This is a genomic window from Verrucomicrobiota bacterium (assembly GCA_016200005.1).
In the GTDB taxonomy this organism is placed as follows: domain Bacteria; phylum Verrucomicrobiota; class Verrucomicrobiia; order Limisphaerales; family PALSA-1396; genus PALSA-1396.
In genome coordinates this window covers 1-57,671 of record JACQFP010000026.1, presented here as the reverse complement: position 1 = coordinate 57,671, position 57,671 = coordinate 1, and the positions used below count along the sequence as shown (strand labels likewise).

Sequence of the window (57,671 nt, the reverse complement as noted above, 5' to 3'; positions counted from 1 at the left end):
AGCGGCACGTGATAGACAGCGAAACGGTAGGGAATGTCCCTGTCCGCTTCCAGTTGCGCGTCGAGCCAGGCCGCTTGCGCGCCACCCTGCGGTGTGATGTGTCCCGAATCCAGCAGGTAGATGACAAAATTCTTACCAAACTTGCGCGAGTAATAACTGCGGTCGTGAACCTGGGCGAAGTAACGAAAATAAAAAACTGCATTGGTGGGTGAATGCCCGTATCCGCCGCGCACCTCGTGATTCCCGATCGCGAGAACCATCGGGATGGTGAAACCTTTTGGGGTCACCATGCATTGTTCCCAGCCGTCCAGCCAGCGGTCCCACAGACCAAAACTGGCCAGCAAATCTCCGGCGTAGGCGATGTCGCCGCCGACCACCGCAAAGTTCGGCTCCTGAAGCGCCGCCTGGCGCAGCAGCGGTTGCAGTGCCGGCCCGGTGCCCATGTCGCCGCCATCCACGAACCGGAGTTTCTGAGTGCCATCGGGAATGGTTTGAAACTTGCGCTCGGCGGTGAAGCCGTTTTTGGCATCGCCCGCGACGAAATAATAGGTCGTGCCGGGTTTGAGCTGGGTGAGTTCGACCCAATGAATCGTGCGGCCATCTTGGAGACCTTCGATCTTGTGGCGCGTACCGGTCGCGTGGAATTTGTAGGCTTCGATTTTCCCGTTCCGCGATCGGGTGTCGCAATGAACCTCACTTACGTCGGCTTCTTCCATCGTCTGGTAGTTGACCGTGATGGTCGTGCTGGTGTCGTTTTGCCAGGTGAGATACACGTGCCGCGGCGCCGCCTGAACGGAGCAAGCCGACCACAACAAGGCCAGACAGATTAAAAAAGGAGCGAGAAGGGGAGCGAAGGTGTGTTTGGTCGTTGTGGCGAGAGAGAAGCGTTTCATATTTCAATCCATTACTCCGGGAAATGGATGCGAAGTCAACAGAGACGTTCGCGCAGGAAGCTTGGGCAACTACCCACAATCCACCGTCACTTCGTCGTGATATAAGGCTCTTCGTCCCAGTTGTAGCTCGGCCATTTGAAGCTATCCACGGCGCCGTCGTACCGCAGGGCAAGGTCTTTGATGTTGGTTGCTTTGGAAAGATTAGGCACGTTGCCAGTCCAGCCGCTGAACAAGTGCCGATGCCACGGACACGCGGCGACGATGAACCGCGACTTCCAGCGCGTGATCTGATCGGAGAGCCATAGCTTCAACTCTGGCTCGGTTTGAAAACGTACTCCCATGTGATACGCGTAACTCGTGGTGAATGCGTTCGTCGCTTTCGGATTGCCGTCTGGCGCACCGAAGTATTCCCAACCTAGATCGATCGGGATGTTACCCTTGGTGCGATCGGACAAACAGACGAAAACATTGGTGTTTCCCAAAGCGCCTTTCTTCTCCAGATACTCGGTGTTGCCGCCCGGTTTGCCATAGGTGTACTGGTGCGGATTGACGAGATAAAGGGGCGGGCGATCCGCATTCTCGTCGCGATACATCTGAATGCCCAAACCGATCTGCCGCATGTTGCTGATGCAATGGGAGCGACGGCCTCCCTCTTTGGCGCGCCCCAGCGTCGGCAAAAGCAGTCCGGCCAAGATCGCGATAATCGCGATGACCACGAGCAGTTCGATCAACGTGAACCCGACACCACCGTTTTCCGGCGGGCGTTTTCGTGGGGGATTCGGGCAGGCTTTCACTTTCATAAATCTATCTCCCGATGGTGCGGCTAAGTCAATGACGAACTGAGGAATAGACCGTCTGGCTTTGCTCGCGCATGAACTGGGTGACATAATACGGGCCGAGCGCACTCTTGCCGCTTGAACCGGAACCTTTCCAGCCGCCGAATGATTGGACGCCGGGCCACGCGCCGGTGGTCGCGCCGCCGCGGCGATTGCAATACGTCACGCCGGCTTCAATTTCATCAAAAAACTTTTTTTGTTCGTTCTCCTCGTTCGTGAATATGCCGGCGGTCAGGCCGTATTCGCTGGCGTTGGCCAGCTTGATGGCTTCGTCCAGCGACTTCACTTCAAAGACAGCGAGCACCGGCGCAAAGAACTCCTCCTGAAACAGGCGCGATTTCTTCGGCAGTTTGTCCACGATGACTGGCTCAACGAAATGTCCGTGCGCAAAACTGTCCTCTCTCAACGTCTGTCCACCGTAAACGATTCGGCCCTCCGCTTTGCCCAGGCGGACGGCGCGTTCGTATTTCCTGACGGCGGCGGGGTTGATCAGCGGGCCGAGAAAAGCGTCTGCTTCCACCGGGTCGCCGACTTTTTGCTTTTTGGTTTTCTCGACCAGCAATTCAAGGAAAGGTTTGTAAACGTCCTTGTGCAAGTAAAGGCGCGAGCAGGCTGAGCATTTTTGGCCGCTCATCCCGAATGCGGAGCCCATGACCCCTTCGGTGGCATCGTCCAGGTTGGCGGATGGCATGATAATGGCGGGATTCTTGCCGCCCATTTCGGTGATGCAGGGCTTGGGAATTTTTTGCGCGAACCGGCGAGCGATGTTCAACCCAACCGCCTGCGAGCCGGTGAAGATAAAACCGTCAACATGCGAATTGGCAACAAGTTCCTCGCCAACAGTATTGCCAGCGCCGGTGATGAAGTTGAAAGCGCCGTCCGGCAGACCCGCGTCGCACAGCACTTCATAAAGGCAAATGCCCGACCACGGCGTGTCGCTGGCTGGTTTGAAGACCACGGTGTTGCCGGCGATGAGCGCGCCTGCCGCCATGCCGGTTGCCAGGGCCAGCGGAAAGTTGAATGGCGACACGACGGCCCAGGCGCCGTAAGGCCGCAACACGCTCTTGGTTTGTTCCGCGCCGCCGCCGCCCATCGGCATTTCGTAGCCGTGGTGTTCCTCCATTTGCCGGCAATAGTAGAGAATCAAATCAATCGCTTCAGAAACTTCAGCAATGGCTTCAAAACGGTTCTTGCCGACTTCCAGCGTGAGCACAGCGGCGAACTCGAACTGGCGCTGCGTCATCAACTCAGCGGCTTTGCGCAACACCGCGATTCGCCCCTGCCAGCCAAGATCGCGCCACGTGGGAAACGCGGTCTTGGCCGCAGCGATGGCCTGTTGCGTGTCAGCGCGATCGCCGGATTGAAACTGGCCGAGGACGATTCGCGTGTCAGCGGGAGACGTATCCGGAAACGTTCCCCCCTTCGCCTTTCTGGGTTTGCCGTCGATGAACAGCGGATAAGGCAGGCCCAATTTAAGCCGGACCTGGGCCAATGCGGAGTCAAACGCCTGGTGAAATTCTTCTCCCAACGAACCGAGCGATGCGTAAGTTATTTTTTTCATGCAACACCTTTTGCTTCCAATGACCCTGGCCCTAACTTACGCATGGAACGTTGCTCCGCAAGCGGTCGGCTGCTTCACAAAAAAGCCGGCGGAGATTCCGCCGGCTTTGGAAACGAAATTGGGCGACCAGACTATTTCCTGGCGAGCTTGGCGATGGCTTCCTTCATCTCGCTGAGGTGCACGTCGGCGGAGGGATTATCCGTGACGTGGGCGATCTTGCCGTCCAAGCCGATGAGGAAACTCACGCGGCGGGAGAGTTTGCGGTTGACCATCTGCGCGCCGAACGTTTCGGTGATCTTTCCATCCGCGTCGGCCAGCAACGGGAAGTTGAGATTGTGTTTGGCGATGAATTTCTTGTGGCTCTCCTCGTCGTCCATGCTGACGCCGATGACTTCGACGTTGTCCTTCTTCAAATCGCTCATGCGGTCGCGCAAGCCGCACGCTTCCTTGGTGCAGCCCGGCGTGTCGTCTTTCGGATAAAAATAGAGCAACACGATCTTCTTGCCGACGACGTCAGCCAGCCTGAACGTTTTGCCGTCCTGATCTTTGCCGTCAATCAGCGGCGCCTTGTCGCCGACCTTGGGTGTGGTTGCGGCAACGCCGGTTGCCAGGGCGAATGAAAACGCCAATGCCATCAGTGGTAATGGCCGCATCGAATTTATTTTCATATTTTCCTTATCTGTTTGGTTTAATGGACGCAACGGGAGTCCCTGGAATTCACATTGATTGGTAACGATGCAGCGCGGCACCAGTTACGAAAAGACTGTGAAATCACCGAAGCGCAGTGGATCGCTCGTTTATCCAGGCCCTATCTCTGACCGCCACGCCAAAGCCATTACGCGATATTTTTTTGACTGGCTCGATGGTACCCGGATCCTGCCAGTGTTTAATTTCAGCATGTGCGTCGGCGAAACTGAAGCCCCCGGCCCGGCTGTGGAAACTGGCGGCCAGATCCGTCCAACCGGAGTTGGGGCTGCTCGGATCATTGATCATCCAGCCGTCATTGATGCTGTCCGGATGTTCATCGGCAAAAACCCAGAGTTGAGCTGGCGGCGGTTTGATGATGTCGGTCATCTTGTCGTACTTGAAGTAGGACGGGAACCAGACGGCCCCGATGTTGGCGTTGTAGCCGCTATAGGCGCCGCCCTCGATGAACGCATTCATCGAAACGCTGCGCACCCGCGCGTAGCGCACCCGGCGTATCGAGCAGTCATATTTGTCCGCCGGGCATTTATAGATGCCGATGTTGCGGGTGTAGGGACCAATCTTGGCGTTGAGCAAGTAGTTGATGTTTGTGTTGTCCGTATGATCCGGGTCGAAGTTCATGGTGCCATCGACCCAACCGCCGGTGCCGCCCTGGTTGTTGGGTGGAAAGCGGTTTTGAAAATCGTCCGCGTACATGATCAAGGCAAGGTCCAGTTGCTTGAGGTTGTTCATGCAAAGGATGCCCTGGCCTTTCTGCTTCGCTTTGGCCAAAGTGGGCAACAACAGGCCCGCCAGAATCGCGATGATGGCGATCACCACCAGCAGTTCGATCAAGGTGAAAGCACACTTGCCCCGCACGCGGCGAGTTGAAGAGTAGTTAGAACCAGTATCTGTAACATTCATAAAAAATGAAGCTGTTTTCTATCAGTGTCATTCTGACGTTTTGCCGCGACTGTCATCCTATTCAGGCGCAGACTGCAACCAACCGAATCCGGTCCACTCAATAACGACATTGCCGCCTGACAGCCTGCTAGTCATCACCGGCTGCGTCGTTGTCTTGTGATAGGATAGGAGGCGCGCCAGGTCATTGAGCAGCGACCGCGTGATAGCCGGGTAATTGGGTTGACTGACAAATTTCATGATCGGGCTAATTTCGGTTTATGACTAATGCTCGTTGGTTTCTGGCTATAGGCTCGTTCGCTACGCTAATCTCTCCCGCGCCTCGACCGTGAGGCTTGTTCCTTCAGTTCCCCAAGGGACTCATTCACTGAACGGGCGCGGTGGATCGTTCCATAAACCAGAGGGTGTCGTTCGGGGCACTCCCGCCTTGACGTGGCCTTGTTTGTTTGGTCACAGGTTCCAATGTGGCCTTGTCCCTCCACTTATGGACCTCACCGTGGCCGTCGGCAAAACCGATGCCACAAGCGCCGGCGTGATAACTCGCCGCCAAATCTCCCCAGCCACCCCCGCCTGGCCAGCTGTCGGTCAGCCAGCCGTCATTGATGCTGTCGGGATGTTCATCCACAAACACCCACAAACTGCTCGGGGGAGGCCGCTTGATATCGGAAAGCTTGTGGTATTCGTAACAGGGGGGAGTCTGCCTCGCACCATAGCCCTCACCGGGGGCAACCCCAATAAAAGAGTTCATCGAAACGCTGCGGACGCGCGGCATTCTGACCCCACGTATTTTGACATCATAAACGTCAGCAGGGCATTTATAAATGCCGATGTTGCGAGTGTAAGGCCCGATCTTGGCGTTCACGAGGAAGACAGTGTTTGTGTTGTCGGTGCTGCCGGAGAAATCCAGCCACCCATCCACCCAGCCACCCCGGCTGCCGCTGCCGCTGGTGTTGGGTGGGACCCGATCCTGGTTGTCGTCGGCGTACATCATCCAAGCCAAGGTCAGTTGCTTCTGGTTGGACATGCACTGGATCGCCTGGGCTTTCACCTTGGCTTTGCTCAAGACCGGCAACAACAGACCCGCCAGAATCGCGATGATGGCAATGACCACGAGTAGCTCAATCAGCGTGAAACCACACTTGCCCCGCACACGGCGAGTTGAAGAATAGTTAGAACCAGTATCTGTAACATCCATAAAAATGAAGCTGTTTTCTATCAGTGTCATTCTGACGTTTTGCGGCGACTGTCAAGGCTATGGATTGATAGTGTGACGCCTTAGTTTTATGCGCAATGATTGATCCGCATCGTTACGTTGCACAAGAAGACTTCGCGAGGCTGCGAGTAACAGATTGATTCCCGGTTGTCTGCTTTCGCAGCAGTTTACCGCGCCAAGCGGAAGAACAAGTTTCCACTTCCAATCGCGACGGTCATGGTGTTCAGGTTGCCAGCCGCAGGTACAATGGCTGGCTGCGGACTTACGTCAGACCAAGCGGCGGGAGACAACGTAGATGTCTTTTGCAACGTGAACAGGCCATCGTCAGCGTTCCAAGAGATGGTTGCGTTGCCGCCGGAATCCGTGATTGTGATATTTGGCCTTGGGGTCGACACCGGCGCCGGATGGCTGATGACCGTGTAGAGGTCCGTTTGCGGCCATGTGTCCGCCCCACCGGTTGGATTGTTTGTGCTGTTAATCGTCCCCTTGGCGGAGATGCAGATTTCCCGTGTCGTCATCGCCACGCTCGGCTCGACGGTCTCAAAACCGTTTATGCCGACCTCGTCGTGGTTGATGAACGGAAAAAAGGAGGCAGTGAGATAAGTGACGTTTGTGCCATCAAACTTCAGGACCCGAGCCGCTACCTGAAAAAACGGGAAGTCAGCCGCAACCGGCTTGAGCTTGTAAACCACGCATATCCGGTCTAAGGCATCCACAGCAATATCAACCCGATCCAAGGCGTGGACGCTGGGGTCTGTCTCGCTCACGACCGCGTTGGTGATCCACGCCCCCGTTTGCGCTTTCCAGACAGACAACATCACGTTAGTCCCGCCCGCGACACCGGCCAGGTAAACGTACTGGCTGCGGATGTCCGAGGCAGTCCGGGTGCCGTCGCCACGGCCTGTATCATACACCAGCCCACTGCTGGCGTTCTGAATGTTGGTAGCGATTAAATTGCCCGCGTTGTCATAGAAGTAGAAAACACCGCCAGAAGGTCGGACAGAGAAACCTCCTTTAAAAGCAGCCACGTTGGCCCACTGGTCCGCATCGGCCACCTTGAAGGACTCTTTCACAACAGAGCCGTCGGGACGGAAAATCGTCGCCAAGGAAGCGTTGCCGCTTGGGTTAAACAAAAGCGAGTGATCTTCCACCACGGACACAAAGTTTCCGTCGGACAATCCTTGCAGGTGTCCACCATAACGAGTGAGCCATTTTTCAGTTGTTGCAGGATAACTCGCGTTGGTACAGCAACGGCCAAAGGCGGAGTCGAAGGCTTTGGACAGCGGGGTCTGCGCGAGAGTGCTCGGGTTTAGCGAATGGATCTGAACGCAAGCCTCACGCCCACCGCCACTTGAAGCAGCCAGCGTGCTGTAAAACGGACTATTGACATCAAAGCGCCCATCCGAGTTAAAGAACGTCGGGTAGTTGTAAAGCGCAACCGAACCGCCGCCTATGAAGTTCTTGGCGCCGTAACGTTTATCGCCTGCCACGCGACTAAGGGCGCCACTTTGCGGCGGCGGGAATTCGTGATGCTTGTTAGTGTATGGGAAACCGCTATCGTCATAGAACATAGTACTCAGTTTCGGGGGGCCGCCGGCCGCCGGTTGGAACGCCAACGCCGTCCGCATATTCGATGCAGTACCATCGTCCACGAAAGTGTTGGCTGAAATCAGGAAAGTGCTGTCACTCAACAAACCGAGGTAAGGTTCCCAAGTGCCAAGGCTTGCAACCTGAGCCGCCAGATTAACCGGGCCATTCGTAAAATAGTTGGCCGAATTGTACCAAAGGGCGACATCCGGCACGATGTTCGTCAGCCCGACCGAAGCCACATCCCCTGGAATGAATTTGGCGTGGGCGCTGGAACAGATGGCCAAGAGGCCGACCATGACTGGGAAACCGATGTAATGTTTCATAGCGGGTAGTTTTTGTTTGAGGGTTAATGGTGCTTGCCATCTGCATAGACCGTCAATCCACCACAGTGCAAGTACATTTTTTGCCCAAATTATCCCCAGTTTTCCTACAGGGCAACGATCTGCCCCGTTTTGATGGAACGCTCCTCCGCCTCGCAAATCTCCACCGCGCTCAAGCCGTCCTGCGCCGTCACCACCGTTGGCGGTTGGCCGGATCGGATGGCGGCGATGAGATGGCGGAGTTCTTCCACGTAACCATCCACGCCTTCCGGTTTGATCGTGCGCACCGGCTTGCCTTCTTCCATCAATTGCAACGCCTCGGCGCCGCGCGCGCTGTCGAAGTCCATCGTCGCGCGCTCGAACATGACCGTGTAGGCCATGTTGAAGCCGCTCGTCATCAGCCAGCTTCCCTCCGCGTAAATCGTCGCGCCACCGGCCACCTTGTATTGCGTGACGACGTGATCAATCGCGCCGCTGAACCGACTCTGGCCCGTGGAGAACACGCTGCTCGGCCGGCCAAAAAGGAATTGCACAAAGTCCGTGTCGTGAATGTGGAGGTCGAGCAATGCCCCGCCCGAATCGCCGCCCTTGAAATAACTGTCGCGACTCCAACCCGGCGGCGCTGAGACGCGACGGAAGCGGGCGGTCAGAATTTTTCCGTAAGTGTTCTGCGCGGCCAGCTCCTTGAGCCAAGACCAACCCGGCCAGAATCTCATGCACATGGCCGGCATGAAAAATCCCTTGGCTGATTTTGCCGCCTTCACGATTTTCCGAGCGAGGGCCGAGGTGCGCGCGAGCGGCTTCTCACACAGGACATGCTTGCCCGCCTGCAAAGCGGCAATGGCTTGTGCCCCGTGCAACGGCGTGGGCACGCACAAATCCACCAACTCGAAGTGTCCGTCCGCGAGCAAATCTTCGATGGCCTTGTAGGTCTTGATATCCTTGCCGAGGTTGACGGCGTCTGCGCCGTGGATGTTTCCGCTGACGCCGGTCAGCACGCCGTCCACCGGCAAACGCACCGCGTCGCACACGGCGACGATCCGCGCGCCGGGAATCTGCTGATACGATTTGATATGCGTGACGCCCATGAAGCCAAGGCCCACGACGGCAACGTTCACCTGCCGGCCCGCGTTTTGAGAATTGGGGTTGTTCATAAAATTGAGTTGGCCCTGCGAATATGCGTCCGGTTCAGTTCAAAACTTTTTCCGCCAGTTCCCGGGCCGCATGAATGTCCGCCACCCGTTGAACGCCCGCCTCGCGTTCGATGCACAGATCGCCTTCAAAGCCTACTTCCTGAAGCGTGGCAAAGAACGAGGGCCAATCCACTTCACCGGTACCGACGACCACTTCCGCGCCCCACGTTCCGGGCACCTTGGTTCTAGTGGCGTCCTTGATGTGACATTGCCTGATCCACGGGCCGAGCACCCGCAACGCCTCGATGGGATCACCCTTGTCGTAAAGAATCATGTTGGCCGGATCGAAGTTTACGCCGACGTTTGGGCGATTGAGTTTCTGGAGAAAAATCTTCAGCGTCTCGGCCGTTTCCTGTCCGGTCTCGAACCCCAGCGTCAATCCTTTGCCGGCGAACAGATCGGCGATGCGCGCAATGCGGTCGAGCAATTTTGGAAGGGCAGGGTCGCGTTCATCATGCGGCAGAAAACCGGCGTGAAAGGTGACGAGTTTGATGCCCAGTGCCGCGGCGAGAACCGCATCAGCTTGAATATGCTCCCAGTTCTGATCCCAGTGCTGGTCGGGGACGACGCCGCCCGTGAGGCGGATGGTTTCTGGGGTCGAATAATCTTCCCCCACGGTAGCGATCATGCCGGAGACGATGGTGATTCCGTTTCTGGCAAAAAGTTCTGCAGCGTTGCTCCAGACCTGCGGCTGCTCGCGAAGCGGGTCGAGCGCTAGCTGCACGCGCGCAAGGCCGATGGCGCTGAGCTGATCGATGAGTTGTTGTGGCGTGGCGGGCTTCAACGACCAACTGCACACTGCCAGGCGGCTAATTAAGTCTCTGCGCTTCATCTTGGCTTACTTTGTTCCCCTCAATTTCTTGTGTCGCAGGCATTCTACGAACTCGATGAATCCCTCGGCTTGCGCCTTCAGTCGCTCCAGGATTTCCTGGCTCTTCAATCGCCCACCGTCGTCCAGCAGATCGTTGATCTGTGGCAGAAAAACGCGTCCCGGGTAAACATGGGCATTGCGGTAACCGAAGATGGCCTGCAACTGTTCGACCGGCCGCAGCGCGCCCCACATCCCCGCCGCGAGGCCGACGAAGCACACGGGACGTTTCTCGAAACTTTCCGGGAACTTCAACATGTCGATGAAGTATTTCAGAATGCCCGGGACGCTCCCGTTGTATTCCGGCGTGACGACGTGGAGACCGTCGGCGTCCAAAATGGCATCGGCGAACGGTTGAAACGCCTTGGGCTTTTTGGCGTAGGAAGATGGCGCGAAGATTTCCGGCGGCAATCTGGCTAGGTCGATGACAGCCAAAGGTGTTTGCAAGGCGGTGTAGATTTCCTCGATGAGGTTGGCCACGCGCCGGGTGTTGCTGCCCGGTCGATTCGTTCCGACGATCATGGTAATCATGTTGCAAACAATGACGGGCGGAAACGCGGCTGGCAAGTTGAACCGATTGGCTTCCAGTCAGCCCCAATCACGCGATGCTTTGTCTTCAGGCAATTGACCGGATCACTTTCGCGCCTTGGGCTGACGCCGCAGCCCGTTCTGAAACCAGAGTCGCCAGACCATGAACAGCGCTTCGCGGACAATGTGCCCCGACATTTTGGAACTGCCTTGAAACCGTTCTGTGAAGATGATGGGCACCTCGACAATCTTCATGCCGTGTCGCCAGATTTTGTGCGTCATCTCGATCTGGAAACTGTAACCGTTGGATCGCACGGCGTTCAGGTCGATGGTTTGCAGGGAGTGACGGCGAAAACATTTGAAGCCGCTGGTGGGATCGGTGAACGGCATGCCGGTGATGATCTTCACATATTTGGCGGCGCTCTTGCTCAACATCAGCCGGCTCAACGGCCAGTTGATGACGCGGATGCCGTTGCAATAGCGAGAGCCGAGCACGAGGTCCGCATCTTTGGCGGCTTCAAGTAACATCGGGATGTCATCCGGGTTGTGGGAAAAATCACCGTCCATCTCCAGGATGAAGTCGTAACCGTGTTCCAGCGCCCAGGCGAAGCCGGCGCAATACGCCCGGCCCAGTCCGTTCTTCTCGGCGCGATGCAAGACGTGAATGGACGGATGCTTCGTCGCCAGTTCATCGGCGACCTTGCCGGTGCCGTCCGGCGAATTGTCATCGACCACGAGCAGGTCAACGGAAACGGGCAGGGCAAGCACGCGCGCTGCGAGGGCGGGAAGATTTTCCCGCTCATTATAGGTCGGCACGATGACGAGGGTCTTGTTCATATCGGCAATGCCCGCAGACAGATAGGCCAGTTGCGAGGCGAAAACAAGCTGAAGATTTTGATCGAGTCCTGCTTTGACTTCCCGGGCAACACCGTCATTCGTCGGGAAAGTTTGGTTGCAACCCGGCGCTACCCACCCTAGCCTTTGAACAATGGTTGCCTCGCTCCTCCAAGACGTGACCAACTGGGATTACTTGAAAGGCAATCCCTGGCTCGTGCCGGTTTTTGCCTTTCAACTCTGGATGTTCATTGATGCGATCCGACGTGAGGAATGGCTTTGGGCCTTGTTCATTTTCATCGGATTCGGATTGGCGGCCGTGCTGTATTATTTCTGGGTCTATCGCGCTGCGCCGTCGGCCACGCGCGGATTTGAACTGCCCGGCGCTCACGAGCGCAAACGAATCAAGCAACTCCAGGCGCAGATTCATCATCTCGACAAGGCGCATCATCATTCGCAGCTCGGCGACATTTATTTTCAACAGGGCAAGCTGGGCCAGGCCGAAACCTGTTACCGCGCCGCGCTGGAACGCGACCCGCAGGACATCGACACGCGCTCCCACCTGGGCCAATGTCTGCTCCGGCTGAAACGTCCAACGGAGGCGCGTCCGTTGCTCGAACGCGTTTGCGCCGAGAATCCCAAACACGAATACGGATACTCGATGATGGCGTTGGCGGAGACGTTGATGGCGTTGAACGAAACCGAGGCGGCGCTTTCCATCTGGCAGCAGGTTACCGAGAACCATTCGTATCCGCGCGCCCAGGTGCAATTGGCCGAACTTTATGCCTCCAAAGATCAACCGGATCTGGCGCGCGCCCAGTTGAAGGACGTTTTGGAGGACGACGTGCACGCGCCGGCGTTTCAGCGCAAGCGCGACCGCTACTGGGTGCGACGGGCGCGGCGGCTGTCGCGCAAGTTAATTGTGACAGACGCGCTAAAGAAGCAGATTGACCAGAGCAAAAACCGATGAAAGATTCCCAGTCCGCCTCCTTACCTCGGCGGCTACGAGTGGAAATTCTTGTCGCCGCAGGCTAAAATTATTCTTACTCTCCGGCCGTGATGAAAGCCATTCTTGCCGAAGCCAGCCGCGTCCCGTTCGCCAAACAGATTGAAGACCTGGTGATGTCCACGCCGGTGTCGGACATTCACACTCACCTTTACGATCCGGCTTTCGGCGACCTGCTGCTCTGGGGCATCGACGATTTGCTGGTTTACCATTATCTCGTGGCAGAGGCGTTTCGTAACTTCGATCTCCCGTACGAAAAATTCTGGGCGCTGTCCAAGACTGAACAGGCGCAGTTGATCTGGGACGCGCTGTTTATCCAACACTCACCCGTCTCGGAGGCGTGTCGCGGCGTGTTGACCACGTTGAATGCGCTGGGCTTGGACGTGAAGAAGCGCGACCTGCCAGCGCTGCGGCAGTGGTTTGCCGGCCAGAACGTGGAGAACCACATCACGCGCTGCATGGAATTGGGCGGCGTGAAGTCCATCTGCATGAGCAACTCGCCATTCGATGATCTTGAACGGCCGGTGTGGGAAAAGGGATTTCGCCGAGATGAACGCTTCACCGCCGCGCTGCGAATCGACCCGTTGCTGTTGTGGTGGCCGGAGACTGCGCCCAAACTCGCGCGCTGGGGTTACAAGGTGACGGCGAGCCAGCCGGTCAAAACCTTCTTCAGCGAAGTGCGCCGTTTTCTGGAGGATTGGACGAAGCGGATGAACGCGCGTTACCTGATGGTTTCCATTCCGCCGGATTTTGAATTTCCTTCCCGCAACATCAGTTCCAAGCTGATTGAAGAAGCCGTCCTCCCGCATTGCCGCGAGTTTGGATTGCCTCTGGCGCTGATGCCGGGAGTGAAACGCGCTGTGAATCCACAATTGAAGTTGGCGGGTGACGGAGTGGGCCTCAGCAATCTGACCACAGTGCAAAATCTCTGCGCGCAATACCCGGAGAACAAATTCCTGGTCACGGCGCTGGCGCGGGAAAGTCAACATGAGCTTTGCGTGCTGGCGCGCAAGTTTCGCAACCTGCACATTTTCGGCTGCTGGTGGTTCACCAACGTGCCGAGCATCATCGAGGAGATGACGCGGATGCGACTGGAGTTGATCGGCTTGAGTTTCACACCGCAACATTCCGATGCGCGAGTGCTCGACCAGATCGTTTACAAATGGCAACACAGCCGGCGGATCATCGCGCAAGTGTTGGTCGAGAAATACTCCGACCTCGCGAAAACCGGCTGGCAACCGGCGCGGACAGAAATCGAACGGGATGTGAAGGACCTGTTCGGCGGCGCGTTCGAGCGGTTTTGTGGGCGATAATTCTTTCGTTGCGCGCGTTGAGGTCTTCGCGCCTTGAGGGACTTCAGCATTTTGTTTCGAAATCATGTCAGCTCTAATTGCCATTGTGGGTCGCCCGAACGTCGGCAAGTCGGCGTTGTTTAATCGCATCGCCGGCAAGCGCATTGCCATCGTCCACGACGAACCGGGGGTGACCCGCGACCGCGTGAGCGCCGAAGCGGAATGGGGCGGGCGGCCCTTCACGTTGGTGGACACCGGCGGCATCGGTCTGCTGCGTCGCGAAAAAGCCGGCGATGTCATCCTCAAGGCCGCGCTCGAACAGGTTGGTCTGGCCATCGATGCCGCCAACGTCATCATTCTGGTCGTCAATGTGCAGGAGGGCGTTGTGCCGTTGGACCGGGAAGTAGCTGGACGATTGCGGGAAAGCGGAAAACCGGTCCTCGTGGCAGTGAACAAAGTGGACACCTTCCGCGCGGAAACAAACGCCCTGGAGTTCGCAGAACTCGGTTTCGAAAAGGTTTTTCCCGTCAGCGCGATTCATGGCGAAGGGATTGAGGCATTGATGAGTGCAGCCGTCGCTTTGCTTCCACTCGACGCGCATTCCGAAGCCGCACCGCCGCCGGACTCTCAACTCTCAACTCTCAACTCTCGACCCGCTTTGAAGCTTGCGATCGTCGGCCGTCCCAACGTCGGCAAATCGTCCATCATCAATGCGCTGATTAAATCCGAGCGGGTCATCGTCAGTCCAATCCCCGGCACCACGCGGGATGCGGTCGATGTGCCGTTTGAAGTGGAGACGGAAGGCATCCGGCAGTCGTACGTGTTGATCGATACTGCCGGCATGAGAAAAACCCGGAGCATCGGCGATTCGATTGAATTCTTCAGCGTCAAGCGCGCGGAGGAATCCATCGCCCGCTGCGACATGGCGATTTTGGTGCTGGACGCGGAGGCCGGCATTCTGGAGCAGGACAAGAAAGTGGCCGCCAAGATAACTGAAGAGCACAAGGCCTGCATCGTGGTGATCAACAAATGGGACCTGGTGGACACCCAGGTGCGCGAGGCGCGCGAAGCGGAGATTGCCCGACGCAACGCCAAGGTTCGCAATCGTGATGGTGGCCCCAAGCAACTCACAACGTTGGGAGAATTCGGGCAATGGGTTCAGGAGCGACTTTTTTTTCTGGATTATGCCCCGGTCATTTTTACTTCCGCGAAGACCGGTTTTCATCTCGACCGTTTTTTGGAAGCGGTGCGTTATGTGGCGGCGCAGTTGCAGCAGAAAATTCCGACGGCGTTGTTGAACCGGATGTTGCAAGACGCGGTTGAGCGACGACAACCGGTCAGCGCCGCGGGACACCGGCTGAAATTTTATTACGCCACGCAAGTCCAGCAGTCGCCGCCCACGTTTCTGTTGTTCGTCAACCGCGATGAATTATTTTCCGACTCCTACCAAAAACATCTCGCCGGCGAATTACGACGGGCCTTCGGTTTTGAAGGCTGCCCGATCAGGTTGATTCCGAAAGCCCGACCAAAAACCGTCGAACCGGTCCGCAAGTTTAAAAAAACTCACGCCCGAATTTCGCGGTGATGGTCGGTTTGGTTTCGTCCACAATGTTATTCACCGTTGGGAACAAGTGGTCAAAAGCCTTTTCCGCAAGCTGTTTGTGTCGCTCAAGCGCGGGGAATAACGTTGGAGTAAAATATTTTAAAATTTTTCTTGTGCCCCCAATAGGTAGTGGATACCCTGTCGCAGTTCCCCTAGTAATGGGGTATCTGGCGAACCGGGAAGATTCGCTGATATTCCGACAATGGGGAGTATTTTCTAAAAATCCGGCTGATTGTCCGAGCGAGATGGTCGGAAGACGAGTGTCAGCAGCAAAATTTAACCCAGTCCAAAAGGAACAAGCCATGATCGACGCACCTGAACAGTTAGTGTCGCCTGCAGTTCAAACCCGCCGTCGCATCTCGCGGGTTACCACGCCCCGCTCCACTCCGCAGCGGGCGCCTTCATCAAAAGAATACGTGCGCGTCCAGCGCATCTTCAGCGACCCGGAAATCAAGCCGTTCGACCAGCTCGAGTGGGATCGGCGCACGGCCGAGATCACCGATGACGCCGGCAAGGTGATTTTCAAGCAGGAGAATGTGGAGGTACCAAAGTCATGGTCGATGCTCGCCACGAAAGTCGTCGTGTCAAAATATTTTTACGGCGAGCAAAACACGCCCGAGCGCGAAACCTCCGTGCGCCAGTTGGTGCATCGCATCTGCCGGACCATTGCCGACTGGGGCGTGAAGGACGGGTATTTCAGCAAGGCGGACGGGGAGGTATTTTTTGATGAACTGACCTGGCTCTGTGTCAATCAATACGGCGCCTTCAACTCCCCGGTCTGGTTCAACGTCGGCCTTTACCATCAGTACGGCATTGGCAAACACTCCTCCCGCGGCAACTGGTTTTACAACCGGCAGAGCAATGAGGCGGAGCGGGCCAACACCCAGTATGAATACCCGCAAGGCAGCGCCTGTTTCATCCAGTCCGTCCAGGACAACATGGAGGACATCATGCGCCTGGCGTACAGCGAGGCCATGCTCTTCAAATACGGCTCCGGCACCGGCACCGACCTTACGCCATTGCGTTCCAGCAAGGAGAAGTTGAGCGGTGGCGGGCGGCCCAGCGGCCCGCTGTCCTTTCTCAAGGTTTACGATCAAGTCGCCAACGTCGTGAAATCCGGCGGCAAGACCCGTCGCGCCGCCAAAATGAACACCCTCCGCGACTGGCACGGCGACATCGAGGAATTCATCGACGCCAAGCAGAAGGAGGAAAAGAAAGCGTGGGCCCTGATCGAGCAAGGTTACGACGGTTCTTACAACGGCGACGCCTACGGCAGCGTCATGTATCAAAACGAAAACCTCTCCGTGCGCGCCAGCGACGAATTTATGCAGGCGGCAATCGATGGCAAGGAATGGTGGACGCGGGCCATCACGACCGGCAAACCGCTGGCGAAAAAGGATGCGCGCACCTTGCTCAACAAAATTGCCGAGGGCACCTGGATTTGCGGCGACCCCGGCATGCAATACGACGGCTCGATTCAAAAATGGCACACCTGCAAAGGCACCGAACCGATTCACTCCACGAATCCCTGCTCGGAATATGTTTTCCTGAACAACACCGCCTGCAATCTGGCGTCGCTCAACCTGATGAAGTTCAAACGCGAGGACGGCGTGTTCGACATCGAACGATTCAAGGCCGCCGTGCGCATCTTCATCACGGCGCAGGAAATCATCGTCGATAATGCCAGCTATCCGACCAAGGAGATTGCGGAGAATTCCCACATCTTCCGCACCTTGGGCCTCGGCTACGCCAACCTGGGCTCGCTCATCATGAGCTACGGCTTCGCTTACGACTCGGACGAGGCTCGCGCACTGGCCGGCGCCATCACCGCCGTGATGACCGGTCACGCCTACGAACAGTCCGCCGAAATCGCCAGCGCCATGGGAGCCTTTAAGGGCTACGACGACGCCCGTTGCGCGCATGTCCCGAAGCCGCTGGCCAAGGACAATGTCGAATCCACGCTGGGTGTCATTCAACTGCACCGCGATGCCGTGGAGGACATTCAACCGAGCCAGGAATTCAATTATCTCAAGGACGAAGCGCGCGCTTGCTGGAATCGCGCCCTCGAACGCGGCCGGCAGGTTGGCTATCGCAACGCGCAGGTCACCGTGCTGGCGCCCACGGGCACCATCGCGTTCTTGATGGACTGCGACACGACCGGCGTCGAACCCGACATCGCGCTCGTGAAATACAAATTGCTCGCCGGCGGCGGCATGTTGAAGATCGTCAACCGCACCGTGCCCGAGGCGCTGCACCGCCTTGGTTACAGCGAGGACGAAATCAAAAACATCATCGCGCACATCGAGGCGTTTGACACCATTGAGGATGTCGAGGACAACGGCCAGATGGTTCGGAGCGGACTCAAGCCCGAACATCTCGAAGTGTTCGATTGCGCCTTCAAGGCCTATCGGGGCAAACGCAGCATTCCCTACATGGCCCATTTGGAAATGATGGCGGCCACCCAGCCGTTCATCAGCGGCGCGATTTCAAAAACCGTGAACCTGCCGAACGAATGCACCGTGGCCGACATCGCCGATGCCTACCTTCAGGCTTGGAAAATGGGCCTCAAATGTGTCGCCATTTATCGCGATGGCTCGAAACGTTCGCAACCGCTCAATACAAAAAGAACCAACGAAGGCGGCGGCAAGATCGAAGCCGCGAACCTCACGGCCCCGCTGGAAAAGCGAATCGCCGAACTTGAAGCCGAAGTTTCCAAGTTGCGGGCGCTGGCTGGACAACCCCTGCGGCGTCGTCTGACGGATACCCGCACCGCCCTGACCCACAAGTTCGACATCGCCGGGCACGAAGGCTATCTCACCGTCGGGTTGTTTGGCGACGGCCAGCCGGGAGAACTGTTCATCACCATGGCCAAGGAAGGTTCCACCATCGGCGGGTTGATGGACAGCATTGGCACGTTGACGAGTCTCGCGTTGCAATACGGGGTGCCGTTGGAGGCGTTGGTCAGGAAATTCGCGCATCAACGTTTCGAGCCTTCCGGCTTCACCAAGAACCCGGATATCCGCAATGCCTCGTCGATCATTGATTACGTTTTCCGCTGGATGGCGGTGCAATTCATTCCCGGCTATCGCGAAGCGAGCAACGCGACGCGCAACCAGCCGGAGCTGGCCATCCCCGGCTTGCAGGACGAACTGAAGAAAAAAATCAACCGCCCCGTGCCCGAATTGCCATTGTCGGAAGACACGGACGTCCTGGAGTTGAAATCCGCGTCGGGGGGCAACGGGCACGAGCGGCACGGCACCACCGTGCGGGTCAGGACCATCACCAGTCTGAGCGATACTGTCGCCCATTTCCAACAGGACGCGCCCACGTGTCCGAACTGCGGTCACGTCGCCGTGCGCAACGGCGCTTGTTACAAGTGCCTCAACTGCGGCGAAAGCCTGGGCTGCTCGTAAGCGGACAATGCACAAGACAGGCCGGGGAGTTTTCTCTCCGGCCTGTACTTTTTCCTTCTCGTTTTTCCTTCTCGTCGCGCCCGCTGACAGCTTTCTGATCATTCAGCCCACCCTGCTGCTTGTGTCAACTGGCCGCTCTGTTATCCTCGCGGCATGAACGATCATGACTCTGGCGTTAATGAGACAGATCCCCGGCAACTTCCCTGTCTCATGTTTCCCACGCCCTACGCCTGATTGAACGACCCGCAACTCTCAACTCTCCACTCTCAGCCAATCCGTGTATCACCTCACCCATCTCAAAAACGGACTCACCCTCGCCACGGCGGAAATGCCGCACATGGCCAGCGTGAGTCTGGGACTTTGGGTCGGCGTCGGCGGACGTTACGAGCCGGCGGAGTTGAATGGCGTCTCCCATTTCATCGAGCACATGCTGTTCAAAGGCACCCACAAACGTTCCGCCCGGGAAATTGCGCAGGCGGTTGAAGGCATCGGCGGTTACCTCAATGCCTTCACTGGCGAGGACAGCACCTGTTTTTATTCCAAGGCGCGCCACGATCGTTTCGACGAACTGCTCGACGTGCTCACGGACATGTTCCTCAACTCGAAGTTTGATCCCGCTGAAATCGAGAAGGAACGCGGCGTCATCAAGGAAGAACTGGCGATGTATCTCGACCAACCGCAACATCACGTCCAGGAACTGTTGAATGAAACCCTCTGGCCGGATCAACCGTTGGGCCGCCCGCTCACCGGCACGGAAAAAACGCTCGATGCGATGCAGCGCGGCCATTTCCTTGACTACCTGCGACGCAACTATGTCACCGGAAGCACGCTGGTGATCGCCGCCGGAAACTTGCAGCACCGACAAGTCGCTAATGCGATCACACGTCTTGCCGCGCGCTTCACTCCCGGCAAACGCCCGCATTTCCCACCCGCCGAAAGTACTCAGGTGAAGCCGCGCCTCCGGTTGTTCACCAAAAAGACGGAACAAACCCAGCTTGCGCTCGGCATCCGAACTTGTTCGCGCCACGACGAACGCCGCTTTGCCCTCCGCCTGCTCAACACGATCCTTGGCGAGAACACGAGTTCGCGGCTCTTCCAGGAAATCCGCGAAGAACGCGGCCTGGCTTACAGCATTTACAGTTCGCTCGCCTTTTTTGATGACACCGGCGACCTCGTCCTTTCCGCCGGCCTTGACACCGACAAACTCCCCCAAACACTGAAACTCATCACGCGCGAACTTCGCCGCCTCGCTAAAGCAATTCCAACCGCCGCTGAACTCCGTCGCGCCCGTGATTACGTGATCGGCCAGCTCGATCTCAGTCTGGAAAGCACCGAGAACCAGATGATGTGGCTGGGCGAACAACTGCTCGGCTACGGCAAAATCATTCAGCCGGCGGAAATCAAACAACGTCTCGGTGAAGTGACCGCGACTCAAATCCGCTCGGTCGCTCGAGACTTCTTCCGGCCAGAACGGTTGAATCTAGCGCTGGTGAGTCCATTGAAAATGGGGAAGAATCTGTCAAAATATCTGAAATTGTGAACCCCGAACAATCCAACGTTCAAAGTCAAGTGCGCCCCCTGATCCAGGAAATTTCAACCGCCCACACGCCGGAGTTGTTGGTCGAACAATTGCAGGGCGAGCCGGGGGTCGTGCTTTTGCGCAGTACGTTGTTCGATTCGCCACAGACGCGGTATTCTTTCGTTGCCGCGCGACCATTTCTGACGTTTCGTTCGCTTGGCTCGCGTTGTGAACTGGTGTCCGGCGAAACTCGCGACATTCAATTCGGCAATCCCTGGTGCATCCTGGACGGTTTGATGGCCCGCTACGAACTGCTCGATGAAGTCGATCTGCCATTTCCTTTGGGCGGCTGCTTCGGCTACTGGGGCTACGACCTGAAGAATTTTGTGGAACCGAAGCTCCCTCGCCACGCCATCAACGATCTTGAGTTGCCCGACTGCCACGTCGGTTTCTACGACAGCCTCGTGGTTTTTGATCATCGACTCGGCAAGACGTGGATCGTTTCCACCGGTCTTGCTGTGGACGGTTCGCGCAGTGAACGACGCGCTCAAGAGCAACTTGCGCAGTGGCAAAGCCGACTGGAATCAAAAGCAAATCTGTCCGCGCATCACGCATCACGCATCACCCATCACCCATCACCCATCACCTCCAATCTCACGCGCGCCGAATTCATCACTGCCGTCGAACGCGCGCAACGGTACATCCGCGCCGGCGACATTTATCAGGTGAACCTTTCTCAACGTCTCGCCGCTGATTGTGATTTATCCGGTTGGGAATTCTTTCTCCGACTTTCCGCCGTCTCACCGGCGCCGTTCGCCGCGTATCTGGATTGCGGCGAATTTCAAATTGCCTCGTCCTCGCCCGAACTTTTTCTGCGATTGAGCGGGCCGCACATTCAAACGCGCCCCATCAAGGGCACGCGCCCGCGTTCCGCCGATCCGACCCGCGATGCACAACTCACCTACGAACTCCAGACCAGCCCCAAGGAAATGGCCGAGCTGGTGATGATCACCGATCTGTTGCGAAATGATCTGGGTAAAGTCTGTGAATTCGGCAGCGTGCAAGTCCCCGAACTCGTCCGATTGGAGCGCTATCCGCAAGTGCAACATCTCGTCTCCACCGTCGAAGGCCGGTTGCGCTCCGACGTGACGCACTTCGCCGCGTTCGCCGCCTGTTTTCCCGGCGGCAGCATCACCGGCGCGCCGAAATTCCGCGCAATGGAGATCATCGACGAACTCGAACCGGTCACGCGTGGTCCGTACACCGGCGCGCTCGGCTATCTCGGATTCAATCGCGAAAGTCAGTTGAGCATCATTATCCGCTCAGCCGTCCGGCGGGAACAACAGATCTTTTTCAACGTCGGCGCCGGCATTGTGGCTGACTCAGACGCAGCCGCCGAGTACGACGAAACCATCGCCAAGGCCAGCGGCTTTCTCGCGGCGCTCAATCTTCAAACACAGCGCGAATATTTTGCGACGGCAACATCACGTGATTAGCATGGTTGCACAAATGGATTTCCACTTGCCGAAACCCACCCCTGACCCCTCCCAGGAGGGGAAATGGTTTCAGACGCGCCACAAAGTTGCTCCCCTCCTGGGAGGGGTTGGGGGTGGGTTGGCAGGCTGAAAACCGAAATCCATTTTGTAGCCACGCCTTCAGCGTAACTTCACATAAAGGCGACTTGCTCCCGTTCGCAGCAGATTTGTCCTTCGGCCAGCGCAATTGCAGATGCACGCGCGCCACGTCGCCCATGTAGTCCCCCGTCTGGAATTCTCCGGCCGCTTTGGCGATGTGTTCGCGGGCCTGCTTGTCGTCGCCAAGTGCTTCAAAATACAAACCGAGATACAAGTGCGCGTAGAATAACTGGTGGTTGAGTCGCAACGTCGGTGGCCCACCCGCTCCGGCGGCTTTCAAAACATCCTCCGGTTTGGTTTTGCCGGCGAAGAGCGCGTGGACTTCCATCATCGGCACGCGCGCATCACCCTTGATCGGAATCAGCGCGGCGCGGGCCTTTTCCACACCGTCCGCGCGCGCCACGCACAGGAAATGCCAGACCGCATTCTCCACGTCGTTGGGATTCACTGTTTGATGCGACTCGAATTGTTTGCGCCCCTCTTCAAATCGTCCCGCGTAGTAGAGCGCTATCCCTCGTTGCCAGTGATACGGCGCCTGCGACGGCACCAGCTCGATGAACTTGTCGAAGTCCGCCAGCGATTCCTTGATGTGCGCCAGCTTGAAATGTTCACCGCCGCGGTGCTGATACGCGTCCGCCAGGCGCGGATCGAGTTTGATCGCCTCATCGTAATCAGCGATAGCCTTGGCCGGCTCATGGCTTTCCTCGTGGAACCGGGCGCGCACAAAGTAACTCCGTGGATTCTTCGGTTCCACTTCGATAGCTTGTGTCGCCAGTGCCATGGCCTCTTGCCGCTTGTTGTTTGTGTAAGCGGTCTTGGCCTTTTCGAGCAATTGGTCGGACGGGGATTTTTCAGCAGCCGGAAGACTGGAAACCGCCAATGAAAGTACTGCCGCAATCACGCCGAAGAGAACTCGTTCAATCATGCGTCTGATTCTACGGCTGCGCGCGGAATTCGCAAGACTGCGCCGGTTTCAAACTTTGCAGTTTTTAGGTTTGCCCGGAAGCCGGGTGGATACTATTTTGACCCTGAATTCATTTCCGAAAAATGGCCGCCAGTCGCTACATTCTGCCCGATGCCTTGCGCGGGGTCACGTTGTTGGTCTGCGTTTGGAGCGGGCTGGCGGGTGGACTCGCGGCGACGCAAACGTCAGACCGCGAGGCAGTGCACAAGAAGGAAATGGACCATTGGTCATTCCGGCCTCCTCAACGGCCCGCGATCCCGCAAGTCAAGAATTCCAAGTGGGTGCGCAACCCCATCGACGCTTTCGTTCTGGCGCGGTTGGAGAAGGAAAGACTGAAACCGTCACCCGAAGCGGATCGTATCACGCTGATTCGCCGGCTCAGTTTCGATCTGCTCGGGCTGCCGCCAACGCCGCAGGAGGTGGCCGCGTTTGTGAACGACAAGCGAACGGATGCTTACGAACGATTGGTGGGTCGGCTGCTCGCCTCGCCGCACTTTGGGGAACGCTGGGGGCGGCACTGGCTTGACCTCGCCCGCTACGCCGACAGCGACGGTTACGAAAAAGATTCACCGCGACCTTACGCCTGGCTCTATCGCAACTGGGTCATCGACGCCGTGAATCGCGACCTGCCGTTCGATCAATTCACACTCGAACAACTCGCGGGCGATTTGTTTCCCGATGCGACCGAGGAACAGAAAAAGGCCACCGGCTTTCATCGCAACACGCTTACGAATAAAGAGGGCGGCGTCGATCAGGAGGAGTTCCGCAACAAGGCCGTGGTGGACCGCGTCAACACGACCGGCTCAACCTGGCTGGGACTGACCGTGGGTTGCGCCGAGTGTCACTCGCACAAATACGATCCGATTTCCCAGCGCGAGTATTATCAGCTCTTCGCCTTCTTCAACAACGCCGACGAAAAGGACCTTCCCGCGCCGCAGCCGGAAGAATTGACGAAATATGGAGCCGACAAAAAAGTCTGGGATGAAGAACACGCCAAGCTGGTGAAGCCGCTCAACACCTACGTCAAAAACGAATTGCCCGCCAAACAAGCGGAGTGGGAAAATGCCGGCAAACTGACCGCGGTGCGCTGGACGAGGCTTGAACCGAAGCTCGCTGTTTCGGCCAACGGCGCGACGTTGAAGACGCAAACCAATAAATCTATTTTGACGGCGTTCAAGAATCCCGCAACCGATACTTACACCGTGGAAGTCAAAACCGACCTGAAGGATATCACCGGCTTCCGACTTGAAACCTTGGATGATAAAGACCCCGCCACAGGTCCGGGCCGGGCGAAGGACGGTAACTTTATTCTTTCGGAGTTTTCCGTCAAAGTCAGTGAGCCGGGCAATGAAAGCGCCGCGCAGCCCATTCCGCTGCAAAACCCTTCCGCCGATTTCTCACAGAAGAACTGGTCGGTGGCCGCGGCGATCGACGGCGACCCGCAAACCGGCTGGGCCATCATTCCGCAAACCAACCAACCGCACGTCGCCGTGTTCGAAACCAAAGAGACGCTCAACTTGACTCCTGGCGCCAAACTCAGCTTCACGCTTGACCAGCAATACGGTTCGGAACACACCATCGGTGACTTTCGTCTCTCCGCTACTTCATCGCCGCGTCCGCTCAAAGCCAGTTTGATATCGGATGAGATCATCGCGATTTGGGAGACGCCCGCCGACCAGCGCACCGAAAAACAGAAGGCGGAATTGACGCGCTATTTTCGCGAGGAAGTTGATCCCGAAGCGAGAGAGCTGAACAAACCGGTTTTGGAGCATACCAGGAAAGAACCAAAGTTTCCGGACACCAAAGCGCAGACACTTGCTGAGAACGACAAACCGCGCAAAACGGCCATCCACCTTCGCGGTGATTTCCTCCGCCCCGGCGATCAAGTCCAGCCCGCCACGCTCGCAATCTTGCCACCGCTCAAACCGCGCGGTGAAAAACCCGACCGCCTCGACCTGGCGCGCTGGATCATGGACCCGGCCAATCCGTTGACCGCGCGCGTGACCGTCAACCGCATCTGGAATCACCTGTTCGGGCGCGGCCTCGTCGCCACGCTGAACGATTTCGGCACGCGCGGCGAGAAACCGTCGCATCCTGAATTGCTCGACTGGTTGGCCGTCACGTTCATGTCCCCTTTGAACTCTCAACCTTCAACTCTCAACCCTCAACCAGGTTGCGGCTGGAGCCAGAAAGAGATGATCAAACTGATCGTAACATCGGCGACATATCGTCAGTCTTCAAACCACCGACCCGACTTGTTGGATCGTGACCCGAACAACATCCTGCTGGCCCGGCAGAGTCGTTTGCGGCTCGAAGCTGAAAACGTCCGGGACGTTTATCTCGCCGCGAGTGGTCTGCTGAATCCCGCCATCGGCGGGCCGAGCATCCGGCCGCCATTGCCGGCAGACATCGCCGCGCTCGGCTACGCCAATTCGATCAGATGGAAGGAAAGCGACGGTGCGGAGAAATATCGTCGCGGCATGTATATTTTTTTCCAACGCACCGTGCCGTACCCGATGCTGATGACCTTCGACGCGCCCGACTCCAACGTGACCTGCACACGCCGCGAACGTTCCAACACTCCCTTGCAAGCGCTCACACTGTTGAACGATCCGGTCTTCTTCGAGTGTGCGCAGGCGCTGGGCAAACGCGTGGCTGAAGGGTCGGTAGGGACGGATGGGCGCATCAAACGCGCCTTCGAACTTTGCTTGTCACGCGCACCGACCAAGGCGGAAATGAATCGCCTGATGAAGCTTTACGATGATCAACTGCGGCTGGTGCAATCACGCCCGGAAAGCGCCGCGAAAATCCTCGGCGCAAACGGAGATGCCTCGCAGGGCGACGCGGAAAAAGCGACACTCGTGGCGTTGGGTCGTGTTATTATGAACCTGGACGAATTCGTTACGAGGAATTGAGCATGAAGAATGACTTTGACCCGCGCGAGATCGTCAAGATGACCCGCCGCGCTTTTCTGGCGACGAGTGCCAGTGGCATTGGCACACTGGCTTTTGCTTCGCTGCTTGCGCGGGAAGGGTTGCTCGCCGCGGAATCGCAGAAGAATGGTGCGCCGACCACACCGCTGTCCGTCAAAGCGCCGCACTTCGCGCCCAAGGCAAAGAATTGCATTTTCTTCTACATGGAAGGCGCGCCGAGCCAGATGGATTTGTTCGATCCCAAACCGAAGCTGAACGAATTGAGCGGACAGAAACTGCCCGATTCAATGCTGGAGAAAGTCCGGTTCGCGTTCATTCAAAAGGAAGGCGCGCGGTTGATGGGCAGCCCGCGCAAGTTTCAGAAATACGGCCAGTGCGGCATGGATATTTCCGATCTGCTGCCGCATCTCGCGACGTGTGTCGATGACGTCGCGTGGATTCGCTCAATGCACACGGATCAGTTCAATCATCATCCCGGGCAGCTCATGATGCAGTGCGGCTCGCCAGTGTTCGGGCGGCCGACGATGGGCGCGTGGATGACTTACGGCCTGGGCAGCGAATCGCAAAATCTGCCGGGCTACGTGGTGCTCACGGCCGGACGCGGCACCAGCGGCGGCGCGTCGTTGTGGTCGAGTGGCTTTCTGCCATCCACGCACGCTGGAGTGCTGTTCCGCAATCAAGGCGATCCCGTGTTGAACCTCAGCAACCCGCCCGGCATCACGCCCGAGATGCAGCATTACGGTTTGGACACGGTGAATGATTTGAACAGGCTGCGCCACAAACAAGTTGGCGACCCGGAAATCGCCAGCCGCATCGCCGCTTACGAACTGGCGTTCCGCATGCAGACGGCCGCGCCAGAATTGATGGACTTAACCGGCGAGTCGGCGGCCACGATCGACGCTTACGGCATCAATCGCGAAGAACCGAAGATCAAGGCGGACCGCGGCGGCGGGCCGGGCCAGTTCAAGGCGTTCGCGACGAACTGCCTGCTCGCGCGGCGATTAGTCGAGCGCGGTGTCCGTTTCGTCAACATCTTCCATGCATCATGGGATCACCACAGCAACTTGAACGCGGAGTTGACGCACAACTGCCAGATGGCTGATCAGCCGATCGCCGCATTGCTCAAAGACCTCAAGCAACGCGGGCTGCTCGATTCCACGTTGGTCGTGTGGGGTTCGGAGTTTGGCCGGACGCCCTTGGGCGAAAACCGCGCCGGACGTGAGGCCAACACCGGCCGCGATCATCATCCCTTCGCGTTCACGATTTGGATGGCGGGCGGCGGTGTCAAAGGCGGGCAGATCATCGGCGAGACGGACGATATCGGCTGGAACGTCGTCAAAGATCCGATTCACATCAACGATCTTCACGCGACCATTCTTCACCTGTTCGGCATCGAGCACACCAAACTGACCTACCGGTTTTCCGGCCGGGATTTCCGGCTGACGGATGTGGCGGGCGAAGTGGTGACGAAACTCCTGGCGTAAGGGGATTCTATCCAACTTGGCCAAAGGAACGCCGAGCTGGAAGGAACCGAAACCTGATTTCGTTTCAATTTTTTCTCCGTGTCTCGACCTGAATACCGTAATAAATCCCGATGCTCGTCTTTCTGAATGGCAATTTCGTTCCCGAAGCACAAGCCGTCGTCTCCGTGTTTGATCGCAGCTTTCTCTACGGCGACGGTTTGTTTGAAACCATCCGTGTTTGCAATGGCAAACCATTTCGTTGGGCGCAACATCTGGAGCGGCTGCAACGCGGCGCGGAGTTTCTGAAACTGCGCCCGCCGCTTTCTCCCGATGCGCTGCGCGATTTTGCCGCGCAACTCATCGAGCGAAACCAAATGCCGGAATCTCTTTTGCGCCTCACACTTTCTCGTGGTGTCGGGCCGCGCGGGTATTCGCCCAAAGGCGCGGATCGTCCCACCGTCGTCATGTCGTTGCATTCTGCGCCTGACATTGATCCGAAGAATCCACCGCAATGGCGCTTGATTACCTCATCAGTTCGACTGCCGGCGAACGAGCCACTCGCGCAATTCAAGACCTGCAACAAGCTGCCACAAATTCTCGCCCGTGCCGAAGCCGATGTCGCCGGTGCCGATGAAGCGTTGCTGCTGAACACGAATGGTGAAGTCATCGAAGCCGCCAGCAGCAATCTTTTTTGGATCGAGAACGATACGGTTTGCACGCCGCCGCTGGTCAGTGGAATTCTGCCCGGCGTAACACGCGCCGTGGTTTTGGAGATTTGCCGGAAGTTGAAGATTGAAACGCAGGAAACCACCATCTTTCCAAAAGGGCTTCAGCAAGTGCAGAGCGTTTTTCTGTCGCTTAGTTCATGGGGCATTGTCCAGGCGACGACGCTCGACAACCACAGGTTGAGCCGGTCGCCGTTGGTGGAAAAGTTTCGCGAGGAGTACCACCGTCTTGTTCGTGCCGAGACGGAATGAACACGCGCCAGCGGAATCAGTTGTTGGAGTTCAGGCTTCAGCCAGTCGAACCTTTCAACCTCGGAACAAGCTGAAGCTTGGACTCCAACTCGGCGCTTCGTCACCCGCAATGCAATCCAAGCCAGTGCCCGCGGTGGCGGGTTTGTCGAATCGCGTCGGTGGTTCGCCGGCGGCCGAGGCGATTCCGCGGAACCTGGCTTTTCACGTCCGCCGTGTGAGTTTCAGTCGCGCCACGCGCATGCCGTCCATTTGCTCGACGCGTAACTCATGCGCGCCCACGGAAAACACATCCCCTGCTTTCGGAAAGCCGCCAAGCCGCTGCGTCACCCAGCCGCTGGTGGTGTTGATGCCTTCCTCGCGCAAGGCTTCGCCCACCAGCTCGCCCAATTCATGCAACGGTAAGGCCCCGTCCACTTCCCACGTCAGGTCGCCTGTCTTGACCAGCAACGGCTTCTCCTGATCGAACTCGTCTTGAATCTGGCCCACCAGTTCCTCCAAAATATTTTCCAAAGTCACCATGCCCACCGTGCCGCCGTATTCATCCACGACGATGGCGAAGTGCAGTTTCCGTTCGAGAAAGAGCTGGAGCAGTTTTTCCAGTCGCGCGGTCTCCGGCACATAGATCAATTTGCGCGCCACGGCGGTCAGCTCCGCCGCCTGCCGGGCCTTCAAACGCATGGCATACAAATCCTTGATATGAATCACGCCGAGGGTTTTGTCGAGGTCCCCGCCTTCGCACAACGGGAAACGCGAGTAGCGGGTTTTCTCCGCCACGTCGAGGCATTCCGCGATGCTGGCGTCCGTGTCCAGACTGACAATTTCATTGCGCGGGCGCATCACTTCGCGGGCGATGCGCCGTCGCAAATCCAGTGCGTTGAGCACAATCTCCCGTCCGAGCGCCGAACCGCCCGCCCGCATCTGGGAGGCGGAGAGCAACAAGCGCAACTCTTCTTCGGAATGCAGCGCTTCGGTCTCGACGCCCGGTTCCAACCCGACCTGCCGCAGCAGCCCTTGCGCTGAGCGGTTGAGCGCCACGACAAAGGGATAGGACGCCTTGTAAAACCAAAGCATCGGATAAGCGATCCAGACGGTGGTCGGCAAAGGTTTCTGGATGGCCAGCCATTTGGGGGCTTGTTCGCCGGCCACGATGTGCAGGAACGTGAGCGTGGAGAATCCAACGACGAAGGAAATCCAATGTTGCCAGTCCGGGGCCACGTTCAGCCAGCCCAACACCGGAGCGAGCAACGCGGTGAACACCGGCTCGCCCACCCAGCCCAGACCCAGGCTCGCCAGCGTGATGCCCAATTGCGCGGCGCTCAAAAACGCGTCCAGTTTTTGGAGAATAAGTCGCGCCACCTTCGCGCGCAGATGGCCGCGGTTGACGAGCGGCGTGAGTTGCGTGTCGCGGATTTTTACCAGCGCAAACTCAGCCGCGACAAAAAAGCCATTGAGCAGGACGAGCACCGCTACGGCCAGGATTTTCAACGCGATCAACAAGAGAGCGTTCGAGTCCATGTCAGAGTGTCACCTCTCCGAAGATGACCTTGAGAATGTCCTGTACGCTCACGATGCCCAGTTCGCGCTTGTTACGACCCAGCACAATGGCGAGCCGCTGTCCGCTGCGTTGCATCCGCCGCAAGGCCACTTCCAGCCGCAAATCCTCGTCCAGGTAGAGCGCAGGCTTCACAAAGTCGGCGACGGGCCGGGTCGTGTTGAAGTCGGACTGGTACAGCAGTTCCTTCAAGCTCACGAGGCCGACCATCCGCCGTTGCCCGTCTTTTTGTTCCCAGACCGGCAACCGCGTGAGCTGGCGTTCCCGGCAGAGCGCGAGCACCTCGCTCATCGGCGTTTGCGGCGTGACGACGGCAGCCTGCGACAGTGGGATCGCAATCTGGCGCACGGACAGGTTCTGCAGGTCGAGCACGCGATTGATCATCGCCCGTTCCTCCGACGTGAGACCCTGTGCGGATTCCTGCATCACCAGCCGCAATTCATCACGGTTGCCGAACAGGTGGCCGGTGAACACTTTCCCGCCGGTCCAGCGCAACAGCCAGCGCGAGCTGCGTTCCAGCAACGCGACCAACGGCGACAAGCCCACATGGATGAATCGAAATGGCCGGGCCAGCAGCAGGCAAAGACGATTCGGGAAAAGCCGGAACAACATCTTGGGCAACAGATCACCAAAGGCGTAGAGGAAAAACACGACCACCAGAAACACGAACACGAACCACGCCGGACGAAGGCTCAATCGCTGGTGCAACTCCGCCACGATCAAGCCCAGTGCGATGAAATTCGCCAGGGTGTTGCCGACCAGAATGGTCCACAGAAAATTCTCCGGGTTCTCCAGACAGCCGTGCAGCAATCGGGCGGATCGTTTGCCCGCCCGCATTTGCTGCCGAATGCGCACCCGGCTTAGCGCAAACACCCCCGCCTCCATCCCGGAAAAGAAGAACGACGAGGCCAGGCACGCGACGATGGTCGATACAATAAGAAACCTGTTTTCCATGGCTATCTTTGCAGAATCCCACATCCGTCCGGCGGAGCAATGAGGACCGTGGCTCTTGAATGGACGACCGGCCTCATTTCACCACCTCCACCAGCAATTCGCGGACACGGCGTTCGTCCACCACCCGCGCCGTCAACCGCAACCCGCGAAACGTGATGGCTTCTCCGGCTGCCGGCACCACGCCCAATTGATCCATCAGCACGCCGCCGAGCGTCTCCACCTCCGACACCTCGCCGAGTTCCGGATATTCGCGGCGGAAATCGTCCAGCCGCATGGTGCCGTTGACCCGCCAGCGGCCCGGCTGGAGTTTTTCCATCACAAACCCTTCGGCCTCGCCTTCACCGCGGATCTGGCCGACCATTTTTTCCAGAATGTCCTCCATCGTCACCAACCCTGCGGTGCCGCCAAATTCGTCCAGCACGATCGCCAGCCCACGCTGCTGCCGTTGCAGACTCTTGAGCAACTGCAACAAGTTCATCGTCTCGGGAACGAAGGACGGGAATTCAATCGCATCCGCCAGATCAATCTGCGGATCGAGCAACAAGGCGCGCGTGTTCAGGACGCCGACGATGGTGTCGGGCGTTTCGTCGTAGAGGGGCAGGCGGCGATGCTTGAAGCGGCGGGCGGCGGTTATCATTTCCTCGATCGACAGTTCATCCGACAGGCAAGCCATCTGCGAGCGCGGCTTCATCACTTCCTTCACCGTGCGTTGGTCCAGACTGATGATCTGCAGAATGATTTCCTTCTCGGACTGGGCCAGCGTGCCTTGTTGATACGCCAGTTCGAGCAACTCCTGATACTCCGCGTCGGACAACGCCCCATGTGGTTTGATGGACTCCGGCACCACGGCCTGGAGCATGGCCATGTTCAAACGCTGCGCGATCTGACGCAACGGCCGGCTCAACACCTGGAGGAACAACAGCGGACGCGCGACCCGCAGCGACCAGTATTCCGCCTGACGCACGGCCAGCGTCTTGGGCAAAACCTCGCAGCCCAACAGAATCAAAAGCAAGACCGCCGCCAACGTGACACTCAAAGGCCAGTGACCGTTCAAGGCCATCCAAAGCGCGATGGCCAGGAGCGCGGCGTTGGCGAACGTGTTGCCCAGCACCATGGTCGCCAGCAAATCCTGCGGCTCGGCCAGCAGACGCAAGACCCGGCCGCCCGCCAGCGATTCGCGCTCGGCCAGTTGGCGCGCCTGCCATTTGCCAAGGGAAAAGAGCGCCGTCTCAGCCAGCGCGAAGAAGAAACTCGCACCGGCAAGCACGACCAGCCCAGCCACGGCCATCCACGGCGTCAACTCCATGCGCCTCAGCATTACGGAAAGAAAGGAAATGAAAAAGTCAAAAGTCTGGGCCCGTGAAAGCAGCCGCCGACAGCAGCGCGTTATATCCATTGCTTGAGAGGGTCGATAAAGCGAGTCACGCACCCCGCCCCGCCGGCTCTCGGCCCATCGAGTGGAGAAAGGGTGGTCGAAGGCGGGGTGGGAATTCCCGAATGAAGAAGCAAGTCAGCTCCGCTTTGCGTCGCCCCGTTGGGGTTGAACGGATCCACTCTCTGCTGTAAGGTCTCGTCGGCGTGCGCGTCTTATATTATGGTGCGCCAGGAATATTCCTGGCGTGCAGATTTTGGAATATGAAAAACATGCATTCAGTCAAAATTACAGGATTTGCTGCCGCCATTCTGTTGGCGGGAGGATTTGTCGCGGTCATCAGCAGCAAGGGCACCGGGCAACAAATTGGCGCATCAACGAACCAGCAAGGCAATATGAAGGATTTCAAGAAACCAGATCCGCAGCAGTTGAAAGCAAAATTGTCCCCCGAACAATTTGCCGTCACGCAACAGTGCGGCACAGAGCCGCCCTTCCGCAATGCGTATTGGAACAATCACAAGCCTGGCCTTTACGTGGATGTGGTGTCGGGCGAGCCGCTTTTCAGTTCACTGGACAAGTTTGATTCCGGCAGCGGCTGGCCGAGCTTCACACGTCCGGTAGCCAAGGCGGAAATCGTCGAGAAGAAGGATGTGTCGCACGGCATGGTGCGGACGGAGGTGCGGTCGAAAGAAGCGGATTCGCATCTGGGCCACTTGTTTGACGACGGACCGAGCGACAAGGGTGGTTTGCGTTACTGCATCAACTCGGCGTCGCTGCGCTTCGTGCCGGTTGAGAAGATGGAAGCGGAAGGCTATGCGGCGTATCTTGAACCGTTCGTGAAAGCGGGTTTGATCAAGGCATCCGCAGGCTCGAATTCTTCGGACAAATCTTCCGCGACCACGAAACAGGAGACGGCGATTCTGGCGGGCGGTTGCTTCTGGGGCATGGAGGAAATCATCCGCAAGCTTCCCGGTGTGATCGAAACGACCGTGGGTTACAGCGGCGGGACAACAAGAAATCCGACCTATCAGCAAGTTTGCACCGGGCGAACCGGTCACGCGGAAGCAATTCAGGTGGTGTTTGATCCGGCCAAACTGAGTTACGAACAATTGCTCGGTTACTTTTTCCGCATGCACGATCCCACGACGCTCAACCAGCAACACAACGACATCGGCACGCAGTATCGGTCAGCCATTTTCTACACGAGCGACGAGCAGAAGCAGACCGCGGAGCGCGTGAAGGCGCAGGTGGACAAATCAGGCAAGTTCAAGCGACCGGTCGTGACGGAAATCACCAAGGCCTCGGAATTCTATCCGGCAGAAGATTACCATCAGAAGTATCTTGTGAAAAACCCTGGTGGTTACACCTGCCACGTCCTGCGAGATTGACAGACCGTTGGAAAAGACCCGCTTCGCTCGTAGCCGCCGAAGTAATGAGGCGGACTTCCCCAAGCAATTGCAACCTTTCGTCCGCCTCGTTACCTCGGCGGCTAGTTCTTGGCAGGGCTGTCATACTGTTTGCCAAAATTGATTTCCGGATGGCCCCTCACCCCGTCCCTCTCCCCATCCGATGGGGAGAGGGTGGCCGAAGGCCGGGTGAGGGCTTTTCATACTTCTATCCGGAAATTTGTTTCGGCAATCAAGTTAAAATTCCGATTGTCCTCCAAGTCACCTTCGTCTAAAGTGTCCGCCATGAAATTCAAATTTTTGACGATATTTACTCTTGCCTGCATCGCCATTGCCCGCCTCAACGCCGCAGAATCCGAGGAGGGCTTCGTGACCATCTGCGACGGTAAAACCTTCAACGGTTGGAAGGCCTCCATCGACAGCCCTGACACCTGGAAGATCGAGGACGGCGCGTTCGTCGCCCACGGCAAGACCGACCATCTGTATTACGTAGGCGATCCCAAGCCGTTCAAAAATTTCATCCTGCGCGTGGACGTGATGACGGAGCCAAATTCCAATGGCGGCATTTATTTTCATACGCGCTATCAGGACCGGAGCTGGCCGAAGTACGGCTTCGAATCGCAAGTGAACGTCAGCCACGGTGATTGGAAAAAGACCGGTAGCCTCTACGATGTTGTGAATGTCGCCTCCACTCCCGCGAAAGACAACAAATGGTGGACGCAGGAGATCACCGTCAAAGGCAACAAAGTGACCGTGAAAGTTGACGGACAAATCGTCCTCGAATACAATGAGCCGCCCGGTGCCCAACCGCGCCCGGATTACACGCGCAAGCTCGACGAAGGCACCTTCGCGCTTCAGGCGCATGATCCGAAGAGTGTCGTCCGCTACAAAAACATCCGCGTGAAGCGGCTGGACTGAAGGTAATCGCCGCCACTGCGCGCTCACACCTTCGGCAACTTTAGTTCAGTGAAAGTCAGCCCTTCGCGCTTTTTCAACGTCGCTTCGCACTTGGGCACATACATCTGCGTTTCTGCCGGAAGGTGACTGGCTATGGCGTCGAAGCTGCGCGTCTTGTATTTCTTCAGCAGCACATCGACGCGACTCTCACCGGCGTTGTAAGCCGCGAGGGCGAGTCGCCAGTCACCATAACGACCGTGCAGGTAGCGCAAGTATTTGGCCGCGGCCCGCGCGCTTTTTTCCGCGTTGAGCCGCTCATCCGGCAACCAGGTCGAAAGACCAAGTCGCTTTGCCGTGGGTCGTGTCAGTTGGAACATCCCCGCGGCGCCCGCTGGACTTTTTGCACCCGGATTGAAAGATGACTCGACCTCCGCCAGCCACACCAGTTGTGACGGCGCGCCTCCAGCGACGAAAATCGGTTTGAGTCGCGGCACATAAGTTTGCGCGTGCGGCGGCAAGGGACGTTTCTCCAACTGCTTGTCCCAGACCGAGCGCTGGAGTTGCAATGATGGGCGCGGCAGTGGTGGCTTGGGCACGCCGGGCTTTGGCGGAGGCGGTTGCATTCTGCGCCGCAGTTCGGCCGAGGTTTCGAGATAGTCGAGCCGGGTTTGCAGCCATTCAGCATAGGGACGTGTCTCGTCGAATTGCAGCAGCAACGGGAGCAGAACCGTCGCGGTTTCTTTCAACGGTCCAAGGTCGTAAATATCCTCGCTCTGCAAATCCCGCAGCAGGTCATCGAACAATTTTCGGGCGCGTTCCTGGTCCGTTTCTGTCAACGCCTGCAGCACGCGGTCATCGAGGTTCTCGCGCAGCCATTGCTGGACGGACGGATCGAGGTCATCGAGTTGAAGCAGCGGCGCCTGCGGCGACGCGGCGCTCACGACCAGCAGCATCAAAACAATGGCCAGGCGGATTCTCACGGCGAGGATATTAAGAGCCCTGCTCAGAATTGCAGCCAAGGAAATTGATGAGCCACGGTGAGATCGTGACCTCCGCCACCGAACCGCGACACCCACGTATCGAACGATGCGGTTGAAACGTGTGGGGAGCGCAGCCGCCCCGGCTGCGGTTCGGCGCGCCATCGCGCCGAACCCTTCTCAGGGCGCACACATCATTTGGTTCACCGGCTAATGCACTCCTGCCGACGACGAGGGCGTCGTCGGCTGCGCCCGTGGCGGGCGCGCTCCCCGACTTCACCTGTTTCGGTTAGGTTAAGGCTCGTGTTTGTGCGGTCGAAGATTGCCGCCGGACTCCAAGTAGGCGAGCAGGTCAAAAATTTCCTCCTTCGAGAGCAGGTTCAGCAATCCGAGCGGCATGGGCGAAGAACCTTGTGGTTGCTGCGATTTCACGTCGGACTTTTTTAGGGTTTGAATCAACGCATCAGATGGCCCTGTCTGTACGGTTAGAGTGTCGGCATCTTCTTTCACAACCATGCCCAGCATCTCGTCACCATTCTTGAGTTCGAACTGGACGTTGCGGTAGCGGTTGCTGATGACGAGCGATGGTTCGAGTATCTGCCGCAACACTTCGGCGCGATTGTTGTTATACCGTTTGAGCACATCGGTCAGATCAGGGCCGAAATTAACTCCGTCCGCGCCGAGTTTGTGGCACGACGCGCAGGCGAGCTTGGTGAAAAGGTCTTTGCCACGCGCAAGGTTTCGATCGGCGCTTGCTTTGGCGAGGTCGGGCGCGAGGTCGTCGAGCTTCCATTCGGTCAACTTCGGTTGGGCAGTTGCGTGGCTGGCCAGATATGCTTCCACATCCTTGACCACGGCGAGCGTGCCAACCATGCGCCGCCAATGGCCGGGGAACGTGCAGACATACTGGTAGTCGCCCGGCTCCGTCGGCGCGGTGAAGCTCAGTTTGGTCTGTTGGCCTGGATCGACGAGTTTCGTGGCGTGAAGAATTTTTGAGGATGGTGGGATGTAGAGGTGACCTTGCGTGTCGGGTTCGGGAGACATTTTTTCCGCGGCGGTGCCAATCTCCTCAACCGCGCCAGGCATTGTGACCACGAGGTTGTGCGGCATGGCGTCATCGTTGATCAAAACAATCGCCACCGGCTTGCCGGCTTCGACGACGATGAGCGATTTGTCGTAAAGCATCTGTTCGGGGATCGTGCGGATGACAAAGACGCTCACGCCCAGCGCGCGAAGTGTCTTGGCGAAGGTTGTCGCTTTTTCCGGCGGCAACATCGATGTCAAATCCGTGGCGAACTGAAACGCGCTGACCATCTCCGGCTCCGTGCGCTTATCAACCGGCACGCTTTGCAAATACGCCACTAGGCTTTCGATCAATGGTTCGGCTTGGTCTGCGCGCCACGACTTGCGCGGCAGTCGCTGAAGGCTCGCGACAACGGTGGCGCGTTCTGTTCCAGACTTCACCAACGCGGCCAGTGTGTTGAAGGTTTCCGCGTCGTGACCGGGCACGGCGGCGACGGCGGTGATCGCCGCACGGCGGACTTCAGCGGGATCGGCTCTGTGAAGGAGCGGCTCGATTTTCGGATAAAGCGCGGCACGAAGGTTCGCGTCGCGAATCAATGGGATGGACAGAAGCAAATCCGACAGTTTCGTTGGGTTCGATTCTACTTGTTGCCACGCTTTGTCAGCGGAGCCGTCCGCAGTGACCAGCGCGGCGTAACCGATCTGGCGGGTCAACGCCAACTGCGCGTCGGTGGCCAGCTTTTCGAGATCAGTTCGCTTGGCGGCGAGATCGGCGGGTTTGTTTTGAAGTAACAACGCGGTGAGGTCGCGCAACACCGGCTCTGATTCCTCACCTTTCTTGTCCAACTCCGCGATTGCGCGGATCAACTCGGTCAACGTGTCCGTGTTGCGGATTTTCGCAAGGCCCTCCAGCGCTTCGACGCGGTACTTGCGCTCAAATCCTTTGCGTTGCAGCAGCGCAACGTAAACAAATTCACTGCGCGGCGCTTCGATGAGTTCCTTGTTCGAAAGGCGACCGAGAACGTAGGCCGCCGCCGCCGGGCTTTTCGGCAAAAAGAATGTTTTCTTGAGCGGCTCCTCGGCTGCGTGGAAGGGCGATGGGGCCAACGTGAGCACCACCAACAGCGTGAGAAATCTAGTCATGTGCCGAAGAAGAGATTTCTAGCAGGTCCGAAGAACACGAGAGTCAGAATAATCCCGTCAAGCAATAGCTCAATTTCGTTGACCATATGGTCCAATCCACTTCTGACGTTCCAGAATGTAGTAGGGAACAGAAAAATCTTACCTGTAATGCTCCCGGCAAAAAGCCAAGGCGCGAACTGCCAGAGAAAAAACATCCCGATGAATCCTACAACTCCACATCCGATGACCAATGTGTTTGCAAGAGTAAACACTGCGAGATAAAACTTGGACTTCCCACGAAGAATATCCATCCGGTTGGGCTTAGCACTTACAACGTGATCGGGCAGTAAAACAAATTTTCCGACAACGAAGCCGAGGGTTACAACAAGAGCATAGACGCATAGAAGCACGTTGAATTGTTGTTGTGTCATGTGCGCAAAATGACCACTAACTGGAGTTTACTGCCGATTTCAGTTCAGCGGACATTCACATACTTGTCCAGGGCCTTCATCGTTTCGTCGAGGCAATACTTGATGTAGTAATCCGGTTTGTTCGGATCAGCTTCCTTGTCGAGCACGGCCAGCGCCACTTCCGCCGCCTTGGCAGTCTTGAAGAAGCTGCAAGCGCGCACGGCTTCGAGGCGGACACGCGGGCTTTCGTCCTTTGCCTGGACTTCGAGCAGCGCCAGCGGGTCTTTGACGCGGTCGCGCCAGTAGCAGAGGACACGCGTGGCGGCGGCGCGGGCGTGATAATCGGGCGAGCGGAGCATCCGTTTGAGCAGGTCTTCATCCATGATGTTCATCCATTGGTGCACCCAGAGCGCTTCGGTCATGTGATGTTCGTACGCCTTGTCGTTCTTATCAAGGTTTGCGGTCCATTTGTTCAGCGCGGCAATGACTTTGGCACTGTCGTGTTTGCCGAGTTCGATCTTCGCCCGCGTGCGCACGTCATTCTCAGGTTCTTTGAGCAGGTCGAGCAATTTCTCGATGGGCTGACCGTCGATCTTCGACGGTTTGAGCAATGGGCGGCCTTCGTAAGTGATGCGATAGATGCGGCCGTGCTGATGGTCGCGGTTCGGGTCGCGGATGTGGTGCTGCATGTGGCCGATGAGTTGTTGCGACCAGTCGAGAACATAGAGCGAGCCGTCCGGGGCGACACTGACGCCGGTCGGCCGGAAGTTGGGATCGTCCGATTTCACGAGATCTTCGATCGTCTCGCCTTTCAGGCCTGAACCTTGCTCGGTGACCTTCGCGCGGAAGATGCCCTGGAAACCAATGACGTTGCAGTTGAGGAAATTTCCCTGGAACTCTTCCGGGAAATGCCGGCTGGAGATGATGCCGGTGCCGGGGCATGGGCGCGACGGTTGTTTCCAGAACGTCTGCATGTGCGGATGCTTCGCCGGGTAATCGAGGTGGCCGCTGAACGCCGGACCGAAATAGTTCTCGTTGCCTGTGGCATCGGTGATGATGTCATTGCCCCAGTAATCGAAAACACGCCCGTGCGCGTTGGCGAAACCGTAGGGAACGTAGCGCTCAAACTTGTAGGTGCGCGGCTCGAAACGGTAGATGCACGCGTCCTCGTTGCGCACCGGCCCGTCGGCGGTCTCGACTTGCGTGCGATGGAAGACGCCGTCGCTGAGATACGTCGCGCCACCCGGATCGAGCACCATGGAGTTGGCGGTGTGATGTGAATCGGCGGAGTCCATGCCCATCAGCACGCGCTCCTTCCAATCGGCCTTGCCGTCGCCGTTGGTGTCGCGGACGAACCACAAGTCCGGCGCTTGCATCACGAGCACGCCGTCCTTGTAAAACTGAAATCCCGTCGGGCAGTTCAGATCATCGAGGAAATGCGTCACCTTGTCGGCCTTGCCATCCCCGTTGGTGTCCTCGAAGACGAGCAATTTGTCGCCAACCGTGCTGGTCGGCGTGCGTTCGGGGTAACTGGGCCAGGCGGCGACCCAGAGGCGGCCCTTCGTGTCGAACGCCATCTGCACCGGGTTTACCAGTTCCGGAAATTTTTCTTCGCTCGCAAAGAGGTTGACCTTGCAACCTTTGGCGAGGGTCATGTGTTTGATGGCTTCTTCGCCGCTGAGATAGGGTTTGACGTCCTGCTTGTTCGATTCAAATTTTTCGACGGGCGCCAGATTCGAATCATCGATCTTGAGGTCGCCGCCTTTGGCCACGGCCCAGATGCGCTGGTCGCGGTTCGCGGTCAGCACGTCGCGCTGCGACATTTCCTCCTGCATGATCTGGAAGTTAGTAATCTTCTCGGAGTCTTTGCCGGCCCGGGGAAATTCCAGTTTGGAACGCCCGCCATAAACGTTGTAGCCGTCCACCGTGCGATAACGGGAGCGCCACATGGCATCTTTCTCCAAAACGGCGGCGCGGAGTTTTTCGAGATTACCACCGGGCGGATTCTCGTTGAACAAAGCATGAAAGATTTCCGGGGCGAGCGCTTTATTACCGGCTTCGGTGAGGAGGAAGGTGTTGAACGTGAGTGATTGACCGCGCTTGGCCGCTTCGGCGTAGAGTCGCTGCGAAATGGAGAAGAGGTCCACGAAGGGAACGTCGTTGGCCTTGGCCACCTCGACCATGGCGATGGTGTAAAGCTTCAAATTGCCGTTGTTGGGCGATGGATCAGGGAGATTGGGGTCGGAAAGTTTTTCGTTGGAGATGGGCGAGAACAAGACGATGCGCGGCGCGCCCTTGCCGGAAAAATCTTTTGCCTTCGTGTCCTTGAGGAATTTGTCGAGGTTCTGCTTGAATTTGTCGAGACCCGCCTCGCCTTTGAAAGACTCGTTGAAGCCGAAGAAGGCGAAGATCACGTCTGCCTTGGTCTTCGTCAGCCACTCGTCGCGCGAGCCGAAATTCTCGGAGCGATGCCAGGTGGTGACTTCGTCACCGGAACTGGCGAGATTGCGGAAGACGAGATCCTGCTTCGGAAACTTCGCGTAAATGAGCGTCTCCAGCCAGGCATCATGCTGCATCCGGTCGGCGAGCGCGTTGCCGATTAGGCAGATGTGGTCGCCTTTCTTGAGTTCAAGTGGCGCAGCGGCGGCGCTATCTGGCAACAACGTTGCAATGGACAACGAGAGAAAAGTCAGCAGGCAAAATGATTTCATAAAGGCCGGAAGCATTGTCGAAAACAGCGGCGTTGAATAGAGAATTTTAGAGGTCGCTAGGAGTTGCTTGGAGAAAAATGCGACTGATTCAATCCGAAATAGTCTCAGCAGGTAGTTCGTGGATTGTGAAGATGAATCAGCGTGGGCTAGGAGTTTCGAGCGGAATTCCCGGTTTGTGTGCGGCTTTTTTGTTTTGCCCGCGACTCCGCAATAGTTTTGATTCGCCCATGTTGGACGCCAACAAAATAAGCCTCGATGCAAGCAGCACAATAATTCCGCGTCGAATCTTCCGCCCGTTCAACAGAAACGTTGACCGTTCTGACGGCCGGACTTTCGCACAATGGATTGTCGCAAAAGTTCACCTCTCGCTTCCCGGGCATAAGATCGGTGGCTGCATACGTTGCTGAAAACTGGTTTGGTTTCATAACATTAGGCTGCAGTGAATCATGAACCACTTCATTGCGCTGCGATACAATAGAGATTCTGCTGGCCACGGACGAAGAGTTCTTTTCCGACGAGCGCCAGTGACGCATCGGTCTTGTCGTCGAGTTTGTTCGTGGCGAGGACTTCCAGTTTTGGACCTTTCTTGAGCACCAGGCAGGTGCCTTCACGGCCGAGCACATACACGCGGTCTTTCGCTGCCACCGGTGAGGCGTAAATTCCAAACGCGCCTTCCAATCGTTCACCTTCGAAATTAGCCTTGCCGGTCTTTGCATCGAAGCAGGAGAGTTTGCCGTCGTTGTTCGCCACGAAGTAAAGCAAGTCGTCCACCAGCAACGGCGACGGAACGTAGGGAGTGTTCCCTTTGTGACTCCAGCGAATGGCGTCGGTGCCGGCGAGATCGCCGGTGCGGTCGAGCCGGAAGGCGAATAGCGCGCTGCCGCGAAAACCGCTGGTCACATAAACGGTGTCGGCATCGGCGACAGGACTCGGAATCGCGTTGACGGTCTGGCCCGAGCATTCCCAAAGGAGTTTGCCAGTGGCCATGTCGTAACTGCGCACTTTTCCGGTGGCATTGACGACGACCTGCCGCTTGCCACCCTGCTCGACCACCAACGGTGTTGACCAACCAGTTCCTTCGTCGCGCGGAGTGCGCCAGAGTTCCTTGCCGGTGCGTTTGTCGAGCGCGGTGATGAAATCATCTCCTTCGTGGTCCCAGTTGACGATGACCATGTCGCCGTAAAGCGCGGGAGAAGCGCCTTCGCCGAAAGTCATCTTCGTGCGCATGTGGCCGAAGTCCTTTTGCCATTTCAGATTGCCGTCCATGTCGTAGCAGTAAAGTCCACGCGAACCGAAGAATGCGAAGACGAACTGACCATCCGTGATGGGTGAAGCGGAAGCAAAGGTGTTATTCTGCTGATGCCCTTCATGCGGAACTTCTTCGCGTGCGACTTTTTGCCAAAGCGTTTTGCCGGTATTGCGGTCGAGGCAGAGCACGGCAAATTGATACGCTTCGGTTGGAGTTTGCGAACCGAATCCGCCCCGCCCTCCTCCGCGTCCCTGGCCGCCTTCACGTGGAACTGAATTCGCACTCGATGGAGTTGCGACCTCGGCGTTCTTGGCCTCAGCCTTTTTCCCCGTTGGAACAGCAGAAAGTATGAACACGCGCTCGCCCCAAACGATGGGGGTGGAGTCGCCAAAACCAGGAATCTTGACCTTCCACTTCACATTCTTGCTTTCGCTCCATTCCAACGGCGGGTCTGCGAGCGGCGCGACGCCGGTTGCCAGCGGCCCGCGCCACTGCGGCCAGAACGCTTTGCCGTCCGCTGCTTTGTTAGCCGCGAGGACAACTTGAACAATGAACAAAAGGACTATGCTGACAAACAGGAATTTTGATTTCATAAATGTGAGAACTCTTGCTAACTTGGGTTGGTTACAGCGCAGCGAGCATCACAACTGCTCCGCCTTCAGTTTCTCGCCCACAACTTTCCGCATCGAATCGAAGTGGGTGTCCCGACAAGTTATCGCCAACCCGGCACGGATTGCCACGGTGGCAACGAAGAGGTCGTTGCGCGGAATGGTCAATCCTTTGGCCCGGAGTTGACGCTCCAACCGCGCCGCCGCCCGCCAATCGTCGCGCTCAAATGGAACATGGTGGCTAAAGGCGAATGCCTGCTCCAAATCAGCTTCCTCATCTGGTTTCACGCCGCTTAACAACTCAAACCGGATCGGGCAAGTGTAGGCTGCCAGGTCGGCATAAATGAGCCGGGCAACGGCCTGCTTCACGGCCGGGTCACCCTTCTTGCGCAGAAAATCCACCCAGCCGGACGTATCAGTGAGTTTCATAGAGGTCGCGGGCTTCCAATTCCTCGTTGGTCAGCCGGTAGTCGGTTTGGCCGGATAACGCCCGCTCGATGAACTGCCGTTTTTGTTGCTGACGAATAAACGCCGACAACGCCTGAGTGATGGCCGGCGACTTCTTTTTTTGCCCGGTGATTTGTTGAATTTGCTTCAGTTCCGTCGCATCAACTTCAATGGTTACTCGCATACTTTTGCCAGATAATATGATGATTTTCGGGTCGCCTGCAAACAGACATTTTGCCTCGGCAGATGCAGAATGACAGGGTTGAGGGGCAGTCCGGAAATTTGAAAACCCGCGTGCCGGCGGATGTCCGCGTTTGTCAAACCTTCACCGCATTGCCGCATATACGCGATGCACGTCGTCGTGGTCGTCGAGGGCGTTGAGAAAATCGACGACATCTTTGCGCGCGGCGGCATCGAGTTCAGGAAAGCTCTTGGCGAGGTAACGGATTTCAGCGGCGATGATATTCCAGCCTGCCACTCTCAGTGCCTTGGAAACGGTGTCGAGGTCTTTCATCTCCGTCAAAAACCGCGCGCCCTTCTGCCCGGTGGGGACTTCGTCGGCTTCGAGCGGCTCAAGTTCCTGCGCGCCGGCTTCAATGGCATCGCCTTCGGCATCGCGATTGGGATCAGTGTGGGTGGCTTCGACTACGCCGACGTGGTTGAAGAAAAAAGCAACACTGCCGGGCTGGCCAAGCGAACCAGCTTTGAAGATGTTGCGAATCTCCGGCGCGGTGCGGTTGCGATTGTCGGTGAGGCACTCGACCACGACCGGCACTTTGTGCGGAGCGAAGCCTTCGTACGTGACCAGCTCAAAAACGATCTTGTCTTCCGTCAGCCCCGCGCCTTTCTTGATGGCGCGTTCGATGGTGTCTTTGTAAACGGAAGCCTTCTTCGATTTTTCGACGGCTGCTGCAAGGCGCGCGTTGAGGGCGGGGTCAGGCCCACCGAGCTTGGCGGCGACCATGATCTCGCGGACCAGCTTGGCGACCATCTGTCCTTTTTTCTGTGCGCTGGCTTCGCGTCCGGCTTGTTTCCATTGTGCGCCCAATTTACGTAAACTCCTGTTTTGATTGTTGGATTACCATGGAACAGTTCTCAAGATGGATGTTGCAAACCCACCTCTGCTCCGGCCTGTCGGCCAACCTCTCCCAATTGGATGGAGAGAGGGACGGGATGAGGGGCATTCTGTGTGGTGGGAGATGCCGTCATGCTGTTTCAATTCACTCAAATGTTGCCGACAGTCTGTGGTTTTTAAGGCCGACCGTCAACGTGCGATCTCGACTGCGGACAAATACCCACGGGCAAATCGTTCAAAACGCAGTCGCAGACATGAGGAGAACTCCACCCACCAGAAAGTTGGAGTTTCGACACCATGAACCTCGTGTTCGAAATTCGTTGGAAACCCACCCAGCGATCTTGTGGTTCATGTGGGTGCGAATTCTCCTTCGCTTCCACCCACAACGGTCCGCCCCGTTACGTCGGCGCACATGAAAAGCGAGGTCAAGACAAAGTTTTCCAAGTAGCGAAGACCAGAAACTTTCGCTCCTGGCTTCGCCAGACGCTCGTCAGAAGCTTCGTGGGGCGTGTGTCCACACCGCGGTCTTTGGGTTTCAAGTTGCCGGCAGCACTCTCGGCGGATCCACGCGACCATGCGCTACGATGCGCGCCCAGGCACACTTGGGGGACTCGGGTTCCTCACCCACACAGTCCTACTGACCTGGCCCAAGGTCATCGGGGAGTTGTCGGGCCAGAGGAACCAGCCAGCTACGGGGAAGGTCACTGCTGTGCCTCCACGCCGAAGGTTTGGGTCTCTCCCGGCCTCCTGGATACGCTGCCGTTACGGGCCTTGTTGACCCAGCGGCGCACCGAACCGCGTTAGCCCCACTGGGCCTTCGCCATAGATTGCGCACGGGTCGCACACCACCGCGCGTGTGACGCGCGGCCGGACCACGTGTGCCAACCAGCGCCCGGACCACATTCTTCGAGGTCCATAAGCTTGGTCGTGGCGGGAATCAACCGGAGGTCTTTGATCAGTTGCGTCTCTGGCTCGGGAAGCGCCAGTGAGCGCGCCGATGACTTTTGGTCATCCAGCCAGGCGAGCAGCGAGAATTTGGCATGGGCATCCAGGCGCAGGCAGACTACACTTTCGAGGTGGTTTGTTTTCATAAGCGGGCGCTTGAGGTTGTGAGTTTATACGGCGTGCGCCGGGCGCACGACCCGCACTCGACAACCCGATGCTATAAGCATTTCAGGTCGGCCGCTTTTCAAATAACCAGCTACAGATTCTGAAACGAACCTCTCATGACTACGACATTTCCAACTCAACCTGTGGCCGTCATCAGCGGCGGCCTGGGCGACATCGGCCTCGCCACGGCTCGCGCGCTGAAGCTGACCGGCTGTCGGGTGGCACTCGGTGATCTACGCGACGCCGGTCGCAATACCGACGGCTTTCATGTTCATCACGTGGACGTGGCGAGCGAGGCTTCCGTCCAAGCCTGGTTTGGCGCGGTGGAGGCGGCCTTTGGCGAGCCGGCCTCCCTCATCGTGGTGAACGCAGGGATCGTTTGCCTGGGCAGCGCGCTGGCGGCCACGGTGGACGACTGGAATCGCACGATGGCCGTAAACCTCACCGGCGCGTGGCTCACTGCTCGCACCGGCGCGCGACGCTTGATCGAAAAGAAAATGCCGGGACGCATCGTCTTCGTCGGCAGTTGGGCGGGCCATGCACCGCACATGGAACTGGCCGCTTACTGCGCGGCGAAGGCCGGCTTGCGGATGTTGACCCAGTGCCTCGCGCTGGAACTCGCCGCCCAAGGCATCCTTGTGAACGAAGTCGCACCCGGCTATGTGAACGCCGGCTTGAGCGGACAGTTTTTCAAGAAGGATCCGGCGCTCGCGGCCCGTTCGACCGCCGTCGTGCCGGTCGGCGAGTTGATCGAGGCGGACGAAGTCGCCGCTGCCATCGCCTATTTGTGTTCGCCCTCGCATCGGAATCTCACCGGGTCCACGCTGCTGCTCGATGGCGGCCTGTCGCTCTTGCGCAGTCCGGTAGTCAAATCATGAACCCATGAATCACCGCTACCACGAACGCTTTCGCGAAATGAAATTCGTACACTTATGAATGGACCAAACCTCTCCTTGACCGCTGCGGCGGAACCAGTTCAAGTTTCGCGGCTATGAAACGCACTCGGCCAAACTACGCCGCGCTAGACCAAACCCGCGTTTGGCCGAATTTGGGTTAGGCTTTGTGAAAATAGCTGCACTCATATTGCTTGTTCCGCTTGTTGTCTGGTGGGCGTTGATTCTCAAAGTATATTTCTTTCCCCACCGGCGCAGAAAGCCAGTGCCGATACCAGTGCTTGGTGGGAAGTTGTGTGCGATTTGCTTAGCAGGATATAACACAGACAAGAAGAAGGCTGAGTTCGAAGCTGCCATTGCAAACTTCCTTTCCCTCGATGCCACTGCTCTGAAGGAGGCGGAAGGATATGTTTTCCAATATTACAAGGATTATGAAAAGGATTGGAAAACTTATGATGATGAGTTCAAGCCGATCAAGTCACCGAGTGATATATGGACGCATGTGCAGTTCGGAAGTGAGCCGACGGTTTCTCGTCGGAGGAATGGAGACAAAGGGATTTACATTTCCCTTGAGTGCGGTTGCGACTGGGAGGAGGAGCACGGAATGCAGATCGTCTTTAAGAACGGTCTAAAAGTGGTTAAGGTCGGGCCATATGATGGCCACCTCACTAACTCGGATGCCTATGCAGATGACAGTCTTGAAAATGTTGTTTACAAAGCCTAACCAAGATTGTTCGAGCGAACCATGAGCCCCCGCCTGCACGAACGTTTCCGCGGCTTCCGCGCCCGGGTCGGCCTGAGCCGGTGGGACATCACGCCGCCCGCCGGAGCATACGCGCGCAATTGGGGCGCGGCGAAACATTGGTTCGCCACGGGCGTGCATCGCCGGCTTACGGGCACGGCCCTGGCCCTCGCGCCGTTGAGCGGAGCGGGAATTCCGCTGTTGGTCATCAGGTTCGAACTCGGCTGGTGGCGGGGAATCACATCGTTTTTCAACCGGGAAAATCATCCTTGCATTGCCTTGGCGGCATGGGAAATTTCCCAAGTGACGACTATTTGTACCGCAGACAAGAACCGATTGACCGTGCGTGGCGTCCGCAATGGCGCGCGTTACCTGGTCAAGAAAAAGAGCAACGGCTGGTGGATTGAACCCGCACCGCAGCCGCGACGCCGGGTCCGGGAAGTGAAAGCCGCCACGCGCGATTTGGCCGACCATCTGGCGGCGTTGGCGGAGGAAGGGTTTGCGTTTGAACCGCTACCCCAGAAGAAAGTGCCGCCATGCCGGTTCTGAAATACCTCACGGACACGAACACCGTCAGCGACTATTTTCGTCCGGGCAACCCAGTCAAGGACTGGTTCGCGAAACATCGCGGGCAGGTTGGTATTTCCACACTCACGCTGGCGGAAATGCGCCGGGGCATCGAACTCAAAGCCAACCCGAAGGCGCGGGCGAAGTTGGAACGGACTTACGATTTCATTCTGGAGGATTATCGGGAGGCGATTTTTGTTTTTGACGAGGCGGCAGCGGCGGAATGGGGCAGGCTCATGGCTGAATGCCGTGACGCACTTCCGCCCTACGATGATTCTTTGATCGCGGCCATCGCTCGGAGCAGTGGCTTGACGGTGATTACCCGGAATGAGAAACATTTTTCCGGCGTGGCCACGGTCAACCCGTGGAAATCAAGATAGTTCCCCGCAAGCTGAGAGCCGTTGCGCCACTCCGCTCAATGGCGGCGAGACGCCGCTGCGAGAACCAGCAAACAAACCGTGAACCCATGAACCCCCGCCACCACGAACGCTTCCGCGGCTTCCGCGCCCGGGTCGGCCTGAGCCGCTGGGACATCACGCCGCCCGCCGGAGCGTACGCGCGCAATTGGGGCGCGGCGAAACAGTGGTTCACCACGGGCGTGCATCGCCGGCTCACCGGCACGGCCCTGGCCCTCGCGCTGTTGAGCAGAGGGGGAAGTCCACTGGTGCTCATCAGCCTCGAACTCGGATGGTGGCGCAGCCGCAAGGATGCCGACACGGCTCGCCAGCGCGTGCTGACAGAACTCGCGTTGCCGGATGCGAATCTCATCATTCATCTCTCGCACACCCACGCCGGGCCGGCGCTGGATTCAGACGCGCCGCCGGAGGCGAATCCCGAGGCCGCGCGCGCCTACCTGGCCTGGCTGGCCGAAGCTTGCGTCCAAGGCGGACGCGACGCGCTGGCAAAACTCCAGCCCGCCACGGCGCTGTTCAATCACGGTCATTGCGCCCTGGCCACGCAACGCGACTTGATTGACCCGGCGAACCCGGAACGCTTTCTCACCGGGTTCAATCCGGAGTCCGCCGCCGATGACACGCTCCTCGTCGCGCGGTTGTTCGGCGAGGATGGCCGCACGCTCGGCACGCTTGTGAACTACGCCTGCCATCCCACCACGCTCGCGTGGGATAACCCGCTGCTCTCGCCGGATTACCCCGGCGCGATGCGCGAGTTGGTGGAGTCGCAGTCGGGTGGCGCGCCGTGTTTGTTCCTGCAAGGCGCGAGCGGCGAACTCGCGCCGGCAGAGCAATACAGCGGCGATGTGAACCTGGCCGACCGTCATGGCCGGGAGCTTGGCCACGCCGCGCTCTCCGCGCTTGCGCCGTTGGAATCGGGCTGTTCGCGTCTGAACTTCGAGTCCACAGTGGAGTCGGGCGCGCCGCTGGCGGTGTGGCGTGCCGCTGAAGGCGACCTCAGCGAGGTGCTGCGCGCGAGTGCGCCACGTCTGCCGTTGGCTCTGAAGCGCGACCTGCCGTCGGTGGCCGAGATTGATGCCGCGCTCGCCCGCCAGCCCACGGGGTTTCAATACGAGCGTCTGCTGCGACAACGTCGGGTGCGCAGTTCCGTCGGCGATAACGACGTGTCCACGGAACAGTTCTGGCTCTGGCGGCTCGGCGATGCCGCGCTCTGTGCGGTGCCGTTCGAGGCTTACTCCGTTTTACAGACCCAACTGCGCGCGGCCTTTCCCGAGACGCCGCTGCTCGTGCTCAACATCGGCAACGGCCATCTCGGTTATCTGCCGCCAGGCGATTGCTACGGTCATGACCTCTACACCGTGTGGCAGACGCCCTTCGCCAGCGGCGGGCTGGAGCGTTTGATTGAGACCGCGCAAGCCGGGTTGCACTTGCTGCTTGCCAAACCACCTGGAACAATCGGCAAAGGAACCAGCCCCTGAACAACAAAACCACCATTCACACATCCGGACCGCCCAGGCGTTACTCGGACACAAGGATGTGACGACGACGCAGATTTACACCCATGTGATGCAGAGGCCGGTTCTTGGGGTGCGCAGTCCGCTGGATAACTGAGCGAGATTCGACTCCTCGCCGTGAACCTCGTAGCAGCGGACGTGAGTCCGCTCCATCTGAATTTGATGAAAGTCAGAGCCGACTCACGTCGGCTGCTACGGCCAGTTCCGACTCGGAGTCGGGGTTCGGGTTCAATGAGCGAAATTCTTGTGGGAATTCTTACCCTGACGCTTTCCTCAGTGGAGGAGAGCGAATTTGTGTGGCGTTGATGCGAAGCGGTGGAACCGGCCACCGGGCCGGCTCCACCGTGGTTGAGCAGGGGCAACTGCTCAGCGTGCGGCTGGGAGGAATGGGCTGATCGGGCGGATGAATCCGAAGAGTCCGTCGGCTTCATCGTTTGTGCCGGCCGTAAAGTAGAGGCGTTGTGCGATGTAACTGGACTCGCGTTCGAATTGTTCGTCGCGGTCGAAGGTCAGTCCCCATAGCCCTTCAATTTCGATGACATCGCCGTTGGCATCCTTGAGCTGGCCGAGGAATTTGCCGGTGAGCAGATCGTAGGCATTGATCCGGCCATCGCCAAAATTGCCGACGAGAAGGGCGTGGCTAAAGTGACCGAAATTCCGTGGGGCGATGGCCATGCCCCAAGGCGAATTGAGCGTGCCTTGGGAGGCAAAGCGACGGAGCAAGGTGCCGTCGGTGTCGAAAATATCCACAAACCCATTTCCCAACCCTGCCTGGTCATCTTCCTTGTCCGGCAGGAGTTGCTTGGCGAAGGTCACAAACACCCGGCCGCGAATGTTGCGCACATTGAACGGCGCGAACAGCAGCGGCACGTCCGGATCCGTAAAGGACTTCACGAAATGGAACTGGCCGTCATAGACATCGACCTTGCCATTGTGGAAATCCGCAGCGTAAACTTGGGGTGCGCCGTCGGCATCCCGCACGATGGCCAAGCCTTTGTAAACGGCCCCCGATCCAGAATTGTCCACGACAATCATGGCGTTGGTGCCGGTCACGGAATTATTCCAGGCGGCAATGGTGCCGTCCTCCGTGGCGAGGAGGAAGGTGGCTGGACTTTGCTGCATGCCATTCGTGATCACGAACTGCGCGGTGTCATTAAACACCAGTCCCGTTGGCGCGCCATCTCCACCGCCGGGCGCGGGAACATGGACCTTGTATTTCAATGGCTTGCCCAAGGGGCCGTAAGTGGCGATTTGGCTGGAGTGATTGTCGTTGATCCATACCGCGCCCGGCCCCGCGACAATCCCCCACGGGTTCAGCAATTGCGGGTCGAGCTGAGCCGCATTGGTATCGGAGTCGGAAACCAGGTCCACCTGGACGTAGCCCTGGTTGGTGCTGATGACGGCCTGCGATTTTGTTGGCAGGGCAGCGAGCGCCAACAACCCGGCGAAGATCAGCTTTCGTGAGCAATTGAATTTCTCTTTCATATACGCTTTTCCTTTTTGTGTTTGTTGAACGTGTCAAAGTTGGTGGCCATCGTTGCTTGGTTCCGGATTTCGTTTCACAATTCTGTTTCCTGAGCAAAACTCTCCTTCCTCATGCCGTTAGCGGTCGAAGGCCGGAGTGGACTCTACCCGACGTACGATGTCCAGGCCGCCAATTGGTTCCCAGACGGCAGATCAAAAACGGATCAATGTCCGGTTGTGGCCGAACCCGACTTCTTTGACCAACACTGGTCGCTTGCTTCTGTTCGCAGCGAGGGCGCTTGCCCATGGCTTTGGCAAAACGTCGGGCGGCTCGTTGAAGCGTCTAATCTGTAACTGGTTGGCACGTTGAAACGTTACAAGCTTGAACCGCAGTATCGCCACATCATTGCATGATGCATGATGGATGACGAATCGCTGCAGGGTAATAGAATATCTCAAATGAAAAAAACCTTGCTGATCGCACTCGCGTTATCGTTCGTCCTGCCGATAACCTCTCCGGATCGAGCACTGGCCACAGCGAAGCATGAGGCCACCATTTACCGGGATGAATTCGGCGTGCCGCACGTGTTCGCCGCTGATCTGGCGACGGCGGCGTATGCCATCGGTTACGCTCAAGCGGAAGACCGGTTGGAGGAGTTGTTGAAGAATTATCGGCGCGCGACCGGCACTATGTCGGAGGTCTTCGGGCCGAGTTTTTACCGGGATGATTTGATTCAACGGATGTGGCGGCACGATGCGATCAGCCGGGAGAAATACAGCGAGATCAGTCCGAAGATGCGAGCGGTGCTCGAGGCTTACATCGACGGTGTGAAGCGCTTCATGAAGGAGCATCCGGAACAGGTGCCAGCGTGGGCGCAGGAGATTCATCCGACGGACGTGGTGGCGCTGGGGCGTCACATCATCTGGGGCTGGCCGCTGGGCGAAGCGGGTGGCGATCTGTTGCGGGCGGGCATTCAACCGGATGACATGGGGTATCGCGGCTCGAATGAAATTCTGCTCGCGCCGAGTCGCACCGCGATGAAGGTACCGATTGCCGTGCTGGATCCCCATTTGAGCTGGTATGGGGAATTTCGTTTTTATCAGGTGCGGATTTACGCGGGCGATTACAACGCGTCGGGCATTTCGGTTCTCGGTTCGCCGCTGCCGAGCATTGCCCATAGCCGTTATTGTTCGCTGGCGATGACCACGGGTGGCCCCGACACATCGGACATTTTTGAAGAGGAATTGAATCCGGACAATCCGCGGCAGTATCGTTACGACGGCAAGTGGCGCGACATGACGGTGCGCAAGGAGAAAATCGGCGTGAAGACAAAGGAGAAGTTGGATTGGAAGGAAGTGGAAATTGAATACAGTCATCATGGGCCGATTGTGGCGCACAAGAACGGCAAGGCTTACGCGATGGCGATTCCGTACATGGACCAGATTGGTCTGACGGATCAGACTTACGAGACGATGATGGCGCGCAACCTGGAGAAAATGAAACGGGCGCTCGGCCACTTGCAGTTGATGGCGCAGAACCTGATGGTCGCCACGGTGCAGGGCGATATTTATTACGTGCGTAATGGCCGCGTGCCGATTCGCGCGCCCGGCACCGATCCGCGCAAGCCGATTCCCGGCAACACGTCGGCCAACGAATGGCGCGGGATTCATCCGTTCTCAGACTTGGTGCAAATCAAGAATCCACCGCAAGGCTACATGCACAACAACAACGTGACGCCATTCGGAATGATGAAGGACAGTCCTTTGACGCCAGAAAGTTTTTCCAAGTTTCCGTACATTTACAACGCCACGCGCGACATGCCGCGTCATCAACGCGCCGAGATGATGACCGAGTTGCTCGACGCGGCGCACGACGTGACGGTGGAGAAGGCGTTGGACATCGCCTTCAATCCCCAAGTGTATCACGCGGAGCAGTGGCAGGCGCGCTTGAAGGAAGCGTGGGCGAAGGCGACCGACAAGAAACCCGACGCGACGGAAGTGTATGGGTTGATCGAGAAGTGGAACCGCCGCAGCCAAGCGGATTCCGAAGGGGCGCTGGCGTATTATGCGTTCAAAAAGGGATTGGGCGGCGAATTGGCCGTAAAGTATAATCTGCCGTCCGACGTGACGGATGAACAGTTGATCGAGGGGTTGAACAAAGGGGCGGCATGGCTGAAGAGCAATTTCAACTCACTTCACGTTCCGTATGGAACATATTTCCGCGTCGGTCGCGAAGGTGGAGATCGCGCCTGGCCGACGAGCGGAGGATCGGTCGCCGAAGCCGGCATGTCCACGACCAAAGCGACTGGATATGTCAAGGTCGGCAAGGAAATGGTGGGTCGTGGCGGTCAGACCTCGACGCAGATTGTCATCATGACCGATCCGCCGGAGTCATACACCATTGTGCCGCTGGGTGCCAGTGATCACAAGGAGAGCGGGCATTGGGATGATCAGGCCGAAAAACTCTACAGCAAGAGCAAAGCGAACCCGACTTATTTCCTGCGCAAGAAGGAACTGATGAAGCACGTGACCGCGACGAAGGTGTTGATGAGGGAATGACGGTCTCAGCCGACCACTAATCAGGCCAGTGGGAATTTGATGCTTGGAACATGTACGGGAATTGTAGCCGCCGACGTGAGGAGGCGGACCGTTTTGAATTTCTCGCGAGGAACTCCGCCTCCTCACGTCGTCGGCTACAGCCATTGAGCTTTTTCGTACTCGCTCTTAGCTGCGTTCGCTCGCTTTCTGACGGCGATAACCGGAGCGTCGATAAACGTTGAGCGGATCAATCGCCGCACCGCACCGGCGACGAACCTCGGCGAGAATCGGTGACACATCCGTCTCATACGCGACCTTGAGCGTTCGCTCGGCCATCACGACATCATTCGCCTCTTGATACCTTGCCAACGCCACGCGATCTACCAGCAGCGCCTTGGTAAAGGCGCGATGAATCTCGATCGCTGAAAGGACGAGGTCTTCGATCGGGTCTTTGAGGTTGTGAGATTGGTCGATCATGTAGGCAGGTTGAAAACGCGGACGCAGTTTCTTCACCTGTGGATCACGGGCGGCATCAACCAGTTCGTTGAAGATCAGAAAGAGTTGATAGGGTTTGATCGATGCGGCGGACAGGTCATCATCGGCGAACTTGGAATCGTTGAAATGAAATCCTCCGAGACGGTTCGCCGCAATCAACCGCGCCACGACCTGTTCGACATTGCAGTTCGGCAGATGATGGCCGAGGTCCACGAGACACGCCGCCTGCGGGCCGAGCGCTTGCGCGATCATCAGCGACGTGCCCCAATCCTGAACAACCGTTGAATAGAAGGCGGGTTCAAACGGCTTGTGTTCAGTGAACAGCCGCCAGTCTCTCGGCAACGCCGAGTAAATCTCTCCGAGCGAATCGATGACCCGATCTAGCGCGCGGCGGAGATGTTGTTGTCCTGGAAAGCTGCCGCCATCAGCCAGCCAAACGGTCAATGCCTTCGATCCCAACGCGCGGCCAATCTCGATGCATTCGAGATGATGCTCGATAGCTTGACGGCGCACGGTACGCTCGGTGTGTGACAGCGAACCGAATTTGTACGAATATTTTTGGTCGGGCTGATCTTGAAAGGTGTTGGAATTGATTGCGTCGAAGCCGAGACGAAGTTGTTTTGCCAGGCTTTTGAGGCTTGTCGCATTAATCGGTTTGTCCCACGGCACGTGAATTGAAATGCGCGGTGTGACGCCGGTGAGGTCGTTCACGACCGCGGCATCGAACATTTTTTCGGCGACGTTGCGTGGCTCGCCGGAGATCGGAAAGCGACCGAATCGCGTTCCACCTTGAGAGAATCCCCACGAAGGCAAGGCAACTTTGAATCGAGCCGATTCGGTAGTGATTGTTTTTATGTCGATGCCGCGCCGGGCCAGCATTTCGCCAAGCGCATTGAAGTCTTGTCGATGATGTTTTTCCAACGCTCGGTTGGAATGAGCGACTGTTTGTGAGTCAATTCGTTGCACAGGACGTGGGTGGGTTTTGCGTGATTTCGATTACGCGCATCCGCGCGGCTCAAATCCCGAAATCATACTTGTCGATGTTCTCCTTCGTGAACCGGATTGGGTCAGCCATGATCACCGTCTTTGCGTCCTGTTTGCTCAAGCTGATCTTGCCATGACCGGGAACGTCCATGCCGTCGGTCAGCTTCTGCCCGTCAACGAGCGCCTTGGCCAGTCGCACGGTCAGGGCGCCCAGCTCGCGCGGGTCCCACAAATAGAACGACTGCAATACGCCATCTTTGATGTAAGGGCGCATCTTGCCGGGGGTGGAATTGCCGGTGATGGCGACCTTGCCGATCTTGCCCGCACGCTTCACAGCCTCGGACGCGCCGGGGACGGAATTGGAATCGAACGCAATGATCCCTTTCAGATTCGGATAGGCGTTCAGGAGTGTCTCGATCTTTTGTCGGGCAAAATTCTCGTCCTCTTTTGTGACTTCGGTGGCAACGAGCTTCAGCTTTGGATATTTTTCCTTCGCGCGCGCTTCGGCGTAGCGACGCCACGTGTTCAGATTGGCGGCATCGAGGCTGGCAATCGCGATGGCCCACTCGCCTTCCTCACCCATCTGCTGTGCCAGATCGTCCACAAGCCTTTCGCCCAGTACCTTCTCGTCCACCTGATTGACGAACAAGTCGCGCCCGCTTTCCGGGGCGTCGCTGTCCCACGTCAACACCTTGATGCCTTGCGCCTGGGCCTTTTCGACGAAGCGGCGGATGGTCTTCGGCTGGTTCGGCGCGATGCAGATGGCGTTCACGCCCTGGCGAATCCAGGTGTCGATGAATTTATTTTGCTCCGAACCGCTCGGCTCGGTCGGACCATCGTAGATCAGCGTGACCCCCAGTTCGTCCGCCACCTTGGTCGCGCCGCGTTTGCAGGCGTCGAAGTAATCGATGTTGATCAACTTCGGCAACAGGGCGATGACGACTTTGCCGTGAGCCTTTTGCGGCGCATTGCTTGAGGAGGATTGCTTCCCCGAAGATTCTTTCTCGCCGCAACCGACAAGGAAGGCGGACAGAAGGATGATGGAGGAAAAGAGAAACCTGTGACGCTTGGCCTGCATGGCGACAGTGTTTAACCGTGTTCGGCGCCGGTTACAATCCTGATTTAACTGTCACAATGCAGTGGCTCCGGGAAGCGCAAGCGGCAGGCGCAAAGAAGCGCGACTTTAGTCCGCTTTCAGGGGGTTCGCTGTTTGGTGTTCGATGACTGTCTTGCCCGATCAAGCTGAAGCGGAGTTCATTCCACGCCCCACCGCAACCAGGGTCAAGGATGCGATGCTCCGCCTGCAGGGAAGCGTTTTCCTCACCTCGGCGGACATGCACGCGCGCGATTCTCCGACGGACGGCTAGCCCCTCAACAAGTGTGATTTTTCGCCGTCTGCAAAAAAAAGCTCGAAATGGCCGTGAACATTGGGTGGAATGCGTTTGTTCAAGAACACCAACCACCCACGAAAGGTCATTTCGAGTGAAGAGACGCTACCGCAAGATTCTCGGCAATCGCAAGCATAGAATCGCCCGCTGACTGGCGGCCAGGCAGTGGAAGGACCAACCTCGGCCAATGCTCACGGCCAGCAACCTTCGCTACGAGATGGCCGACCGGGTCAACGCCGTCAGTTGCGGTGGCATTGGGGCCATGCATCTGCTGGTGCAGCGGCTGGGCTTGATCGAGGATATCAATCGAAACCTGAAGTTGCTCAAAGTGCATCTGCCCTATCATGAGAGCGATCACGTGTTGAACATCGCCTACAACATCCTGGCCGGCGGCGTGCGCCTGGAAGACATTGAACGGCGGCGGCAGGATGAAAAGTTTCTCAACGGCCTGGACGCCCAACGGATTCCCGATCCGACCACCGCCGGGGATTTCACCCGGCGCTTTGAGGAAGCGGATATTCTGGCACTGCGGGAATGTTTCAATCGCGCGCGGCTGGCCGTGTGGAAAGTCCAGCCCAAAGGATTTTTGGAGGAAGCCTTCCTCGACGTGGACGGAACGATTGCCGCAACGCTGGGTAAATGCAAGGAAGGCATCGGCCTGTCGTATAAAGGCATCTGGGGTTACGCGCCGCTGATCGTGAGCCTGGCCAATACCAAGGAAGTGCTCTACCTGCAAAACCGGCCCGGCAATTGGGCCAGTCACAGCGGCAGCGTGGAATGGATTGATCGGGCGGTGAAGCTGGTCGGGCAGGTCGCCGGTACGGTGACGATCCGGGGCGACACGGACTTTACGCACACCGCCCATCTGGATCGGTGGGATGCCGCGGGCTGCTATTTCATTCTGGGCATGGACGCTCATCCCAAGGTGGTGCAACTGGCCGAACAACTGCCCCAGAGCGCCTGGCAGCGGTTGGAACGCTTGCCCAAATATGAAATCCTGACCGAGCCACGGCAGAAAGTCTTTCGTTACAGGGAACAGATCGTGATCGAGAAGGAGTTCAGGAATCAGAAACTGGTGGGCGAGGACATCGCCCAAATGGATTATCAGCCGCTCAAGTGCGGGAAGCAGTATCGGCTGGTGATCGTGCGCAAGAACCTCAGCGTGCAGACAGGAGAGCAGGCGCTGCTGGATGAGATTCGGTATTTTTTCTACCTCACCAGCCGGCAGGACAAAGCCCAGAAGATCGTGGGCCTGGCCAATGGCCGGTGTGATCAGGAGAACGTGATCGAGCAGTTGAAGAACGGCGTCAACGCGATGCGCATGCCCGTCAACGATCTGTTGAGCAACTGGGCTTCCATGGTGATGGCGGCGCGGGCCTGGAATCTCAAGAGTTGGTATGGGCTGCTGACGCCCAACCGCCAACGGGGACTGGAACTGGTGCGGATGGAGTTCCGGCGCTTTCTCCAGGCGATCCTGTTGATCCCTTGCCAGGTCGTGCGCACGGCGCGGCGTGT

General features: G+C 57.7%; 46 protein-coding genes (1 of these 46 running past the window's edge). 18 read left to right on the top strand and 28 right to left on the bottom strand.

What is annotated here, in order from left to right; genetic code table 11:
• The 12 genes from HY298_09610 to HY298_09555 all read right to left on the bottom strand — a co-directional run.
• On the bottom strand, window positions 1–893 hold the 5' portion of the coding sequence (locus tag HY298_09610) for a fibronectin type III domain-containing protein (GenBank protein MBI3850508.1). It extends 433 nt beyond the left edge of the window; only the first 893 of its 1,326 coding nucleotides appear in the window; its start codon is at window positions 891–893; its stop codon lies off the left edge, out of view.
• An 86-nt stretch (window positions 894–979) separates the two neighbouring features.
• Complete coding sequence (locus HY298_09605; GenBank protein MBI3850507.1) at window positions 980–1,693, bottom strand: type II secretion system protein; 714 nt, start codon at window positions 1,691–1,693, stop codon at window positions 980–982.
• Between the two features lie 28 nt (window positions 1,694–1,721).
• A complete protein-coding gene (locus tag HY298_09600) occupies window positions 1,722–3,290 on the bottom strand; it encodes an aldehyde dehydrogenase family protein (protein ID MBI3850506.1) in 1,569 nt (522 codons plus the stop codon).
• A gap of 131 nt (window positions 3,291–3,421) precedes the next feature.
• Window positions 3,422–3,925 (bottom strand): peroxiredoxin, encoded by a 504-nt coding sequence (locus HY298_09595; protein ID MBI3850505.1) that lies wholly within the window; start codon window positions 3,923–3,925, stop codon window positions 3,422–3,424.
• A gap of 136 nt (window positions 3,926–4,061) precedes the next feature.
• Complete coding sequence (locus HY298_09590) at window positions 4,062–4,898, bottom strand: prepilin-type N-terminal cleavage/methylation domain-containing protein (protein ID MBI3850504.1); 837 nt, start codon at window positions 4,896–4,898, stop codon at window positions 4,062–4,064.
• Between the two features lie 57 nt (window positions 4,899–4,955).
• Window positions 4,956–5,135: a hypothetical protein gene (locus tag HY298_09585; GenBank protein ID MBI3850503.1), complete on the bottom strand. Its 180-nt coding sequence runs from the start codon at window positions 5,133–5,135 to the stop codon at window positions 4,956–4,958.
• 124 nt (window positions 5,136–5,259) lie between these two features.
• The gene (locus tag HY298_09580) at window positions 5,260–6,120 is read right to left on the bottom strand and encodes a type II secretion system protein (protein ID MBI3850502.1); all 861 of its coding nucleotides are present in this window, start codon (window positions 6,118–6,120) and stop codon (window positions 5,260–5,262) included.
• 155 nt (window positions 6,121–6,275) lie between these two features.
• Entirely contained in the window at window positions 6,276–8,177 is a 1,902-nt protein-coding gene (locus HY298_09575; protein MBI3850501.1) for a hypothetical protein, read from the bottom strand.
• A complete protein-coding gene (locus HY298_09570; protein ID MBI3850500.1) occupies window positions 8,126–9,172 on the bottom strand; it encodes a Gfo/Idh/MocA family oxidoreductase in 1,047 nt (348 codons plus the stop codon). Before HY298_09570 ends, HY298_09575 begins: the two co-directional genes overlap by 52 nt.
• Window positions 9,173–9,206: 34 nt before the next feature.
• Window positions 9,207–10,043 carry a sugar phosphate isomerase/epimerase gene (locus tag HY298_09565; GenBank protein MBI3850499.1) on the bottom strand — a complete coding sequence of 279 codons (837 nt, stop codon included), beginning with the start codon at window positions 10,041–10,043 and terminating at the stop codon, window positions 9,207–9,209.
• Between the two features lie 6 nt (window positions 10,044–10,049).
• A complete protein-coding gene (locus HY298_09560; GenBank protein ID MBI3850498.1) occupies window positions 10,050–10,610 on the bottom strand; it encodes an NAD(P)H-dependent oxidoreductase in 561 nt (186 codons plus the stop codon).
• 102 nt (window positions 10,611–10,712) lie between these two features.
• Window positions 10,713–11,444: a polyprenol monophosphomannose synthase gene (locus tag HY298_09555; GenBank protein MBI3850497.1), complete on the bottom strand. Its 732-nt coding sequence runs from the start codon at window positions 11,442–11,444 to the stop codon at window positions 10,713–10,715.
• A gap of 151 nt (window positions 11,445–11,595) precedes the next feature.
• Between HY298_09555 and HY298_09550 the strand changes: the two genes are divergently transcribed.
• The 6 genes from HY298_09550 to pabB all read left to right on the top strand — a co-directional run bounded on the left by HY298_09550 (window position 11,596) and on the right by pabB (window position 21,770).
• Window positions 11,596–12,411 carry a tetratricopeptide repeat protein gene (locus HY298_09550; protein MBI3850496.1) on the top strand — a complete coding sequence of 272 codons (816 nt, stop codon included), beginning with the start codon at window positions 11,596–11,598 and terminating at the stop codon, window positions 12,409–12,411.
• Between the two features lie 89 nt (window positions 12,412–12,500).
• A complete protein-coding gene (locus HY298_09545; protein MBI3850495.1) occupies window positions 12,501–13,760 on the top strand; it encodes a glucuronate isomerase in 1,260 nt (419 codons plus the stop codon).
• Window positions 13,761–13,824: 64 nt separating this feature from the next.
• Window positions 13,825–15,324 (top strand): ribosome biogenesis GTPase Der, encoded by a 1,500-nt coding sequence (der, locus tag HY298_09540; GenBank protein ID MBI3850494.1) that lies wholly within the window; start codon window positions 13,825–13,827, stop codon window positions 15,322–15,324.
• Window positions 15,325–15,644: 320 nt separating this feature from the next.
• Window positions 15,645–18,755: a vitamin B12-dependent ribonucleotide reductase gene (locus HY298_09535; GenBank protein MBI3850493.1), complete on the top strand. Its 3,111-nt coding sequence runs from the start codon at window positions 15,645–15,647 to the stop codon at window positions 18,753–18,755.
• Window positions 18,756–19,032: 277 nt separating this feature from the next.
• Window positions 19,033–20,295: an insulinase family protein gene (locus tag HY298_09530; GenBank protein ID MBI3850492.1), complete on the top strand. Its 1,263-nt coding sequence runs from the start codon at window positions 19,033–19,035 to the stop codon at window positions 20,293–20,295.
• 29 nt (window positions 20,296–20,324) lie between these two features.
• Window positions 20,325–21,770, top strand: coding sequence for an aminodeoxychorismate synthase component I (pabB, locus tag HY298_09525; protein MBI3850491.1), 1,446 nt, complete (start codon window positions 20,325–20,327; stop codon window positions 21,768–21,770).
• Here pabB and HY298_09520 read toward each other — a convergent pair.
• On the bottom strand, window positions 21,718–22,833 hold the full coding sequence (locus HY298_09520) for a tetratricopeptide repeat protein (protein ID MBI3850490.1): 1,116 nt from the start codon (window positions 22,831–22,833) through the stop codon (window positions 21,718–21,720). The genes pabB and HY298_09520 overlap by 53 nt on opposite strands.
• A 122-nt stretch (window positions 22,834–22,955) precedes the next feature.
• Between HY298_09520 and HY298_09515 the strand changes: the two genes are divergently transcribed.
• The 3 genes from HY298_09515 to pabC all read left to right on the top strand — a co-directional run bounded on the left by HY298_09515 (window position 22,956) and on the right by pabC (window position 28,245).
• A complete protein-coding gene (locus HY298_09515; protein MBI3850489.1) occupies window positions 22,956–25,787 on the top strand; it encodes a DUF1553 domain-containing protein in 2,832 nt (943 codons plus the stop codon).
• Window positions 25,788–25,789: 2 nt separating this feature from the next.
• Window positions 25,790–27,289, top strand: a complete 1,500-nt coding sequence (locus tag HY298_09510; protein ID MBI3850488.1) for a DUF1501 domain-containing protein — start codon at window positions 25,790–25,792, stop codon at window positions 27,287–27,289.
• A gap of 110 nt (window positions 27,290–27,399) precedes the next feature.
• Window positions 27,400–28,245 carry an aminodeoxychorismate lyase gene (gene pabC / locus HY298_09505; protein ID MBI3850487.1) on the top strand — a complete coding sequence of 282 codons (846 nt, stop codon included), beginning with the start codon at window positions 27,400–27,402 and terminating at the stop codon, window positions 28,243–28,245.
• Between the two features lie 201 nt (window positions 28,246–28,446).
• Here the strand turns inward: pabC and HY298_09500 are convergent, their stop codons facing one another.
• The 3 genes from HY298_09500 to HY298_09490 all read right to left on the bottom strand — a co-directional run bounded on the left by HY298_09500 (window position 28,447) and on the right by HY298_09490 (window position 32,057).
• The gene (locus HY298_09500) at window positions 28,447–29,760 is read right to left on the bottom strand and encodes an HlyC/CorC family transporter (protein ID MBI3850486.1); all 1,314 of its coding nucleotides are present in this window, start codon (window positions 29,758–29,760) and stop codon (window positions 28,447–28,449) included.
• A gap of 1 nt (window position 29,761) precedes the next feature.
• A complete protein-coding gene (locus HY298_09495) occupies window positions 29,762–30,751 on the bottom strand; it encodes a DUF21 domain-containing protein (protein ID MBI3850485.1) in 990 nt (329 codons plus the stop codon).
• Between the two features lie 73 nt (window positions 30,752–30,824).
• Window positions 30,825–32,057 (bottom strand): HlyC/CorC family transporter, encoded by a 1,233-nt coding sequence (locus HY298_09490; GenBank protein ID MBI3850484.1) that lies wholly within the window; start codon window positions 32,055–32,057, stop codon window positions 30,825–30,827.
• A gap of 461 nt (window positions 32,058–32,518) precedes the next feature.
• Here HY298_09490 and HY298_09485 point away from each other — a divergent pair, with 461 nt between their 5' ends.
• Together HY298_09485 and HY298_09480 are read left to right on the top strand one after the other, a co-directional pair.
• Window positions 32,519–33,511, top strand: coding sequence for a bifunctional methionine sulfoxide reductase B/A protein (locus HY298_09485; protein ID MBI3850483.1), 993 nt, complete (start codon window positions 32,519–32,521; stop codon window positions 33,509–33,511).
• 303 nt (window positions 33,512–33,814) lie between these two features.
• A complete protein-coding gene (locus HY298_09480) occupies window positions 33,815–34,447 on the top strand; it encodes a DUF1080 domain-containing protein (GenBank protein MBI3850482.1) in 633 nt (210 codons plus the stop codon).
• A gap of 23 nt (window positions 34,448–34,470) precedes the next feature.
• On the opposite strand, the gene HY298_09475 is transcribed toward HY298_09480, so the two are convergent.
• From HY298_09475 to HY298_09435, 9 genes are all read right to left on the bottom strand, one after another.
• The gene (locus HY298_09475; protein ID MBI3850481.1) at window positions 34,471–35,406 is read right to left on the bottom strand and encodes a lytic transglycosylase domain-containing protein; all 936 of its coding nucleotides are present in this window, start codon (window positions 35,404–35,406) and stop codon (window positions 34,471–34,473) included.
• 291 nt (window positions 35,407–35,697) lie between these two features.
• Window positions 35,698–37,569: a c-type cytochrome gene (locus HY298_09470; GenBank protein ID MBI3850480.1), complete on the bottom strand. Its 1,872-nt coding sequence runs from the start codon at window positions 37,567–37,569 to the stop codon at window positions 35,698–35,700.
• Window positions 37,566–37,979, bottom strand: coding sequence for a hypothetical protein (locus HY298_09465; protein ID MBI3850479.1), 414 nt, complete (start codon window positions 37,977–37,979; stop codon window positions 37,566–37,568). The genes HY298_09470 and HY298_09465 overlap by 4 nt, the downstream gene beginning before the upstream one ends.
• A 44-nt stretch (window positions 37,980–38,023) precedes the next feature.
• On the bottom strand, window positions 38,024–40,669 hold the full coding sequence (locus HY298_09460; protein ID MBI3850478.1) for a HEAT repeat domain-containing protein: 2,646 nt from the start codon (window positions 40,667–40,669) through the stop codon (window positions 38,024–38,026).
• A 456-nt stretch (window positions 40,670–41,125) separates the two neighbouring features.
• Window positions 41,126–42,511 (bottom strand): PQQ-like beta-propeller repeat protein, encoded by a 1,386-nt coding sequence (locus tag HY298_09455; GenBank protein ID MBI3850477.1) that lies wholly within the window; start codon window positions 42,509–42,511, stop codon window positions 41,126–41,128.
• Between the two features lie 48 nt (window positions 42,512–42,559).
• Window positions 42,560–42,955 (bottom strand): hypothetical protein, encoded by a 396-nt coding sequence (locus HY298_09450; protein MBI3850476.1) that lies wholly within the window; start codon window positions 42,953–42,955, stop codon window positions 42,560–42,562.
• The gene (locus tag HY298_09445; GenBank protein ID MBI3850475.1) at window positions 42,942–43,157 is read right to left on the bottom strand and encodes a type II toxin-antitoxin system VapB family antitoxin; all 216 of its coding nucleotides are present in this window, start codon (window positions 43,155–43,157) and stop codon (window positions 42,942–42,944) included. The genes HY298_09450 and HY298_09445 overlap by 14 nt, the downstream gene beginning before the upstream one ends.
• A 141-nt stretch (window positions 43,158–43,298) precedes the next feature.
• Window positions 43,299–44,021 carry a YebC/PmpR family DNA-binding transcriptional regulator gene (locus HY298_09440; GenBank protein ID MBI3850474.1) on the bottom strand — a complete coding sequence of 241 codons (723 nt, stop codon included), beginning with the start codon at window positions 44,019–44,021 and terminating at the stop codon, window positions 43,299–43,301.
• An 827-nt stretch (window positions 44,022–44,848) separates the two neighbouring features.
• On the bottom strand, window positions 44,849–45,139 hold the full coding sequence (locus tag HY298_09435) for a hypothetical protein (protein MBI3850473.1): 291 nt from the start codon (window positions 45,137–45,139) through the stop codon (window positions 44,849–44,851).
• A gap of 135 nt (window positions 45,140–45,274) precedes the next feature.
• Here HY298_09435 and HY298_09430 point away from each other — a divergent pair, with 135 nt between their 5' ends.
• From HY298_09430 to HY298_09410, 5 genes are all read left to right on the top strand, one after another.
• Window positions 45,275–46,036 (top strand): SDR family oxidoreductase, encoded by a 762-nt coding sequence (locus tag HY298_09430; protein ID MBI3850472.1) that lies wholly within the window; start codon window positions 45,275–45,277, stop codon window positions 46,034–46,036.
• Between the two features lie 184 nt (window positions 46,037–46,220).
• On the top strand, window positions 46,221–46,775 hold the full coding sequence (locus HY298_09425; protein MBI3850471.1) for a hypothetical protein: 555 nt from the start codon (window positions 46,221–46,223) through the stop codon (window positions 46,773–46,775).
• Between the two features lie 21 nt (window positions 46,776–46,796).
• Window positions 46,797–47,342 carry a hypothetical protein gene (locus tag HY298_09420; protein MBI3850470.1) on the top strand — a complete coding sequence of 182 codons (546 nt, stop codon included), beginning with the start codon at window positions 46,797–46,799 and terminating at the stop codon, window positions 47,340–47,342.
• Window positions 47,330–47,740 (top strand): PIN domain-containing protein, encoded by a 411-nt coding sequence (locus HY298_09415; protein MBI3850469.1) that lies wholly within the window; start codon window positions 47,330–47,332, stop codon window positions 47,738–47,740. The genes HY298_09420 and HY298_09415 overlap by 13 nt, the downstream gene beginning before the upstream one ends.
• Window positions 47,741–47,826: 86 nt before the next feature.
• A complete protein-coding gene (locus HY298_09410; GenBank protein ID MBI3850468.1) occupies window positions 47,827–49,251 on the top strand; it encodes a hypothetical protein in 1,425 nt (474 codons plus the stop codon).
• 402 nt (window positions 49,252–49,653) lie between these two features.
• On the opposite strand, the gene HY298_09405 is transcribed toward HY298_09410, so the two are convergent.
• Entirely contained in the window at window positions 49,654–50,772 is a 1,119-nt protein-coding gene (locus HY298_09405) for a TIGR03118 family protein (protein MBI3850467.1), read from the bottom strand.
• Window positions 50,773–51,210: 438 nt separating this feature from the next.
• On the opposite strand from HY298_09405, the gene HY298_09400 reads away from it, so the two are divergent.
• Window positions 51,211–53,310, top strand: coding sequence for a penicillin acylase family protein (locus tag HY298_09400; protein MBI3850466.1), 2,100 nt, complete (start codon window positions 51,211–51,213; stop codon window positions 53,308–53,310).
• Window positions 53,311–53,475: 165 nt separating this feature from the next.
• Here the strand turns inward: HY298_09400 and HY298_09395 are convergent, their stop codons facing one another.
• A complete protein-coding gene (locus HY298_09395) occupies window positions 53,476–54,741 on the bottom strand; it encodes a sugar isomerase (GenBank protein ID MBI3850465.1) in 1,266 nt (421 codons plus the stop codon).
• A 58-nt stretch (window positions 54,742–54,799) separates the two neighbouring features.
• Window positions 54,800–55,846, bottom strand: a complete 1,047-nt coding sequence (locus HY298_09390; protein ID MBI3850464.1) for a substrate-binding domain-containing protein — start codon at window positions 55,844–55,846, stop codon at window positions 54,800–54,802.
• A 497-nt stretch (window positions 55,847–56,343) separates the two neighbouring features.
• Here HY298_09390 and HY298_09385 point away from each other — a divergent pair.
• Window positions 56,344–57,671: IS1380 family transposase (locus HY298_09385; protein ID MBI3850463.1), on the top strand; the 1,328-nt coding region annotated here is incomplete at its 3' end.

Coding starts and splice junctions, on each gene's coding strand:
- HY298_09560 (MBI3850498.1), bottom strand. CDS start 10,610: ATGATTACCATGATCGTCGGAACGAATCGACCGGGCAGCAACACCCGG.
- HY298_09490 (MBI3850484.1), bottom strand. CDS start 32,057: ATGGAGTTGACGCCGTGGATGGCCGTGGCTGGGCTGGTCGTGCTTGCC.
- HY298_09485 (MBI3850483.1), top strand. CDS start 32,519: ATGAAGGATTTCAAGAAACCAGATCCGCAGCAGTTGAAAGCAAAATTG.
- HY298_09400 (MBI3850466.1), top strand. CDS start 51,211: ATGAAAAAAACCTTGCTGATCGCACTCGCGTTATCGTTCGTCCTGCCG.
- HY298_09435 (MBI3850473.1), bottom strand. CDS start 45,139: ATGAAAACAAACCACCTCGAAAGTGTAGTCTGCCTGCGCCTGGATGCC.
- HY298_09410 (MBI3850468.1), top strand. CDS start 47,827: ATGAACCCCCGCCACCACGAACGCTTCCGCGGCTTCCGCGCCCGGGTC.
- HY298_09455 (MBI3850477.1), bottom strand. CDS start 42,511: ATGAAATCAAAATTCCTGTTTGTCAGCATAGTCCTTTTGTTCATTGTT.
- HY298_09515 (MBI3850489.1), top strand. CDS start 22,956: ATGGCCGCCAGTCGCTACATTCTGCCCGATGCCTTGCGCGGGGTCACG.
- HY298_09510 (MBI3850488.1), top strand. CDS start 25,790: ATGAAGAATGACTTTGACCCGCGCGAGATCGTCAAGATGACCCGCCGC.
- HY298_09450 (MBI3850476.1), bottom strand. CDS start 42,955: ATGAAACTCACTGATACGTCCGGCTGGGTGGATTTTCTGCGCAAGAAG.
- HY298_09605 (MBI3850507.1), bottom strand. CDS start 1,693: ATGAAAGTGAAAGCCTGCCCGAATCCCCCACGAAAACGCCCGCCGGAA.
- HY298_09470 (MBI3850480.1), bottom strand. CDS start 37,569: ATGACTAGATTTCTCACGCTGTTGGTGGTGCTCACGTTGGCCCCATCG.
- der (MBI3850494.1), top strand. CDS start 13,825: ATGTCAGCTCTAATTGCCATTGTGGGTCGCCCGAACGTCGGCAAGTCG.
- HY298_09555 (MBI3850497.1), bottom strand. CDS start 11,444: ATGAACAAGACCCTCGTCATCGTGCCGACCTATAATGAGCGGGAAAAT.
- HY298_09520 (MBI3850490.1), bottom strand. CDS start 22,833: ATGATTGAACGAGTTCTCTTCGGCGTGATTGCGGCAGTACTTTCATTG.
- HY298_09445 (MBI3850475.1), bottom strand. CDS start 43,157: ATGCGAGTAACCATTGAAGTTGATGCGACGGAACTGAAGCAAATTCAA.
- HY298_09590 (MBI3850504.1), bottom strand. CDS start 4,898: ATGAATGTTACAGATACTGGTTCTAACTACTCTTCAACTCGCCGCGTG.
- HY298_09550 (MBI3850496.1), top strand. CDS start 11,596: ATGGTTGCCTCGCTCCTCCAAGACGTGACCAACTGGGATTACTTGAAA.
- HY298_09495 (MBI3850485.1), bottom strand. CDS start 30,751: ATGGAAAACAGGTTTCTTATTGTATCGACCATCGTCGCGTGCCTGGCC.
- HY298_09415 (MBI3850469.1), top strand. CDS start 47,330: ATGCCGGTTCTGAAATACCTCACGGACACGAACACCGTCAGCGACTAT.
- HY298_09585 (MBI3850503.1), bottom strand. CDS start 5,135: ATGAAATTTGTCAGTCAACCCAATTACCCGGCTATCACGCGGTCGCTG.
- pabC (MBI3850487.1), top strand. CDS start 27,400: ATGCTCGTCTTTCTGAATGGCAATTTCGTTCCCGAAGCACAAGCCGTC.
- HY298_09460 (MBI3850478.1), bottom strand. CDS start 40,669: ATGAAATCATTTTGCCTGCTGACTTTTCTCTCGTTGTCCATTGCAACG.
- HY298_09600 (MBI3850506.1), bottom strand. CDS start 3,290: ATGAAAAAAATAACTTACGCATCGCTCGGTTCGTTGGGAGAAGAATTT.
- HY298_09500 (MBI3850486.1), bottom strand. CDS start 29,760: ATGGACTCGAACGCTCTCTTGTTGATCGCGTTGAAAATCCTGGCCGTA.
- HY298_09545 (MBI3850495.1), top strand. CDS start 12,501: ATGAAAGCCATTCTTGCCGAAGCCAGCCGCGTCCCGTTCGCCAAACAG.
- HY298_09565 (MBI3850499.1), bottom strand. CDS start 10,043: ATGAAGCGCAGAGACTTAATTAGCCGCCTGGCAGTGTGCAGTTGGTCG.
- HY298_09570 (MBI3850500.1), bottom strand. CDS start 9,172: ATGAACAACCCCAATTCTCAAAACGCGGGCCGGCAGGTGAACGTTGCC.
- HY298_09595 (MBI3850505.1), bottom strand. CDS start 3,925: ATGGCATTGGCGTTTTCATTCGCCCTGGCAACCGGCGTTGCCGCAACC.
- HY298_09580 (MBI3850502.1), bottom strand. CDS start 6,120: ATGACACTGATAGAAAACAGCTTCATTTTTATGGATGTTACAGATACT.
- HY298_09390 (MBI3850464.1), bottom strand. CDS start 55,846: ATGCAGGCCAAGCGTCACAGGTTTCTCTTTTCCTCCATCATCCTTCTG.
- HY298_09405 (MBI3850467.1), bottom strand. CDS start 50,772: ATGAAAGAGAAATTCAATTGCTCACGAAAGCTGATCTTCGCCGGGTTG.
- HY298_09480 (MBI3850482.1), top strand. CDS start 33,815: ATGAAATTCAAATTTTTGACGATATTTACTCTTGCCTGCATCGCCATT.
- HY298_09465 (MBI3850479.1), bottom strand. CDS start 37,979: ATGACACAACAACAATTCAACGTGCTTCTATGCGTCTATGCTCTTGTT.
- HY298_09420 (MBI3850470.1), top strand. CDS start 46,797: ATGAGCCCCCGCCTGCACGAACGTTTCCGCGGCTTCCGCGCCCGGGTC.
- HY298_09430 (MBI3850472.1), top strand. CDS start 45,275: ATGACTACGACATTTCCAACTCAACCTGTGGCCGTCATCAGCGGCGGC.
- HY298_09535 (MBI3850493.1), top strand. CDS start 15,645: ATGATCGACGCACCTGAACAGTTAGTGTCGCCTGCAGTTCAAACCCGC.